Genomic DNA, 57,671 nt, shown 5'->3' on the forward strand with positions numbered 1-57,671 from the left:
AACCCACGAGCCCGTTACCAAGTCCGCAGTTTCGGATGGAGATAGACTTTGCATCTAATCTAGTAGCAGAAGCTACCCTGTGGGAATGCGACTTCTTGTCGCACCATAATTCTCGATATAGGAAGTTCTATTTTAGTAAACTCATAGCAACTACAATACATCCAACTATAAATAATTCTTTTTTAAATATGTATTTTTATCTTTACTTAGGATATGCTATAGTCTTTTCCTTAAAAATGTTTCCATAATATCTCTCTTAAATCTTTCATAATTGAACTGAAAAGCGATATTATGTGTTTTATAACCTGGATTTGTCACAAAACGAAAGTCTGCGATACTTTGACCAAATCCTTCTCCTTGATCGGGAATTACTTTGATGGGCACTTTTGACAGACGAACTGCATCTGGATTCAACAAATACCATATTGTTACAAAATCATGCATAGGGCTTCCTCCTATGCCAGGATTCGATTTAGAGTAGAAATTATAGTAGTAGTCTAACATAGGTTTGATGATGAGTCCTGCAAGGTCTTGTGTATTCCGGTGAAATGCATCAATTTGTTGAACCATTTCAGGTGTAACAATCGCGTGTTGGGTGACGTTTAATGGAATAATTGTCAAATTCTTCGCATGCTGCAGAATTAAGTTTGCTGCATAAGGGTCTGCGTAAAAGTTAGCTTCAGCCACAGCAGTCACGTTTCCGGGGTAAAAAAAGGCTCCACCCATGCAAATGTATTCTTTCACATTCCGCATTGCTTCTAAATTCAAAATAAATGACGTAGCCAATGATGAAAGTCTTCCCAAATTGATAATTGTAAGATCGTCTAAATTTGAGTTTATAATTTTGTAAATATCATTTATGGGATAAATTGGATAAGGGATTTCAGGTGGAATGATAGGTCCTAGTCCTACTTTTCCATGTACTTCAGGAAAATATTGAACCAATATACCTGTTAAAGGTACAGAAGCACCGAGAAATACGGGTATCTCTTTTCTTCCCGAAATATACTTCAAATAGTTAATATTTTTTATAGCATTCTCTCTCGATACATTTCCATAATCCGCTACAATCCCCACAAGTTGGATATCCTTACGAAAAAAGGTGTACAGAATAGCAAACACATCATCAATTCCCAAATCTGTAAACAAGAGAACTTTTTTGGGCATATGTTTTCCTCCAAAAGCCATAAAATTTTATTTTTACTAAGGATGTAATGAATAGGCTTGTACTATATTTGATATATATTTGATATATATTTTATATATTCTTCAATAGTACATTTTGTTCATCTATAACTTTAGATATCTTATATGTGTTTGCATCTAAAAAAGTATTTTTGTTTTGTATATTGTATACAAGTACAGTTAACATAACGCATCATTATTGGTAGAGAGGAAAAAAGCGGGCCCTTACTCTCACAGGGAGTCCGCTTTTTTTTGTTCTATGGATCTATTCAATTTTTTATACATTCCTATCTTGGTGCGGTTTTAGGGTTCTCGTTTGTTACTGAATTACTCGAAAAATTGTATAAAATTATGCATACTCTTAGCGTGTTTTTTCCGAAATACTAGCGGTCCCCCTAGTAAGGCTGCATTCTAGATTTTGATTTAACCTATAGCAAACTTATGATTTTAAAATTATTCTTGCATTTGAGTAGAAATACCATTATATTTGTATTAACAACTATATAAATAAACCATAATTTACGTGAAGGACACACCTTACGTACCATCCCAACGGTACAGGTGTGTCCTTTTTTACGTTCTAGGAGGAAAATATAATGGCAGAAGATAAGACAAACACTCAAACTGTAGAAGAACTTGGAATGGCTTTTGAAGCAGAGAACCTACAAGGTGACACAGTGCTAGAAACAAACTTTAATCAATTTGAGCGAGTACGTGATCATGAACTAGAGGAATTAGCCCGTATGAAACGTGAGCGTACTGTAGGAAAAGGCTTGATTACAGTCGTATCTGAAAAGCTATTCCCAACTAAAAACGGAAAGTCTGAGCGTATACAAGTACTTACAATGCAAATTGGTACTCATACAACAGCATATTGCCCCATTACAGAGGCAGGTATAAATGTTCCTAAAAATCCTCAATGGCTAGTTGGTAGAACCAAGCCTTTAATCATTGAACACTTCCAAAAAACGGAGGAAGGCAACTTTGCTGTTGTATCTATCACTGCAGGAGAATTGGCACTTCAAAAAAGATTATATGAAGAAGTGACAGCGCAAGAGGGCAACAAGGTATACACAGGAACCGTTTCAGGACATATCCCATCTGCACAAACAGTCTTAGTTGAAGTACACGGTGTAACAATAGGTGTACGGTACTCACACTGGTCCTATACATTCGTCCGTCCGGAGGATATTGTCATTGGTGATGTTGTAGAACTTATCATCGATAAAGTAGGGGAAAAGAATGGCCGTTATGAATTTAGAGGAAATAAAAAGAAACTAGAAACAGATCCAATTGAAAAATTGTTAGAACTAAAGAAACGCCGTGACCGATTTGTAGGTAAAATTGTAGGGGTAGACGCTATTGCGGGTATTTTCGTAGAGGTTGCACCAGGAATTCAGTTTAAAGGACTCAAGAGCCGTAATCTTGCCAATCCAACTGTAGAAGATGCGAAAAATCAAACGATTGTTACATGTGAGCTGCTTAATATCGACGCCAAAAATAGAAAAGGTACAGTGCGTATCCTAAATTATCCGCAGGGACAAAGTAAAAAAACTAATTCGTCAATTTTCCAATTTTAATGGATGACTATGCGTACAATAGAGAAACAATTGCCTACTTATGTCCCTTCTATTCCTCATTTATCAAGTGAGGATGTACAGGGACTTAAAATATATCGAATACATGAACTGGATAAAACCTATGTATTCCATTCTTTTGACGAATTGGTTAAGTTTAAGCAGCGTTTAACAGAAGAACAGTATACCGTACTTGCTTTCATTGGTGTTCATACATCTGTTCGATTTAATCATTTATTATATTTATTTAAGGATAAATATTCACGTAAGAAAATAAATGATGCACTTCAAGGATTACTTTACTACCGTCTAATTGAAAAATGGCAAGTGGAGAGTTTTGATATGGAGATCTTTGAAGAAACATATACGTTATCCGACAATGGTTACAAATTTTTAAAATACTGGCAGGGAAATATGTTCTTCTTTGCTCCAGAACGAATTGATAATCACGGTAAATATGTTCACCTACGTTATTGGCACGATATAGATTTAATCTGCCATCTACGTTATGCTCCATCGTTTTTAGGGCATATCATGCATCCATCTATTAGTAAAGGGGTTTTTACCCCTCCTTTAAGTTTTGCAGTGCAAGGCGGAGTAAATCATAAATTTAATTTCGTTGTATACTCCTCCCTATTAACAGATAAAAAGGATCGTTTAAAACGAATTATTGCTCGATGGAAAGATTTCGTAGAGTCAGGAAAAGATGTTATTATGCAAGATTTAGGAAACAATCCTACAGTCTTAGTTATATATGTTTCTACTGAAAACCAAGCAAAGAAAATTAATAATGAACTATTACTCGACCTGCTTCCTGGTAAAGTATTGTTATGTATAGGAGAAACCTTGCACATACAAGGATTGCAACATGCATTTTATGAGCCCCTTGCAGAAGGGGAGATTAAACAATTAAATACAAAGTTATTCATAACAAACTAAGCCACCCCTGCACTCTTAAGGGGTGGCTAGTTTTCTTATATAAGCTTTAGAATTTCGTAATGTAGGCTAAACCTTTTTAAGTAGTTTTTCCATAAATTCATTATGTAACTGTATACCCTCGTCATATAGACTATTAAACTTATCTAGTGTATCTTCTTCTTCCATAGTAGGATCAAAATAAAGTATATCTGTAGCTTCCCATAATTTTGCCCCAGCTTTTCTAAATATTTTTTCTTCTTCTTCTAATTCTTTAGGCGGAATTGCAGTTAACACTTTATCAAGATGCTCCTGGGCTTGTCTCATAAGAGCTTGTACAGATTTTTTATCTTTCGCAAATGGTTTATCATCTTTAAAGCAAGCAAGAAATGCTTTTAATTCCTTAGAGACAATCGATATATATTCTTCTTTAGTAATACGTCTATAATCTCTATTTTTTTCATGAAGTTGGTTTCGTGCATTTTCACCTAATTTTTCCTCGAAGGAATTTGAGTAGTTAGACATTTCATCTAAATCTTTTTCGCTAGTGTTATCAAACATATTGGTTGATTTACTAGTTAATTCTGGCATTTTATTAATTTCATTAATTAACATTTTAGAGTATTTTTTATAGTCTTCATGTGCTTCTTTAAATTCAGAAGGAGCATTTATTTTTTGAATTTTATTAATGAGGGAAATAGCTTTTTCAGCATGTTCTTTTCTCTCATTAAATGATAGAGATTTGTCACTCGCCTTCTCCATCTCTTCACCAGATTCATGTCCTACCTTTGCTATTGCTTCAATATATTCTTCTTTAGATACTGAACACGCTGCTAATACTACAAAACACATAATAGCAGTAATAATTTTGTATAATTTCATAAATCCTCCTATATTTACATAAAATATTATTTTAATTCATTATTTTAACATATACAAATATAAAAAAACAAACTTCATAATTACCATTTCAAATCGGTTGCAAACAATCTTCTCATTAAAAACAACTTAAGAAAATTAATTATCCTGTATCTGCCCCTATACAAATTACGGATTTTACGAAATAATATTCTTTGACACCTTTATGCAGAAAAACAATATATACAAATATAATCATTCGTGTAAAGGAATATATTTGAAAGGGGTAACACATTGCTACGTATACAACGAGGGTACATGTATGATCCAGATGATAATGAGGTCATTGTAAACGAAATTTTCTACAACGCTGCATCCGAACAAAAGTTAGGAAGCAAAATGGGTGTGTTTGCTGCAGAAAAACTCCCTACTTCCATTTTTAAAAAAGTTCAAGAAAACGAAAGTATGTCTTATATGGAAAGTATGGAAGTAGAAGAACAAACCATTCCAGAAATACTTTGTTATTTAGACCAAAATCAAAAACCAGAAAAACTCTATTTTGAAATGCAGTACATGAAGTAACAACAAGAACTGAAATAAGAGGGGATTTATAAACGTTGAAACAGGGGCATTATTATATAGTACATAAAACAACTATATATAAATTCCCTTCTTATTTTTGTTCCCTTAAAACAATTGAATATGATATAAAAATAGATTAATATATAACTATATTTATTGTTTAATTGATTCCGTTTATTCCCACACCTTTTTTGTGTTGTGGTTGAGTTGTAGAAGCAAGTTGCGTCTTGTTTCATTTGTGAAAGGGCTTCTTTGAGCCGATTAGTGTATATATAGCTTATTTTGCTATGCACATTTTTAATCGACTTAAAGAAGCCCTTTTTGTGTTGTCTTTAAGTTAGGAAATACTTGTATTAGACCATTTAGGCTAAACGAATAATAAGAGTGACTAAAGCACAATTTTAAGGTGCTTTTTTCTATTTGGGGAGGGGAACTATTAATGAAATTTTATAAGGTTAGTTACGGGGAAAATCAAGCTATAGCACTTATTGCAGCCAATAGTCCATATGAAGCAGTAGGATTTTATTTAATGGAAGCGCAAAGTGATTATGGTGAAGTAGAGTACGTTAATATAAAACGATTAGATTTGCATGAGCGAGTAAAGGTAGATTATGGACATATAGCAATCTATGACACCGTAGAAGAAATCTATCATCGTCAAAAGATTGTAAATTTCCCATGTGTTATAGCAAATTTACTACCATAAATTTAATAAAGTAGGTATATATTATGAATGTTGAAAAAGAATTAAGAGAGATTTTATATTGTAAACAACTTATGAGGGATATGTTCTCTTTGTCAATTGAGAGAATCGAATATTTAGGTAAAGGGACAGTCTATATGTATTTTGCAGTAGTTTCAGAGCATGAACCGAATGTTTTCTATCGTATAGATAAAGATCTTGATACATTCAGGTTTGAAAAAGGCTCCTGGGCCTATGCTATTACACTGTAAAAAAGCTAATTTAGAGAATGTCGAATAATAAAAGCGGTAAGAAATTTCAACCAAATCCAAGGGTTTATCATATCCTACTTTTGTTAAGAATTTCTGAACTCTCCGTTTTTAAGAACATTTCATAAAAGAGACATAGTACAGTAGATATAGAATGGAATGCAACTATAGAAAATATGGGATTTATATATAGGTAAGGAACTTGTTGCAATGCTAAAAGCACAAGGAATTAGAAAATGTAAACCTGAGAGGAGCACTACAATATGATTACAGTTAACCGAGGATATATGTATGATCCAGATGATAATAAGGTCCTAATTACCGAAATTTATTATGAAGCTGCTACAGATACTAAATTAGGAAGTAAAATGGATAGCTTATCTTACTCAGCCATTCCTAATGAGATTAAAGAAAAAATAGAAGCAGCCGCTTCATTATCCTATGTGGAAAGCATTGAGATGTCTCAGCAATTAGCTGTCGTATATCAAAATGAAATTAACATGTATGGAAAACCAGAAAAATTATACTTTGAGTTAACTAGTATATAAGAGGGAAAAAAGACATTGGACGTATTTGTTCAGTGTCTTTTTTATTAATTTATAGAGGAGAATATAAAATGAATAGTGTAACTGAAATAGAAACAAGTCTTTGGACAATTTGTGTAGGGGATATTTTTAGCAATGGTCGTATGCCATACCATCTAAAAGTTGTAAAAATTGAAGTAGAAGATATGATGAAACCAGACGATGCGAAGGTATATAGTATACCTGTTCACCCTAAAAATCATAGAAGACGTATGAAAATAATGGATGTTTCAGAACATGTTTCTTATCGAGCTTGGTATTATAATGAGTTTTGGAGCAAATAATATACTATGGATGAAAGAGTGATACGGTTGTTTCACTCTTTTTTACTTGCATTAAAAATAAAGATAGTTTAATATACAGATATATTTATTATTTAATTGATTCCGTTTATTCCCACACCTTTTTTGTGTTGTGGTTGAGTTGTAGAAGCAAGTTGCGTCTTGTTTCATTTATGAAAGGGCTTCTTTGAGCCGATTAGTGTATTTATAGCTTATTTTGCTATGCACATTTTTAATCGACTTGAAGAAGCCCTTTTTGTGTTGTCTTCAAGTTTGGAGTTATTGTATAGCCAGCACTTTAGGCAATTATTTTATTAATTAGGGGGAAACATCATGAATTTAGCCATGGAAAAATCACAAGGGAAATTACAAAATGATGCTCATTTACATGACATTATTAAAGAAATTAAAGAACTAGCTAATCCTTTATGGATCAGTTCTTTATCAATGTTGCAAGCGCACAATCAAAACTTCAATACGAAAGCTACGACATTTAAGGATATTACCATTTCTGATTTAAGAGATTTGAAAGTAAGTTTAAGTCTCATTTATGCAGCAAGGAATATCAGTTGTAAAAGTATAGAGGATTTGAATAAGCGTCTATCCATTCAGTCAGGAAAAGATATTACTTCCTATGAGGATTGGCTGCTTCATGAAAACAGAGGAATTATATGTGAAATGATTGATGAACTTCGAAAGAAAGAGTGGTAACACCCAGATTCGAAATAACAAGTAATACAGGAGGATTATTATGACGAATATAATGGAAAGTTTACAAGCTGAATTTCCGTTCGAACAATTAGGTTGGAAAATTACACATACATTTGAAAGCCAAGGTCGTTTTTTTGCGTATGTAGCTCCATTTGTTGACGCACGCGCCATTCAGGACCGATTTGATGAAGTCTTTGGTATTGATAAATGGCAAGTGTCTTATGAAAAATGGGGTGAGAAGGCAACGAAATGTACCATATCAGTGTTTTTGAATGAACGTTGGATATCAAAAGAGGATGGAAGTGAAGAATCTGACTACAGTTCTGTAAAAGGTGGCTTTTCGAATAGTTTAAAAAGAGCTGCTGTACTTTGGGGCGTGGGAAGATACCTTGTGTGAACTGTTCTCGCACAAAAAGTTGTGGAAACACACTATATAAAAGCGAGGGAACTATAAAATGTTCTAACTGCATGTTTGACTATCAAGACTCGGAAGTAAGTCTTGCAAGAACATCGTAAACTCTTGAAAAGGTCTAATACTACGGATAGCAATAATAGAGAACCCTATCATTGTTATGAGCCCGTTGAAGGCGGTGAAAATCGAACCTAAATTCCTCAGGGAACATGGTAAGAAAAGTAATCGGGACGCCATAAAATAGCTATGGATAGAATGAATCATAGATTCTGGCGAATCACTGAATGTACGTGTCGATACTATCCGTTCCTTAGAAATATGGAGGAGGTAAAACCATACCTTTTCAGTTGTGGAAATGATAATAAGGTATATCAAATCTGCGGATAGGGACTATACCCTATTCATCTAATGAATCAAATTACGATTAGTTCATTAGTAACTGACGGCATAAAGGTGAGTCCTAAGGCTATATGTAAGGCTAAAACATGTGGAACAGTTGAAGTTGGTGAGAACGTCATACGATGGTTAATTATCGGTTCGTGGATATAAGGTATTACACATACAATACTGAAGTTCCTTAACACCAATGGCAGTAGGGTCATAGTACCAAAGAAGGTTATGTAATATAACTAGAGGGAAGGGCCCAAGTCTAATAATCATGCAAAGGCAAAATTATTCTAGGAATGTGTAACAGTAACCGACTAAACCTTAGAGCAAAATCTCAGCAAAAGAGGTGATGCAATTTGGTGCGAAAACTAGAAAATACTCTTGAATCAGAAACAGAATTAAAGAGAACATTAGACAAGCTGTACTCAAAAACAAAAGAGCATATGGAAAAAAAGACGAGAATCAAACACACATCTCTCCTTGAAATTGCGATGTCAAAACCTAATATTGTCACTGCGATACACTCGCTAAAAAGCAATAAAGGCTCCATGACTCCAGGGGTAGACGGAAAAACAATCCAAGACTACCTCAGACTATCCGAAGAAAAACTTATCGAGTTAATTCGTGGTAGACTCACAAATTTCAAGGCGCACCTAATAAAACGTGTGTTTATTCCAAAGGCTAATGGCGGACAACGACCTCTCGGTATTCCAACCATAGAAGACCGGATAATTCAACAAATGATGAAGCAAGTCTTAGAGCCTGTACTCGAAGCACAATTCTTCAAATACAGCTTTGGGTTTCGACCAGAAAGAACTACCTATCATGCGTTGGAAAGAGTAAAAGTCCTTGTTCATAACACTGGGTATCACTGGATCGTAGAAGGTGATATTCGTCAATTCTTCGACAAAGTAAACCATAGGATTCTTATAAAAAAACTATGGAGCATGGGAATCAAAGATAGACGAATATTGTGCCTAATAACGGAATTCCTCAAAGCTGGAATCTTCAAAAATATCATTAGAAATGACAATGGTACACCCCAAGGTGGCATATTAAGCCCCCTCTTAGCAAATGTATACTTACATTCCTTCGACAAATGGGTTGCCAAGCAATTTGAAGAATTTACAACCAGACATGAGTATTCGAAACACGATCATAAATTACGAGGTTTAAAATCTTCTAACCTTAAGCCAGGCTATCTAATCAGATATGCTGATGACTGGGTTCTAGTCACTAATAACAAATCCCATGCTTATAGATGGAAGACTGTTATCAAGAATTTTCTTCAGAAAGAACTTAAACTTGAACTATCCGAAGAGAAAACAAGAATAACCAACATCAGGCATAAGCCAATAGAATTTCTTGGCTTCAAATACAAGGTAGTCTTAAAAGGTGTAAAAGGAAAAAAGAAGAAGGATAAAAAGACAAGATATATCAGCCAAATAACTCCTTCTGATAAGAAGATTAAAAGAAAAGTAAAAGAACTCAGAGCCACACTCACTTCTCTCGGCAAAAGATTAAGCCACGATAAACTGAGTAATGCACAGCTAATCTTAGCCTATAACTCAAAGGTTAGAGGATTAATAAATTATTATTCATATGCCACCGAATCTCCCATAATGGATAGAGAAGGTTATAAGTTAAGAAAAAAGACTTTTAATCTTCTATCTAGGCGTGGTGGGGTCTTACATCCTATCAACAAGTGTATTAACCTTGCGGACAAATACCCTAAACGGACACAAAAGACTTTAGCTATTAAAACCGAAGTTGGCTACATTGGCATTATGCATTTAAACCTAACCAAGATGAACGAAAACCTATATAAACAAAAGGTTCAAAATGAAACTCCATACTCTCCTTCGGGACGTAAATTAATCGAGCGAAGAAAGGGAACAAAGGAGTTCAGTGTCAGACTAGATGAAATTACAAGCCTCTCTCTCCTTGAGAAAGTCAGGAAAAAACTTGTGAATTCACCCCGATACAATTTTGAGTACTTTATGAATAGAGGATATGCGTTCAACAGAGATAGAGGAAAATGTAGAATTACAGGAGTCCCACTTGGGAAGCACAACCTGCATGTTCATCACATTAATCCTAATCTCCCGTTAGAAGAAGTCAATAAGCTGCCAAATCTAGCCTGTGTAGATAAGGAAATTCACAAGGCAATACACAATGAAGTTGATATGAGCAGCATCTTGAATAATAAGGAAATTAATAAACTGAAACGATTCAGGAACAAAATTCATGCTATTTGATTATTAGATGGAGCGCCGTATGAGGTGAAAGTCTCACGTACGGTGTGGACCGGGGGAAAAGCCACTCTTAACAGGTAATGCTGAAGAATTGGCTTACCTATCGGTATTATAATGTAAAACCTATAAAAGTAGAACTTTCTACACGTAGCAATGGTCCAAATAGTATCTATGTTTCTTATCAAAAGAAAGGGTACCATTTCACACCACCTACTATGTTACAACAAAAACATAAACAAGGAAGTTCAAAGAAGGAACCATCGAATGGCCAAGTAAGTCTAGGAGTATTAATTCAAAACATACAAGAGCTTGCAAAACCATTAAGTATTACATCCAAGGAGATTCTACTTGCCTATAATCACAATTATAACGCACAAGCAAGAACCTTTGAGGATACGACGATTGGTGGTTTAGAAGGAATGCTAACTAGTTTACAGTTGATTCACGAAGCGAAGAATATTCGTCCTGGAAATGAGAAACAGCTTAACCGGTGGTTATCAGCTCTTATTCCTGGTGATGTTACGTCCTTTAGAGAATGGTTACTTCATGATCATACAGAAGCCATTCATCAACTTATAGAACAGTTAAAAAAACAACAAAGCGCGTAAACCTTTGTTTTATAGCAGGAAAACGAATGAACAGGATATGAGGTCTGTTCTTTTTTTATTACTTTTTGGAGGGATTTATTATGCAATTTACTATTAACCGTACATTATTTATCGAAAAATTAGAGAAAGCTAGTGCTACTGTAGACGTTAAAAACCCAATGCCTGCATTACAAGGTGTTTTATTGGATTGTAATTCAAAGGGAATGATTCTAATGGGGTCAGACGGTACAGAAACAGTAACATTAGTAACTCGCTTTAACGTAAACAGTGGGGATTGTACTGAACCGGGGAAGGTGCTTTTTGCAGCTGCTCCGGTACTTAAAACAATTAAGAAATTCAAAAGTGAATTCATCGGTCTTGAACATAAAAACAATGAGCTAAAAATCGTAGAAAGTAAGAAGAAACAATTTAGCTTTTGTACCATGGATCACGAAGAATATCCTGAAATTAAAATTGAAGCAGGGGAAGACTGGATTTCACTTTCACAAGAACAATTTGTATCAATGGCCAACGGAACATTACATGCTATTCCTGCAATGGATACACGTAAAATCCTAACAGGTGTGAACTTAAAATCAGTTGATGATAAGTTCTTTAGTATAGCAACTGATGCTCACCGTTTAGCCCGTTTACATTTTGATTGTACAAAGATCACTATCGCAAAAGATGGTGGAGTCGTGTTACCGATTAAGTCTCTTAAAACAGCTCTTAAGCTCTTTAATCGTGAAACAAATTTACAATTAAAGCTAATTAGTGATACACAGCTGTTGATCCGTGGCGAAAGTATTATTTATCAGTCTAGATTATTAGCTGGTACATATCCTGATACGGCACGTATGGTACCCGGCGAATTTAAAAGTGAAATACAACTATCACGTGAAGAATTTAAAAACACGTTGGAGCAGCTTTCAGCATTTTCTTCCTTAATCGTACTTACGTCAGAAGGAAAAGAAAGCATCCATCTTAAACCACAAAATTCTCAAGTAGGTACTGCAAGTGTAGAAATTCCATGTAATCAAGTAGAAGCATTTACATTGGCTTGTAATGTGGAATATCTGCTGCAAGCACTACAAACGATAACTTCTGAAACAATCGCGATAAAAATGATTAGTAATCAGAGACCTATCGTTGTAGTGGGAGCAGAGGATACAACTCACTCTAATCTGCAGTTAATTCTACCGGTTCGCGTGTAAGGGGGCATCCAAATGAGTATGAATCACAGTGACTTCTTTGACTTTTTACAGTCAAAAGAAGTCCTTCCTAATAATCAAGAACTTCGTCAATCCTTTGAATCGATTATAAATGGATTTATTGCAAACGAAATGCCTGATTTAGAAAACATACCATTAGAACATATAGATGAATTTGAAAAGCAATTTGAACAGCTACGTCATTATGTCACGTTTTATAGTGGTAATTCATTTCGTATAAATGGTCCAGATTGTGAATTAAAAGAAATGCTACATTTACATCTTTTCACTGAACAACTAGAAGATGTAGAAAAGCAAGGGCTAGAAGATGAGATATTTATTTAATCAAGGAAATGAGATGAAAGTATACATTCGGATACTACGCATACAAAAATTAATTCGTAAATATAACATCCCATTCTTAATCAATATCAATGATTTTCACAGGGACAAGTTGCATATCACAAGTGAACTATTATTCGAGTCGCTTGCGCGTTTTAACGAGCAAACAAGTATATTTTGTCACTTTGCCTTTGGAACTGAAGAAGACCTGTTAGATGGGACGTTATTTAGCTCAGAAGACATGTATTCGAATTTCGCTTCGGATATTAGTTCTATGGCTGCGGAAGGATGTTACTTCGATACAGCTGGTTACTATTTATGTATAGGATCGGAACATATAACACAATCTGATTTTCAATTCGTGTTACATGAATTTTCGTTTAACACCTATCAAAGTGAAGCGTATCCCAGTCATATTTTGATTGAATTTCTAGAGGATGGTTATGAACAGTACTCATTTGATGAATGGGTACTTTCTTATTATGAAATTATAATCCGTCTTGCGGCAATGATTCGAGAAAAGACGAAGGGGAACCAGGTATGAAATTATTATTTACATACAATCAGCAGAAAGTAAGAAGGTATCTACTTTCGTTAAAAATACAAAAGAATGCTCACTTACTACATGAATTACTTGCAGATAAGAAACATGAAGAAGAAATCTACATATTAGATTGTTTAGAGCACTCAAGAGAAATAGACTTCAGCAAGATTTCGGAACGAGCCATTCAACAAGTAATGGCTGCCGTTTCTTATTTAGAAGAGGACTCCAATTTCCCTATTAATTTAGATTCGAAAACTTTACTTGAAATAATCATGATTGCGGAAAAATCTTTAGATACTGATCTTTCCTGCTTCTATACATCGCAATTGTATCTTATGGAGATATTTATGCGTATGTATAGATTAGGAATTCCCGTAAAAGATTATTACCCCAATTATTTAGAACAAGATAATTTCGAAGAATACGATTGTGAGGATTCATTTAAAAGCTGGGGGGATGACTTAATTCAAGATATGAAATTACATCATGAAGAGGTAGATAGCGACGATAAAGATACTCTAATCATATATTCGAATCTATTTCATATACCCATGGATGAATTAAACCGCATTATCGAGAATGCATGGAGTCCAATTGGTGAAATGTTCTCTAATATCAAGATAGAGGATCAAAGTTTCTTTCATTCAATCCAGAATCAGTTTGATATACGTATGCTTTACCAAGCTGAAGAGGAAAAACTTTACCTTTTCTATGATGATGATACATATTTTCCAGCAATTAAACGAATTGAGATGTTACTTCGTATCTTTGAAGAGATACAGTTAACAAAAAATATAGCAAGTTAGTACAGAGGGCCTAAAAATGAAGAAATTATTTAGCTATGCATCTAATGTAGCGATGTCAAACTACTTACTATCACTTAAGTTAAACAAAACTTATAGCATTGTATGTTGGGAACAAATTAAACAAAGATATCAAGAGGAAATATATATATTAGAAAGCCTTTCTAAAGATATAGAGATAGATTTCAACAAAATCTCTCATGGGGCAATTGGTAAAATCCTAACTTGTGTGGATTTTCTAGATGAAAACCAATCACTAAGGTGGGAGGACATAGAAACAACAGATACGATTGTAATCTTCTTACTTTCCATGAACCTATTAAACATAAATCTATCTAAATTTTATTCATGTCAATTTCATTTCTTACATTACTTTAAAAGGCTGCATGCGCTTTCGATTGATGTAACACAGTATTCTCCATCGTATTTAGAGCGAGAGAATATCTATGAATTAGACCATGAAGAAGGATTTAAAGAATTGGGTACGGACATGATCGAAGATATGGGCTTAGAAGCTTTTCCAATTGATGAAGAAGAGCATGAAAAGCTCTCCACATTATTCGACATACCATTAAAGGAAATACAGGAAGCTGCAGAGGACACATGGGGTGCTATAGCTGAAACGATAGATGGCATATCACCAAAGCATAAAGAAAAAATTTCAATATTACTAGATTGTTATCCAGTAAGGTATTCTTACCAAATTAATGAGGAATCTCTTTATCTCTATTATGGCGAGGAACCATTATACGGGCCATATAAATTTGAAATGTTACTAGATTTATTGGAAGCAATCTATACGCAGGGGGAAACAACAAATGAAGACAGTAGCAATATTTGATGCTTTAGAGCCAAAAGGAATTGTAACCATACAGCAATTTAACAACGAATTATCACGTGGAGAAACTGCCGTTACTTTTAAGGACTTTTATTTAGCTTTAAAAGAAGTTATGGAGCAGGGTACACAAGATAATACTCATTACTCTAGTGGCGTACTCCCAAAAGGTTGTATAAAACACGAGGTGTTATCTAAGAGTGGAGATAAACAAGCTGTTTGGATTGAAGTACCAAAGGCTCAGTGGGATATTCATTTTTTTGAACGACCGTTTCAACAAGTAGGCTTTCCACGTCTATTATTTCGTTATACGGTGTACCAAAAACGAGTTACGAATATCTCTGTCTTTGCTGTAAAAGAAGATATGGAGTTAGAAGAAGGAATGAAATTATATCAATTTCCATATTCTAATGTTCATCCTAGTGGATCTGTATGTACGGGTAGAGTTGTGATACCTGAATTCCGGACTTTAAAAGATTTAGAAACATTTCATGTTTTATTCTTTGCAAGTTCATTCAACCATGACCTTACACATACTCACACGGAACCAGTAGGAGAGTTATTTAAACGATTTGAAAACCAAAGTTTTGATGATTCTATTCTAATAGAATCAGAAATTACTTTTTAATAAATAGCGGGATTATATACAAGAAAACATACTAGGAGGATTTTTAATATGACTAACTTATTCGATTTTTTTGATATGGAAAAACAAGTAGAGGAAACAACAGTACCAGTGAAAAAAGCTGCTTCAGAGCAAGCCACTGCTAAAAAGGAAGAAAAAAAGGAAAAAACAAAAGATAAGACAAAGAGTAGTAAGAAAGTTAAGGCTACAAAATCTACAGATTGTCTAGATAAAATCAATACAACAACGGTTGTTCGTCACGTAGTATTTGGAGATATACCGTTAGTAGATTGGTTTACAGAAGAAGAAATTACACATGGAATCGCTGTTCAAAATGGAGATTCAACAGATGTAAGAAAAATAGAAGCAGAGGACATCCGCGTAAAATTAGAGCATCGTTATCCCTCATTTGTTAAAGGCTTAACTGTCATTAAATTTGATGAGGATACAAATGCACTACTTCCGATTTTAACTGTCGGCGCAAAAGGAGCAAGTACTGTAGAGGGACAATCTATTTCAGATTGTCCTTTTTCTTTTGGTGCTTGGCGTAAGCATTTTTTACCTGGGGATTTTATTCCGAGGATCTTATTAATGGACTTTATCATTATTGCACAGGCCATTTCTCGTAAACGTGATTGCGAATTACATGCTGATATCTATTTCAATACAGAGCGTGGTTATTTTATGGACTTTCCACGCCAGCAGGTAGCAACTGAAATTGTAATCCCTGAAACGAATATAGAGATGCAGTCTATCGCTATGAAAATTATGGAGATACATAGTCATCATCGTTTCTCTGCTGAACCAAGTGATTTAGATGATCAAAGTGAACGGGCTCCTATTCTTTATGCAATTGTTGGCAGAATAGAGGATGTTTTCCCTGAACTACTTGTACGCACTTGTGTAAATGGGGAATTTCATTCTATTAACCCTAACTTTATATTTGCAGGAGAATATGCAACGAAAGGGATAAGCCAAAATTACGATTTAAGTAGGATCACACTTTTAAAATAGATACACAAGGGGGCGTAAAAGAGACATATTTTATGTCTCTTTCTTTATTATGACAACATTAAAAACAATTCACGGCTCAATGTTTACAAAGATAAAGCACTACATGTTAGTTCTTACAAAGAATAAACATGCAATAGAGGAATCGCATGATGACTATAAGCTATTTCAATTTATGTGCAAGTTAGAGATGAATCACATATATAAAGCATTAGAAGGACAGAGGAAGGAGTCATTTATGCTGCACCGATACTATTGATGCATTCATTTGACTTGTATACCGTGCATAGGATTACAAATTTATCGATTCCATTTCTACGAAATTTAGAGAATACACAATCAAAAGAAAATAGGGGGCTATAAAAATGAGTATTGTTATTGATATTGCAGAAGGAAAGAAGATTGTACCACATATTGTATTAGTAGGTGCTGGAGGAAACGGAGGATTAATTTTACAACATATTGCTCAAATGATGAGTATTTTTCAATTGGATGGCGAAATTGTAGTTGCAGATCCAGACACGGTTGAAGAAAAAAACCTTGGAAATCAACTCTTTATTCGACCTGATGTTGGTAAATACAAAGCACAAGTACTGGCTCGTCGATATAAAGCTGGCTATAACGTTCCTATCTCTTCCTTTACGTCACAGTACATAGAAGACATAGAAACAATGCAGCAGTTGTTTGGTAATAAATATGATTTATTAAAAAAACAACATAAAGACGACTACTTGTATCTGCCAATTGTAATTGGGGCAGTAGATAATATGTTTTCTCGTGAGGTCTTTCATCAATTCTTCCATCAATCGGATAATCTTCTTTACATCGATGTAGGGAATACAGCTGTAACCGTTCCTGATAATTGGAGAGAAGTAAATAAAAGACATTGGACACCTCAACAAATAGCTGATTATAAAAACAGTGGTTATAACGGACAAGCAGTATGTGGAGTTAAATTGAATGGCGAGGTCATTCTTTCACCGCTTGGCGATTTATTTCCGGATGCTTTTACGAAAAAAGAAACGGCTCCAAGTCAATTAAGTTGTTCCGAATTAGCTGCTTCAGAACCACAGCGCGTTATTACCAATAAGTTCGCTGCCATGACTGTTGCCCAATTCGTTAACGAACTCTTTGATGAAGGTACCGTATCGAATCACTATATCATTTTCCAAGCTCAAAAGGCTTTTATGAAAGCTGCACCAATTGAGAAGTAATGATATAGGAGGGGACAAGATGAGAGTGTATCAATTAGATTCCACTCAATTACAACACAGTTTAACACCAACAAACATGTGTAATGGTGTTCTACAATACTACCAATATAAACAGTATACCGTTGTATCTGTACTTGATTTATCAAAGCAAGATTCCGAAATGATACCATTGCTTCTGGCTTGTTTAGCAGGGGCTTTGATTCATTTCAATCCGGATTCTTTTTTAGCGAAGGATGAATCTAGCATTTTATATTGGTGTAGAAAGAACTTTAAAGGATTTCATAGTATCTCTGACGATGGATTTTTACAAGATTTCAAGCAGATATACGAATGTTATCAAGCATTGCAGAACGTTGGGAAACAAGAGAAAAATATAAAAATAAATATGTAATAGCAAGGAGAAGAGGAACACATGTATAATATACTTAAACGTCAATATAATTACTTTATCCGAGGAGTGATTCGGATTAACGAAGAAGTACAAAGGGAATTGGACCTATTGGTGCAAAAGATTCGTGAAACTGTATCTTCTGTCCAAAAAATCATCCTTTTTGGCTCTCATGCATATGGCACACCAAATGAAGACAGTGATTTTGATCTCTGTATTGTTGTGGAAGGTGTCGGAGAAAGAAAAAGAGAAGTCATTAATCGTATCAATTGGGGTATTTATGATGTTATGGAAACACCAGTTGATATTTTAGTGTATGGGCCAGAAGAGTTTCAAGAACGTGCTAACCGTACCGTAACTATGGAACATAAGATTGCACTAGAAGGGAAGGTCCTATATGAGAAATACTGAGGATCTAAAAGAATGGGTATTCATTGCAAAATCTGATTTAGATTCTGCTGGTTACTTAACTCACATGAAACCTTTCCCTACTGCAATTATTTGTTATCATAGTCAACAATGTGTGGAAAAACTTCTAAAAGGATTTCTTGCACTAAATGGTAGAATAGTCCCAAAAACTCATAACCTTTTAATGCTGCACAAATCTTGTTGTAGATTAGATGAGGAGTTCTCATTGATTTTAGAACAATGTGTGCAGCTGAATGGTTATGCTACAGACATTCGTTATCCGTATTTTGAAGCACTTACTGTTCAAGATGGATTAATCGCTATACAACATGCTCAAAAAGTAATGAGTTTTTATATGGAAAAGTTAAACAAGTTGAATATACATGAAATCACAGTTGATTAAAAATAGAGGATATACATAAAAGAGAGTGCCTATTAGATAGGGACTCTCTTTTTCTATCTAATAAAAAAGGAGGAATGCTCCATGGCAGTATGAAATGATACTTTGCTATGGGGATAACAATATAACTCTGAATATTTATTAAGAAATTAAAGAGGAATCACCAAGTAATAAAGTGGCAATGCAATGTTTCAAACATGGAATATAAATTTAACTAGAATCAAAAACATGAGTTTAGTACTGTACTAAACCCATGTTCTAGAAGTTATTTACTTTTTATACTTATTCTATTTAATATTCTCGTAATCAGATACCCAAATGACACTGTCCTTAATTAAATATTCATTAGAAGTTTCATCTTCGTAGGAGGTAACCTTTCGGACCTCTAGTAAATTATTTAATAATAATTCTTTTTCTGTTGCAGATAGAGTATTTATTTCATCTTCTAGCCAAATAGAAACTAAATGATATGCCTGCCAGTTGAGAGCAATGTTATTTAAAAATAACGGCTTTTCCAATTGAGTTTGATATTCGACGAATTTATTTTTATACTCTACTATTTGTTCATCTAAAGCTATAATTAGCTGAGAATCTAATAAATCATTTCCATTTATCTGTAATCTTAAATAAAAGTGATCAAACTTAGATTCGGCGGTCGACTTCCAACTTTGAAAAACTTCAACTAATGCACAAATCACTTTCTTTTTATACCAAATTGGTAAATCCTGTGTATCTAGATAATTAAAAGTTTTTACATAATCAAAATGGTTAACCTCTAAAAATTTATTATCAAATTGACTATTCTCTACTTTCCATTCATTCAGCTTTCTTACTCTTCTTTTCCAACCTCTAATTTTTTTCAAGAAATAATACACCTCTGTTCAAACTATTATATTTTTATAGATCTACCTTTAACAGGACCTTTTATCATGTCACCAGTAAGTGGATCCATACTTCCTAGATGCTTACCTTTACTATCATAAACCTCAATGTCGTTATGAGTATGATCCCATTCATAGTATTTCTTTTTTGAACCTTTACCACTAGTTTTTGTTTTTCCTTTATGTGATGATAGACCTTTCCACACTGGACTATTTGATTTTGTTAGTTGCTTAGAAACTTGTCTTAAAGCAGTTTTTCCCCATTTTTTTATAGCAGCTTGGATACCTGCTCTGGCTACTAAAGCTAATACCACTGGAACGGCTGGTATTACAGAAGCTTGAAGTTTTGTTGTATCATACTCATATATTTTACCAGTTTTTTGATCTCTAAAGTTGGCGATGAATACTTCTTCATTTGATTCAATGACTTCAACATCAAAATTTACTTTTATTTCTTCTCCATTTTCATCAATAAAGTTTCCATTAACCTGAATATCACCTGTTTCTTTATCTAAAGAAACATCCGTTGATGCGGTAAAATCTTCAGCATTTACTGCACTTTCTACTATAATTTCTGCACTATTATCTGTAACAACCTCAACGTTCAACCCTTCTGAAACGCTACTATCAACTTGTTGTTCTACATTTTGATCAATTAGGTCTGTTTCTTGTGTTGCAGCATTAGCTTCATGAACAATAATCCCTAAATTAGGAATTAAAGTAATAAATAAAGTCAATATCATTATTTTTATTAATAATTTTTGCATCTTTAGTCACTCCTAGTCATTTTTGTATTAAACCATAGCCAAATTCATTATCATAACCCGTACTTCCTAGATCTATTGAACGCTCAATTAAAATTTTTTTAATTTGGTCCAAGTTAAGCGTATTATCGCCCTCAGCTAATAATGCAGCTATAACACCAGTTGCAAATGCAGTTGCAAACGATGTTCCACTATATGTGGAATACCCTCCATCTTGATTAGTTGACAATATATCAACTCCAGGAGCTGCAAAATCTATTTTTCCTTTGGCAGATGAGCTAGCACGTTTAAATTCTTTATTTACTGATGATATAGATATAACATTTTCATACTTAGCGGGATAGTCTACACCCAATCCATAAGTATTACCGGCAGCAGCTACTACAATAATTCCAGAATCTACTGCTTCATCTATTGCTTTTTTTAATTCAGGACTTTCAGATTGTAACCCAAAGCTAATGTTTAATATATTAACTCGTTGTTCTATACACCAACGTATACCTTTAATAAGATGGTCAACATCGCCTTTACCTTGCTTATCAAGGACTTTGACGTCATAGAGTTGAATGTTTGGCATTACACCTAAAATTCCCAAATTATTATTTTCAGCAGCTATGATTCCAGCAATAGCAGTTCCATGGCCAGTTTCATCAATAATAGGATTATTTAAATTAATAGTATTGAATTCTTTTACAACTTTACCTTTTAAATCTTCATGTTCTTTATATATACCATTATCCAAAATAGCAACCTTGATTTTATTTTGAATACCAGTAAATCTATCTTCTATTACAGCCTTTCTTCCCCAAGTTACAGATTGTTCTTCTTTTTTGTAGGGAATGTTAGATTTTGTTTTTGATAACGTAGACTCACTATAAAAAACAAAATAAAAAAGTGAACTACACAAAACTAGTACTGTTAGTATAATAATTAAAATCTTTTTAACCTTATTCACCTCTTTTCTACATGTTTTCAAGGTATGTATTGTAATTAATACTATTTAATCCAAATATAAAGATATCATTCGCGAAAACGCTTTATAAGTCTGCAAATTATTTCTTTTTTATGTTAATATTTACATATGGTAATTGCGATAATTAACGTGGTTTACTATACATGATATTAATGGTGAAGAAGATTTATTTGTCATAATGTCAATGAACGAAAAGCCCGAAATCTTTTTGTTATAAATAGATGTCACTGTAAAAAATGCATTAAAAAACATCTTGAACCAAATTAATTGAACTCGGCAGTTTTTTAGTACCAAGATATATTCATTTTTAACGAATTCCAACTAGAATTCTCCTTCCTCTAAGCGCAACGTAGGTGGGGATAAATTACAAAATCAGCAAAAACTTGATAAAAAGATATGACATTTCCTGAAGAGGTTCCTTCACTAAGGTAATTCTTAATATAATGAGGTTGGATTTAATACGTATGAAAATTTTCTTTAGGTACAACTACATGAATCCGAGGGAGTTTGGGGTGTTCTAAAATCATTTCTACAAATTGAGATGTTATCTGTCTTTGAATTAGAGTAATACTTAAAAGTAAAAGCGAAGAGGAGATTATAATGGAATTTAAGGAACTTATGAAGTACATAGAAGAAAATAAAGAAGAGTACTTCGAGGAATTAATGAAGACCAATGAAAATCTAATTAAAGAAATAGATCTAAAAATAGAGGAGGAAAAGTAAACTGACAAAAAAACAGCAAAGTAAATCAAATGAGTGATTTAGCAATACGGCTTAAAGACTTAGGAGTTAGCAGATGGAGAGTTCTAAAACTAAACTTTAAGTGCTCATTATTACGAAGGAATTGGTTATATAATACATAGTGATGAGAATCATAAATCTTTACTATTACGATTAATTGGTGCAAGATCTGTTACTGTATCTAAAGTTACAATTTACAAAATGCACAATTAATATACCTGTATACGAAATAATTAAACTCCCTCTATTATGATTTAAAGCAGAGGGAGTTTATTGTTTAATAATAAATTCAATTGAGCCAATTAAGATATGAATTAAGGTGAAATATCACCAATAAATCCCTCAGCACGATTAATTGATATAAATATTTTATATCAAATTTCCTTATATGACTTATAAATTCAAATATTGAAAATATCTTTTTAACGATATTTTAGTCTTAAAACCAATTCTAGCAATTAATTCACTTTCAGAAAGTCCTTGCTTAATAAGGCGAAGAATAAATGTGTTCCTCAGCTGCTGTGCAGAAATACGCCTATCTAATTCTGCTCGTTTCACTTCAAGTCGAATCATCTTTTGTATAGCAACCTCAGACAAAGCCTTTGGTGCATCATTTTCGTAAACCCATCGATAAGTACCTCGATTAAAATCAAATGCCACAAATAGGGGATTATCTGTGTGCTGTCGAGGTCTTACAGGTTCAGGGATAGTCGAATAATATTTGTAAAGCTGTTTTGTATCTTCGACTGTTAAGAAGATGGATCTAGTAACTCCGTTTTCTCCTGGAACAATTATAGTGTTCCTAGCAAACTGTATATGGCTCATATTAAGCGATACAAGCTCTTGCAAAGACAAACCATAGTTTATTATTAAATTAATTATACAAGCATTTCTATTCATGATTAGAGGGCGATATTTAGCTTGTCTCTCTGTTAATCCCTTAGTTGATAGAACAGTTTGTTTTAAAAGTGCTTCTTCCAATACAGTAATAAAATCATTGTCATTTAGTGATTGATCCGGAATTAAAGAGAGATGAATATAATCTAATGGACTAACTATACCTAAAAACATGTGTAACTTCTTTAAAACCACCCATATCCTGTGCCTTGTTTTAAGAGAATATTCTCGTTTGTTTTCTAACACGGAGAAATAAGCTTGATAATCATCTACGGATATTTCATTCCATGATTTGATATGTAAAAGCAACTCATTTTCATTCAACCATCTATAAAAATCTTTAATATCGTATGCATAGCGTTGGATTGTAGAATGTTTTCGGCCTTTTTCACTTAAATATGTAGAGAAAGCTTCTAAAGTTTTCTCTAAGTTAATTGTTTCATTCAATATAATCACCTAATTTCATTGGATATATTATAACAGAAAATAAGTGAAAGACCTGCTACCGCCCTTTGCTACGCACGGTTGCTGGCATATCCCAAAAGCAAACGGACAAACAACCCTTTGTTTTTGGGATATGTTGTTTATTAATTATAAATCCAAATAAATAGGGCTATCATAATACTCCAAAAGGGCACTACAAAAACTAATCCCCAAAGAATACCTTTAAAAAATCCAATCTCATTATAAGTATTCTTTTCTATGTAATTCATATCTTTTAGTACAGCCATGTTTAATCCTCCCAATATAAATTGTTTAGTAAAATGAAAAAAGGACAAACCTAGTCCTGGTAGGGATACGTAGGTTTGTCCTTTTGTATGAGGGTAATGATCTGTTTAATTACCATTATTATAACGTAATTTACAAATATTTTCAATTAAGTCGGACATCTTATTAACAAACATACTAGCTGTATTAAAAATCTATTATAAATATATATCTTATATATTAAAAAGAAATAAAGATAAAACTTTTATAGGTTATTTAAAATAGAGGTTAGACTTACTGCTGCAAGGGGAAAGTTGATATAAAAACATAAAAAATCATAAATTATAGAAAAAGTATCCGTAGATTCAAGGATTATTAGACTTTTAATTCTACAAAAAAGCAGAAAGAAAATACTATATTTCTACATGAAATCGGAAAGAATTTGATACCAATCGCATTATATATATTCAATCTTGTAAATAGAAGTTGTTTTACTTATTTTGGTAATCAAGTTGGTATTAATCTTCTAATTATCCACATTTCATTCAGGTTAGGCAGCTATTTGTTAACATTACTCAGTATTTACACATAACTCACATTATTATTGATGATTTTTATTAGATAAAATGAGCGACAGTAGTATTATCAGGGGTATTGAGGAAATATTATCCACATTGGATCATATTTATCCTCATATCCACTATTATTATTATTTTCCTTTTGATTTTTTGTAGGTATTATGAGATAGGTTTTAATACATTAGAAGAACACACTCTAGTATTATGTGGAGAGTTATGTATTGATAGAACCAAATTTGTATAGAAGTGCATAAAAAAAGACTCCATTTTACATGAAGTTCTTTCGATTTGGTATTTATAAATAGAGTAGTAGGAAGGTATTACTAATTAAAGAAACACGAATAGCCCTCCACTTTTGTTTTTTTCAAAAATAGAGAGCTAGTTGTTATTATTTTATTTCCATTGCAGTTAGTACCTGATCTGGAGCTGTTATTGTTACACCAGCACGTACTAAACGTTCGAAGGTACGCATAAACTCTAGTAAATTAAACTGCTTTGGTAGCTCAATCACACGAAGTTTTTCTTGTGGTAGCTTATCAATGGCTTCGATAAACCATTCACGTACATCACTTGGGATCGTGCGTTCTTTATGACCACGAACTTTTAATTTTTCTCGCATTTCAATTTCTAAAGCGATATATGCATGAAGATTCACACCTTGATCATATGCATATTTTCTAAATAACGTTTCTTCCGGGTATTTTAAATAATTACGGTGATAAGATTCTTCCGTCACAGGTACCGCAAACTTCTGCTTCAGTAGTGCATGCACATTCTTAAACATCTTCTTAATGTTGTGTAGAGAGTACATAGAATAATATAAACCGAAATTAAAGACAGCTTGCTCACGGTCACTATTTCTCTCTTTTGGTATATGTTGCGCAATAAGAGGGTAGATACCTTCTTTCGCTGCAGCATCAAGGATTTGATATTGAGATGTTTGATGTAATAGTTTTTTCAATGTATATACAATTTTCGTTGGATATCCTTCTTTTCGATCAATTATGTCACGAAGTCCGCGAATTACACTGCGGATTTGGCGATGACAAGTATGCTTTAATACATGAATGAATTTATTCATGTCTGCAGACAGTTCACCGATATTCATCTCTTGTAGAACTGCTTCTATAAATTTCGCTTTACGAGCATAGGTAGCTTTTGGTGTAAATGGATCCCTGTGTTGCTCTTCTCCAGATTCTTTTTTACATAAAAAATCCGAATGAATAGATAAATATAAGGTTGTATATCGTTTTGTATGCTTTACACCTTTTTGCATTTTGCAAATTTTGAATAGGGGATTCCCCGTACATGGTAATGCAGTTGTTAATTCTTCGATAACCGCACGGATCTGATGCGGATATTTTTTATGTAAGAAACGATACATCCCACCGAAGTGAGTTTTGTTGCCTCTTTCGTCCTGCTTGTCCAAAGAACGCTTTAATGTTGTTTCTGTATGTTGTTGCATGGCGATATCTAAGAATAGTTTCTTAGCCGCTACAGATAGCTTAAAGAAAGCCTTTGTAAATACAACAGGACTAATATATACGTATGGATTTGCTTTTCCTGTTTCCTCATTCATAAAATGAGTCAGCTTGATAGTATATCGGCCATCTACTCCGTTTTCAATGGAGATAATGTTATGTAAGTTTAATTTCTTTAATGCAATATAGAATTGAGAGTGTTGGATATAAGCAAATTCTTCTTTGTATTGCTTGTAATCTTCCCACATCATATGTATTGTTACATTTGGAATAACACCATTAGTAAAGCATTTCTTATGTAGATATAAGAAAACTTCGAGATCAGCATTCGTAATGCCGTATAATTTATGTTTTCTTCCTGTTTTTCCTGCAAGTGCAGACATTGCGCGACGTGAAAAAGATGGTTTGGCTTTTTCGACAAAGCCTTCTACGTCAGCAATACGTTCTTCGTATGTCATGTGCTGCAGAATATCTTCTAAATATGTATCTTTATAGCTGTAGTACTTCTCCTCAAATGTTTCCACAAATTTTTGCCAAGCTTTTAATGTTACTAACACAGCATTGGTTGTTTCCCCATTTAAGCTACGTTGATTACGTATCACAAATGATTTTCCCATCTTTTTCACCTCCGTTCTACAAATTCAGAAAGATATGCCAAATTACTATAAAATATTCCAATTTTGATTATAGCAAAACGAATTTTGTAAAAATGTGCTCCTTTAAGAAGAAAAATAGCAACTTGCAACAGCTTATGAAGCTAGTCGTATCAAGGGTTAAGAGAATTTCTTAATTTTTTTTTGTGTTAAGGATACCGCAAACGTGTTGCAAGTTGATTATATGTATATGAATAAGCAGAAAAAGTATCTAACCCCTTGATATATAAGGGATTAGAGTGAAAATGATAGGGGAGTTAGGGAAAGGATACCGCAAACGTGTTGCAAGTTGGTTAGCAGGATCATTAATAATGAATTGCAAGGATTACCCTTGATATAAAAGGGTTTTTTGGCACTTATAGATTGAAAATAGGGAAAGGATACCGCAAACAGTGTTGCATCTTGTGTAAAGAATAAGGGCATGAATACCGCAAACGTGTTGCAAGTTGGATGATATGTATATAAGTAAGTGGAAAAGTACCTAAACCCTTGGTATATAAGGGATTAGAGTGAAAATGGTAGGGAAGTTAGGGAAAGGATACCGCAAACATGTTGCATTTTATGTATGTAACTTACTCAAAATATAAGAAAAATAGCTTAAAAATTTTAAAATTACTAGGTTGAAAAATAAATTATACTGTTGCAAGTTGAGAGAAATAGGGAAAGGATACTGCAAACGTGTTGCAAGTTGATGAGTTAAGGAAAGCGAAGCGCAAAAGAAATGCAAGTAAAGAAGAAATAGGGAAGAGAAAAGGCAACCATGTTGCAAATTGAGGACTAAGGGAAAGCAAAGCGCAAAAAAATGTAAGTAAAGAAGAATAGGTAAAAGAAAGAGCAACCATGTTGCAAATTGAGGACTAAGGGAAAGCAAAGCGCAAAAGGAATGCAAGTAGAGAAGAAATAGGAAGAGAAAGAGCAACCATGTTGCAAGATGACGAGTTAGGGGAAGAAAGACGCAAAACCTTGTAAATATCTGTTACAATAAATTAAATATAATAGTAGTAAGGAATTTTATGATGAAAACTACTTTGTTATGATCCATGGTTTAGGGAGGGATATAAAGTGGATAATTTATTACAAATGTTTCGAGATGCATTGTTAATCTCTGAGCCAATTTATAAAACAAATGAGCTAGTATGGAATAAGTGGAATGCATACTTTAAAGATGTTGAAAACAATAATAATAAAGTATTAACCTCATCTCATGCATCTCCATCATTTACTGCATTAGTGTCTTGGCTAGAAAAAAAGCAAGAATCCGGTATTACATTAGTACAAATTTATGCGAAAATTGATTCCTATAAGGAAGAAATATATAAAGAAATCGAAGGATTTATAGAAAAAGAATTTCAAGATGTAGCACCTTCAAGTTCCATAGTAGTAGAAAATGATCAAAATATAGATAAGACAAGCATAGTAAACTATGAGGATTATTATGAGGTAAATAACTCTGCTGTTTATTATAAGCTAAGAGATGGGATTGCAAAAAATCAATTTGAAGAAGATGAGTTAAGTAAGGTTTTACAATATCCTATTGAAACTAAATCTTCTAATGGTGTAGCTCAGCTTTCTTCACACAAAGATGAAGATTTAAGACTTACAAATATAGAAGAAGCTGCTCGGTGGAATACCCTTGTCGATGATGTAATGAGTAATATGGATGATTTAACGGCAGATTGTTTAGATGCAATTACAATACAATGGATAAACGAAGCAAAATCTCCAGACGAATTCATTGATTTTTCTTATGAGCAAGTTTTAGAAATGTGTAACATTCCAAAAACAGTAGTCAAAAATAAAGAATACTATAGAGCGGAAGATAAAATTAAAATAGCAAAGAGAATTGCGGCTTTAGCAAGCATTTTTATCTATTTAAATGATGATAATGAGGTAGTAGTATTAAATGACCGTGATGATGATGGAGAACGTTTAGAATTAAAACGTGAAGTAATCAAAAGGTTATTTGTATTAGATTCAGTTGTATTGTGGAGACATAGTGTTACTAATGAATACATGGGCATTGAGTCTTGTCGTATTAAGCCAGGCAGCTTTTTAACCAATTACTTATACGGATCAAATAATACAACAGCGTTATTATCTAAAAAAGCACTTGAATACAATAGTTATAGACACAAATATCATAAAAGGTTAATTCGATACTTAACATGGCAATGGAGAATTAGACAAATGTATTCATCATTGAAAAAGCCATATTCTATAGGTGGGGACAAAGGGCTGCTAGCAGTAATGGATATCCCAAAAGATTGGAAGCCGAATCGCATTAGAGAACAGTTGGAAAATGTTCTAATGGATTTAGAAAATGAAAAAGTAATCTCTCATTGGGAGTATAGTGATCCACTTGATGAACAACAAATTGGGAAACGTAATTGGTTTAAAAACTATTACGCTAATTTAGGAATAACGATTTTACCGCCTGAGGAAATGCTGCAATCAATGGATAGGGTAATCGGAAAGAAATGTATAGAAGAACTTCAAGAACAATTACCTGAAGTAACAGTTGTTAAAGAAGTAAAGAAGACTGTAGAATCAGTCGAACAAATAGAGAAGAAGATCCGTGAACAAATACTGAAAGTACACAATGAAAAAAAAGTAAGTATTCGTGAAATAGCAGATGAAATTAGTATTTCTCCGTCTACATTATCTAGATTTTGCAATTATAAAACAAAACGTTTATCTAAAAAAGCATTAGAAAAGCTAACGAAATGGTGCGAAAGACAAGAAATATTAGAAAAGATGTAACATAGACTAAACATTTCTTTTAATAATAGTCCAATTAAAAATACACATACATTATGTATGTGTATTTTACTTATTATCAATTGCAAGAGGCCAAATTTCTTTTATTAAAAGTAATTTTGGAGGGCGAAGGTCCTACTGGAAAATCAAAATAGTTATGCGGTTTAATCCACTACAATTAAACTTCTTGTCTTATCGATATGGTTCAGTAACATATGATACTCTTCTTCATACATAGTTAAACGTTGTAGAAGGGATTGATTCTCAGCTTCTAAAGCTTCAATTTGATTTTGTAAAATTGTCAATTCATTTACATCTTTATAATTTTGTAGAAAGAGAATAATGTCATCTAATGTAATAGACAAAGAGTTTGTTTCTTTTTCTGATTGGGAGAGAGGAATGTTGTTTCCCGCTTTACGGTGTTGTTTGGCTTGTTGTATTTCGTCTTGGTATTGTTTTCTCACATATGAATTCCAACGAAATCCACAAGCTGCGGGTGTTCTAGCTAGTAGTTTTGCTACTTCTTTGAATGCAGCTAATTGTGTTCCACCGTTACGAATATACTGAAGTACTGTTGATGCGAGAAGTAAATCGTTATCATTAGTCCAAGAATCTTGTCTTGAAATTACCACGTTTTAACCCCCCATATATGTTTTATATTACATATATGCAGTTACTTAAAATGATAGAAGCTCAATCTCTCTTACAATAATTAAGGGTAAGTTTATAGAAGTATCTATGATTTTCAATGCAAAATTACATATAAGGTTGACTATTCACCAAACCTGTAACTATAATAGTTACAGGTTTGTAACTAAATTAATAGATTGGATTGACATGAGTTAGTTCTATGAATGATGTATAAACAAATATTTAAGAATGAATGGAGTTGAAAATATAGACCTACATATAAAATATATTTCTAGAAAGAAATTAGGTAATATACATTTTTTTATAATTATATATTAATAAAAAGAGGTGTGCGTTTTGAAAATTTTTAAGGGAATTCTAGTTTCTTCAATTGCATTAACAGCATTTAATGGAGTAGGTGGTATACTTCCAAGTGAAAAATCAGAAGTTGCCTACGCAGCTACTTACAATTATTCAAATAAGCAATTGAATTCTACTGTACATAAGCAAGCTACTAAACAATTAATTTTAAAATTTAAAAATGAAGCGAATTTACCATATCAGGATGGAATAGAAAAATTCATTAAAGAAGAAAAACAAGATCCTGAATTCATTGGAATTTTAGCTGAATATCCAAATGTAACTATAAATCGACTTTTTAATTCTTTAAATCCTAAAGAAATTAAAAATCTAGGTAAAGAAATAAAAGATTCTGATCATATTTCTTCTAATTTGCTAAACTACTATATTGTAGAAACTCAAGATGGTATTGATGTACAAGCGTTACTTACAAAAATTGAGAAATCATCTCTTGTTGAAACGGCGTATTTACAGGAAGAAGAGGCGTCACCAGAAGAGCGTTTACCAAATTTATCTGTTAACCCATATGATGAGCCTAGACTTACAAGACAAGGTTATCTTGAACCAGCACCATTAGGAATTAATGCACCTTATGCCTGGAGCATAAAAGGTGGGGATGGAAAAGGGACTACATTCGTAGATATGGAGTATGGGTGGTTATTTAGTCATGAGGATTTAGTGAATCAAAAGATTGAATTGATATCTGGACAAAATAAAAGCGAGCACCATGATCATGGTACTTCAGTCTTAGGAATTGTTTCGGCAGAGGATAATAACATAGGCGGAATTGGAATCGCACCCAAAGCTAAGGTAAAGGTTGTATCTCAAATTAGGGATAACGGAAATTATAATACAGCTGATGCTATTTTAAGTGCGGTTAACAATATGCAAGCTGGAGATATTCTTTTACTAGAGGCACAAGCAACTTACGATGGATATGGAGATAAGAACTATCTTCCTGTAGAAGTAAAACCGGATATATTTGATGCAATTCGTCTGGGAGCAAATAAAGGAATTATTATTATTGAAGCAGGTGCAAACGGCGGAAACGATTTAGATCAATTCAGAGACCGTAACGGTAAACAAGTTTTAAATCGTAATAGTCCTGATTTTAAAGATTCAGGGGCAATTATGGTTGGAGCAGCTTCTGCAAGAGTTCCTCATAAGCGTTCATATTTCTCTAATTATGGTAGTAGAGTGGATGTGTATGGATGGGGGAATGCAGTAGATACAACAGATGCTAAACCAAGTGAATTTACAACAAATCTATATACTTCTAGCTTTAGTGGAACATCTAGCGCATCACCTATTATTGCTGGTGCTGCTGCATCAATTCAAGGAATTGCAAAAAATAATCAGGGAAAAGTATATACACCAAGCCAGCTTAGGGATATTTTAAGTGACCCTAGTACTGGGACGAAATCTAACGATCCAATCTCTGATAAAATTGGTGTTTTACCTGACTTAAAAGCCATTTTATCTAAACTTGGTTTTTCACCAAACTTAGGTAATGATTCCTCCATTGTATTTCCTGATGAACCAGAGATAAATAAAGGGAATAAGGGAAATGAAGGATCTACTATTACATTCCCAAAAGAAGATTCCACTAATAGTGAAGGGGACTCTACCTTTATTTTCCCAGAATAATGGTAGAAAGAACTTCTTAGTATAAAGGATTCTTATATAACTAGTTATTTATAATAATAGTGAGAAAGGCTCTTATGCGTAGTAGCATAAGAGTCTTTTTGTTTTAAAATATACAAGTAGTTTAGGAAGAGTTAATTGGCATATGAATTAAGAAGATGTCTTACTTGTTCTATAAAATAATGGTGGTGTATATTATTTTTGTTACTTGACTAGCCATAATAGCCCCTTCTATGAAAGAAGCAAGTGACATAACATCTATATCATCTTTCATTTCTTATTTTTCGACTCCTTCTTTAATAAGAGATTCCATTAGTACTACTGTATTATCATATCCTTTTGCACCTGCAGCATGTAATTCAGGGAAAACATCTGTACTTTCAATTGCAACATTAAGTAAAGGATACCCACCAGCTATTAGCTATTGGGGGATTGTTGACCGTATCTTGGTATACAAGGAAGATAGCGATGATTTTATCTATAACATTTTCTTTATTTTCTATAGCCACATAAAAATGTTTCCATATGATTTCTCCACCTTTATCAAGTGCAGCCAATGCAATTTCTTCTTTGCTTTTAAATCGGCGATAAATAGCGCCTTTAGGCAGAGAAGCAGTGTCCATGATATCTTGAAGGGATGTGCGGAAAATTCCTTGCGTATTGAATAGATACAAAACTACAACATACCTACCCCTGAACTATAATAATTTAGGTCAGAAATAAACTTCTAATTTTGTGAGGAGTTAAGTACTAAAAAGGCTTAATTTTATTTAAGTATTTGTGGTAGTTTAAAGGACTTATCATTGGTTATGATATAATAAAATTCAAGTATACTAAGGGGGATTAATGAGATGATTTTTCAAAGTATGATAACAGCTATTATAGAAAAATTACAAGAGACGGTGAATCCCTATTGGATAATTGTGTTTGGATCAACGGCTGAGAACAGGGAACGAGAAGATAGTGATATTGATATAGCTTATTTAAGTGACACAACTTTAGGGAACTATGAACGTTTTTTATTAGCACAGGAGTTAGCTAACATTGTTCATAGAGATGTTGATTTAGTTGATTTATCCGAAGCTTCTACAGTTTTTCAAGCTCAGATTATACATACAGGAAAGACAATATTTTGTTCAGATGAAAAACGTAAGGTCATTTTTGAAATGAAAACCTTAAAAATGTATTCAAAATTGAACGAAGAAAGACAGATAGTATTTGATGATATAAAGAAAAGAGGTTCTATATATGAAGAATGAGGTTATTTTAAATAAAATTTCTACAATAGAGCGTTGTATAAAAAGAATCCAAGATGTATATGGAAATAACCCTGAAAATTTAGAGGACTTTACAAAACAAGATTCAATAATATTGAACATACAAAGAGCTTGTGAAGCGAGTATTGATTTAGCAATGCATATTGTTGCAGGGAAAAAATTAGGACTACCCCAATCTAGTCGAGAGGCTTTTGATTTATTGGTTACAGCAGGATTACTTAGCGTTGATCTAGCAAATAAGTTAAAAGCAATGGTTGGATTTCGTAATATTGCTGTTCATGATTATCAAAGTGTAAATTTAGATATTGTTCGTCAAATTATTGAAAAACATTTAACTGATTTTAAACTATTTACGAAAGAAGTAATGGGGATATTGGAATTTTAGGCAAAAGAACAGAATAATAGGACTGAGAAAGAAAGTAATTCTATGATTCCCGAACCAGCTATTGAAACAATTACTTAATTTCGTAAGAAGAAACTTTCGTAAGAAGAAACGCAGTCATAAGATGAATTTGTTTATGTTGTAGCGAGGCTTTGCATGAGATGTGTGTAGTTAATAGTAGGAACAATATCCACATACAATTTTATCAACAAATAAGTAAATATTTTTAAAACTAATTTTTATACATATAATGTATACCAAAAACAAAAAAGTTTCCTCACGGAAACTTTTTTGTTTTTGGTAAATTTATAGCGATTAATTAATATACAGTTTTTGAAAAAAATGATGAATCATGTCAAATCATCTTCATTTACACGAACATGAACGTAGTATAAAAATGAAGCATATCCAAAATAATTAAAGGGGCTGGAAAAATGATTAAAAAACTTATTATTGGTTCTATTGCTTTAGGCACAACAATAGGAGTGAGCAAACCTACATTTGCTGCTACAATACATTCTCCATCACAGTTTAAAGAAATTCAAAATGTTCATGTGCAATCCCTACACTCCCCACGGCAGTATTTAGGGCAAACTTCAAGGGAACTTCAAATTAAAAGTAAGGATCCAAAAGTACTAGCTTTTGAACTAGCAAAAGAAGCGCCATTTTATGAAGAAGAATTAGTAGACATATGTTCGGTAATTTTAGATGCAAATGTAGACGTTATATATTGGACAAGTAAGGAATGGGTTAGATTTGAAGAAGGAAATTATGAATTTAAACATGAAATTAAAATTTTTAGAGATAAAGAACGTCAGCAATTAATTACTGCACTAGAATCTTAGAACTTTTACAAAAAAGAAGCTATTTTTAGTATGCTATTCTACCCTCATAGTAGATAGGAAAAAGAAAACACATTAACCTATTTATTGTCGAAAATAAATTGCGATTATAATAGCAATTGTATTCCCAAAAGCAATGTGTCAAATGGATTTTAACATACCTGTAACGGTATTGTTATCAATAAAGTATGCACGGAATTACAAATGGTTGTTTAGAATATTAGAAAAAGTTTAACTGATAAAACCCATTGATCTCAGTATGTCTACATGAGATCAACGGGTTTTTATTATTATGTATTCGAAGATATGGAAAGTATTTTGTGTGTCTATAAAGTTTGGTTTTGAATTTTACGGATGTCTGTATATTACATAAACATTTACAGATGTTTTTGTTATAATTATTTATGAGGTGTATGAAATGAAACACAAAACATTTGGATATGTACGAGTTTCCAGTAAAGATCAAAATGAGGAACGACAAATTCGAAATATGAAAGATTTAGGAATAGAAGATCGAGATATTTTTATCGATAAACAATCTAGTAGAAATATGCAACGCGAAAATTATCAAATGTTAAAACGTCTTGCTCGTACAGGTGATACCATTGTATTTGATTCTTTAACTAGACTAGGAAGAAGCATGAATGATGTCCTCGAGGAATTCAGATACTATGAAAAGCATGAGATTAATTTACAATTTATAAAAGAACCATTCATTAATGTAAATTACACAGGTAAGAGTACAAATGATGTTATTCAAAGTGCTATTCAGAAAGCAACGCTTACCATTTTATCTGCTTTTGCAGAAAAAGAACGGCATGATATTAAACAGCGACAAGCGGAGGGTATTGCTCTAGCTAAAAGGCAAGGTAAACGGTTAGGACGTCCTCCAGTAGAAATTACAGCCGAATTTATTGAAGCCTATAAAGAATGGAAGTCTGGTGGTATTACAGCAGTAGGAGTCATGAAGAAATATGGTATCAAACGTTCTTCGTTTTACAAACTTGCTAAGCAGTATGAAGAAACAAAACATAAAAATCTACTGAATGATTAATGATAATTTAGGAGGTTATTATATGAAACATACAGCAAAAGTAAAAATTGGTGATTGCGTTCAATTTTCTTATCGTAAGAATCCTTCCTTGCAATTAACTGGATATGTGGTAAGAGTTTTAACGAATACCATTGTTGTAGAGGTTTCAGATATGATGGAAGAGGAGTTAATTGATGCTAGACAGGTAGTAAAGCATGGGCGTTATCATAAGATAGCCCGTAAACAAGTAAAAAGTAAAGTTTCATGAAAAACACTCTTAAAGAAATCTAGAAGCAACTTTTCAAATGTCATATACTGTCTTGAATACATTTATGTATTGGCATTTTTGTTCGTATTTTGTATACTAAACGTGAGTTTTCCTTACGTAGGCAATCTTTCAATTTCTATGAAAGCCAACTAATCTGTTAATTATGTATGGTAGCAAATAAGCTCTTATGTCCACAGATATAAGAGCTTATTTGCATATGTATCACTCTTTTATGTACAATGAAAGAAAAACATCATATGAGATGGGGAGAGGAAAACCCATGTCCAACAAACAATTAGTGAATTTACGCATTGATTTTGCTTTTAAACAATTATTTGGCACAAGTGGAAATGAAGATATTCTCATTGCTTTTTTAAATGCGATGTTACAAGAATCTTTAGAATCACCCATTGTTTCGTTACAACTAGAAGATCCACACTTGCACCGAGAACATGAAGAGGATAAATTATCGATTTTAGATATTTCCGCTACATTAGATACAGGAACAAAGGTAAATGTAGAAATACAGCTGAATAACAATCATGACATGATTAAGAGAAGTTTGTATTACTGGGGAAGGCTATATACATCCCAACTACAAAAGGGAATGCCATATAGTTCTCTTCACAAAACCATTACGATTAATTTATTAAACTTTGTAATGTTTCCAGAATATGAAGCATTTCATACAACAGGAATCTTATGGAATCGGCAACAACAAAAGAAGTTAAGTGATGATATTGAAGTTCATATTGTGGAGATTCCAAAACTCATGCAACAGTGGCGGAATGAACAAGTTAATCCCTGGGAAGATTCTTTTGTTCGTTGGTTGTTATTACTTCCAGCGAATGAGGATGAACAATTAACTCAAACATTGGAGGATATTGCGATGAACCAAGACCCTATTTTACAAAAAGCGATGAATAAATGGGAACGTATGAGTCAAGATTCTTCTTTCCGACAAGCGTATGAAGCAAGGGAGAAAGCGTTGATGGATGAAGCCGCAAAGTTTGCTTATGCAGAACAAAAAGGGATTGAAAAAGGGAAAATGCAACTTATTCGTGGTATGCATAAAAACGGAATGCCAATAGAAGATATTGCAAAGTTTACAAATTTACGTATAGAAGAAATACGAAATATTTTACAAGCCTAAATAATTAAAAGTAACAACTACAAATACTTGTAGGTATTATTTTTTAGTGACCGCCACCAGGAAGTATAGTTAATGTTTGAAAAGATTTGAACTACTCCTACTTTCACTTCGTTTTACAAAAAAGAAGGGCCAAGGTTGAAAATAGATAAATCATAATAAAAAACTACAGGTCTGTAATTGATTAAGAACCTGTAGTTTTTTTATGTTTATCCTATTTTATTTTCCATTTTTTTGCGTTTCAATAATAAATTTTGAAACTAATTCTGATAATGCTTCTACTTTTTCTTTTATGTTGTTAGATTGATTTGATACTTCCTCAATTGATGCCGCTTGTGATTGGATTGACTGTACAGTTTGAGTGGTTTCTTTAGCTATTTGTGTTGCAGTTTCAGAAACACTTGATATAGAAGCATTAACTTCTTCTGTACCAGCAGACATTTCTTCTGTTGCTGCAGATACCTCTTGAATTTGGCTAGTGATTTTATTAATAGCCACCATAATAGATGAGAATGCTTGATCTGCTTGATAAGCAGCTTCTTTTCCTTCTGTAGCCTTTTGTTGACCTTTTTGCATGACATTCACCGTATCTTTTGTATCTGTTTGAATCAATTGTATTAAATGATTAATTTCATTTGCGGATTCTTTCGACTTCTCTGCTAAATTCCTTACTTCGGCTGCAACTACTGCAAACCCTTTTCCATTTTCTCCAGCACGCGCAGCTTCAATAGCAGCGTTTAATGCGAGAAGATTGGTTTGTTTGGCAATGTTAGTGATAGGTTCTTCCAGTTAATTTTTCATTAGAGAAGATTTGAATAATTGTACCTACTTTTATTGTATTTCCCACAAATTTCTCCTCCGCACTTAAATATGATAATTACTATTTTGTTGATTATTATAATCATTTGATTTTTTGTCCTAATAGCACCTCTATAAGGGTATTTATTCTTTTATCTTGCACACTATAATAAGTTTCGTATCCCTTTCTATTGCTAGCTAGTATTTTTTGTGATTTCATTACGGCTAGATGTTGAGATGTGGTAGACTGTGGCCTTTCTAAAAAGTCTGCTATTTGATTTACATTGCATGGACCTCTTTTAGTAAGTTCTATTATTATTTTGATTCTTATTGAATGTGATATTGCCTTTAAAAGGGTAGCGTTTTCTTTGTAAATAGACATTTAAATTTTTCTCCCTAACGTGTATTTCTATTGCTGTTTAAATAAAAAATATAAAACTATATATAATGATTAATAACTTTATAAAAATATATTATAGAATGTTAACATTTTTATAAGTGAAATTGTGCTTGCCCTTTATCAAGTAGAGGATGAAAAAGCGTTGGTATTGTAAAGTAAGAGCGAATTTTAATAATTACTTCAAGGTATTTACTGATTCCTTTTCTATAAATAAAGAGAGGTCTTAAACCTTAAAGAACTTTTAATTTAACACCTATAAAATATGGTTATAAAACAAAATCCAACTATAAGGATAATGGATATTGTAATAAATTGATTGTAGTATCTTTGCAATTATTGTATTTATTTGAGGGGAATAGTCTTTTTTGTTTTCTTATGTAAATTACGTGAATCACCAACGGTTTATTTGGTAAACATGGGATGAAATATAGCTGTTTGATTGCAATTTCATCCTGGAATTGAAGTTTCTTAATGGATTAGACGATTGCTTTCAAAGATGAAAAGCCCATGTCAATGAAGGTATTGAAGAAATATATTTCTTATCATCTTGAGGAGAATGTTGCAGAAACATTTTATAAATTTGCTCTCATTGAATTTTAAACATACAGGTAGAAAAACAAATAAAAGGGTTACTTTATAAAGGTGCTCAACAAAAATAAACGTTTATAAAATTATTTATATCACCTTTATAAATTTGATATTTCAATGTTTCATGAATATGGACCCATCGTTTGTAAAGGTATACCTTTACAAACGTAGGGGTGTAATAAAATTTCGTGGGATTTAATTTATAATTTAATTAGAATGAAAGAACAAAAGTATCCTTTATAAAAGAGATGAGCAAATTGATCTATTATAAAAGTTCATTAGTTTTAGATAAATTAAGATTCAATTGTTTGAAAAAGGTTTTGTAAGTAGTTGGTTTATTTGGCAGGATTATTAGATATCAAATCAATTATATATTTTATGACTAAAAATAAATTTTTAACTAATTTTTCAAGTTAATATTTTAATAGGTTTCGTTTTGGAAATATTTCAATGGTATTTTCTTTATATAATGGAATAGGGGACGAGAGGAATACCAAAATAATTTTTACTACTACTGAAAAAGAACTTGTAGCAATTTATACAAGTTCTTTTTGGTGTTCAGATTTAGTATGAATAATCAGTTTACATAACTATATATCAGAAATTTATATAGTGATTGATATATAAAGAGTAAATTTAGGCAAATTGAATAATTTTTTTGGTTAGTTCTTTTAATTCATTCTTATCATCTCTAGATAGTAATTCTGCTGGGCTTTTTACGTAGTGAAAAGCTTTCCAAACCTGCTCGCCAAATCCATCTACAATACTACTTTTACCTGAAACGGTTGCTGCTACCTCTTCAGTTCCTTGTATATTGAGATCACACCAAATTGGTAATTTACAATTTCGAAGCGTTAACCCCTTTTTCATGTCAAAATAATCTTTACATTGATCAGGAAAGGAAAAATAAACATGTTCTAAAATACGATTTTCTTGCTCAAGATATTCCTCTAAAGCTTTATCAGGTAAGTAATTTTCCATTTCTCGCTTATTTAGGATATGTAATATATAACCATGACTTTCACAAATACGTTTAATTTTATTAATGTATCTTTCTTTTGATGGGGTGTTATATGTACTAGGAGGAGAAATAATATCACTATCTATTATACAAATGGTCCTATGTTTTCCATTTATACTTTGGGCAACTTTTGATAAATCACTTCCCCCACCATGTACAAACTCAATCCATAATTTATTCGATCTGCTTTCTCCTAAAAGTTCTAAACATTTCTCTATAAAAAGTCTATCGGATTCTACATTTTCTAAAACTATTTTTAATGGTTGTCCTAGAAAATCCCATACAGTATCTATAGTTATTAACTCATATCTAATCCCATTTAAAATAACAGTATACCTATGACCATTTAAATATTTAAACACTTGTACTCCTGAAATTGTACCAATTTGGCTTTCAATAAGAGTATTTAATTCTTCTACACTTGAATATACCTGAACTATTGTCTTATCTTCATGTTGTTTTGATTTATAAAGAGTATTTTGTACTACCTGTTTTGTTATATAGTCTCTATAGCTTTCTAAAGCAGTTGTTTCGAAAAGTGTTAAATCGTCTTTATCATCAATAAACCATTCATGCTTTCCTGATTCAAAGTAACAAAAAAGGAACTTTATAATTTGTTTTACTCTTTCATCACCTATTTTTGACATTAATTCATTTGGAAGGTTTATCACCATGGTATTTTGCTGCCTCCCTGTTTCTCATGTAAAGAACTCCTAAGTTTTAAGACTTCATTGTAATCTTCTTCAAAAAATCCCTCTGGCCAGTTAGATATATTTCCAAATTCATCGATTTTCAATTTTCTTATTATATTATGATTTTTGCTTTTTAATTTTTCTGTATAATAAATTGCAACTTCTTCAGGATTAATTTTTCCTTCTACTATATATCTTCTCAATCTTATAATCATATGTTCACTGTGTGTCTCAACTAAAAATTTGTTTTTAAAACCATAATTTTCCCTAGTTCCTTCAATAAATAGGTCAATTAGGCAAGCTTGAGCAGAGGGATGTAAATGTAATTCTGGTTGTTCTATTATATGTAATTTTGCTAAACTACGCTTGGCATCATAGGATGTTTTAGACTGGTGTAAAAAAGTTTGTACAACAATAGGAATTAATTGAGATAGGCCGTGTCCAACATCGATTAAATTGTTTTTTTGACCAGTTATTTCATCCGTTACCATCAGCCGAAATAAATCAGTTCTGCCGCCATATTCACTTCCTATTAAATCTTCGACATCTATTCTATGGTTTAAATTTTTACTCAGCCAATTTGATACCTGATTAATTAATTGCTTTCCTTTCCTTATATCCTGTCCAAGGATGGCAGGAGCAAACTCTCCGTCATGTCCAACATAGTTAACAGCATTTTCTCTATATCTATAAGAACGTTCAGGGGTTTTTCTAAATGGACCAATATAAAAAATATTACTTGCATAAAAGTTTAGATATCGTATTAATTCCATAAACAAATAGCGGAAAGCCATAACTTGTTCATCGTCATCATCTTTAACATCTAAAGGTAATATTTTGAAATCTGGAATGAATTTATCAAATACAAACTTTTCTGCTTTGATTTTAAAGCTAGTTTGAATTATTCCTTTCACTTCATAAGACTCTGAATCTCCTATTAAATTTAAAGAGAATACTTCACCATGGTTTATATCTATATCGGAAAGGATAAATTTTTTGATTTTTAATACTCCGTATTCGTCCTGTAAAATACAAACATTAAGTTTAAATTTTTCTAAACCAGAAAAAAACCTTAAAAACCTGTTGCGTACATATGGAGAAAAACGATTAAGTTCTTTACGATCAATAATTAATTCAAACTCTATGGATTCATTTCGGTCATGCTCAAATACCACATCTTCAAAGTTTCCATAATCTATTGTTTTTCCATATAATAACAAAGGTGCCATAGAGTCATCTAGAAATGTTTGTTTTAGTACTAATGGAAACCGCATAATACTACTTTTTCCAGAGCTATTTTGTCCTATTATAAATGTTAAAGGTTTTAGTTCTATTTCCTCACTATCAATAAAACCCTTTATACGTTTTAATCTGAAACGTTCCATTCAAAGTTCCCCCTTATACATTGATTAGAAAAAGACTAGTAGTAAATTCATTCCAATTATATCTTAAACAGACCTTAATTTTATACAATTTTTCAATATGTAATTTATAAAATTAATATATACGAGAATTTAATTCATTTTTGTTTTGAGGAGGAATCAATTTCTTGATTTGATGGTGGTGTAAATGCAACCCTTAATTGAATTTTTAAAATAGCCAAAGCCCCCATTACTCATATACGATAAAGTATCTATGAAAGTAGGTGCTTTTTTCTTTGTTATATAGAAATTATACATTAATTCATATTTGGAATACTTTAAAAAGAAAAGGTGATGACGGAAGTAGAGACGGTTTGATATCCTCATGATTAATAGTTACGTTTAACTATATGTACATTACAAATATAAATATTATTCTTAAATATAGATAAATATCTTTCTGCAAGACTGCAACATTCTTCTTTACTTACCCATGTATACATTTTTACGTATTTATTATGGTATCAAAGTTGATTTAAAACGGTTTATATAAAATCAATAAATGAGATTTTTAGAGGAAGGGCAGATCTTTATTTATTGATTCACATAATTTTCAAACATTAAAACTCTAGACGTTAATATTTGTTATATAATGGAATCAATATGGTTTCCCCGTTATGAATAATGAGATAATTTATGTGTTCCGTGTATTCGTTTTAAAGCAAAAAGAACTTGTAGTGATTTCTACAAGTTCTTTTTGTTTTTCTTATTGTATTAGAAAAAAGCCCTTTAAATATAGCAGAAACAATAATAAAGTATTTATTTCTTGTTTGCTATGTAAAATGATAATAAGTGGGTTTAATATTAAAGATGAAATATTTTATAGAAATGAGATGAAGTCGAATGAGTGAAACAAGTATACATATTGAACTTGAACAAAAACCTGAAACCAAGGAGGAGACTTCTTATATTAGGCCATTACAAAGTGCAAATGTTTTGTTTAAGTTTATGAATAGAATAGAATTTCTTAAAGATATTTTATTGAAAAAGGCTATTTTACCTCGATATTACGAAGAAAAAATAGGTTACTTGGAAATTGAAGAATTGGAAAAAATTGCATTTCCTATGAGCTGTTTTTGCGATATTCATTTAAACAAACTTGTACCACATATGGTGAATTACGGTTCGTATGGGATTGGTTTGAGTAAAGAGTGGGGTATAAGACAGGGAATTCAGCCAATCCATTATATTAATAAACACTCAAATTTACGTAAAGATTTTAGTATTATTCTTAGTAAAGCCATTAATGATTCACCAGAAAAAAGTGATGAAAACAATGATTATAATAATTATTTGTTACATGATTTATTGTATATGAAGCCTCTTGATGGAGAAATGCCAACAAATAATCACCGAGAAATAGCTATAAGGAATTTTCATGATGAAAAAGAATGGAGATATATACCTAATATTGAGCAGGTAGAAACAGAATTACCTTTAATTATTAGTCAAGAGCAGATGAACCCAAAAAGTTATTTTACTTATTCACAAGCTATTGCCCAATGTCCTGATTTATGGTTGAATTTTGAATTTGAGCACATTAAACATATTATTGTTAGCAAAGAGAGCGAGAGAAGTGAACTTATAGAGTTTGTCGTCCAAAACAATATTGGTGAAACTTACGAGCAATACATATTATTCTCTAAAATAATTGTTTTTGATGAATTAAGAGAGGACTGGTAAAAATGTTTGCTAATTTTAACAAAGCTTTATTAAACAATAATCAAAAGGATACAAAAATACCGAAAGAAGTATTGGGTTCATTAAACGAGAAACTTCCTAATGACTTAGTTTATGTTGAAATAGAAGATAGGAAAGGTGTAGTTGCACTAACATCAAATAGTTCATCTATGGAATTTGGTGGACTTAGTTTCGATTTAAACAATGATGTATTTGCAGAGTTCAAACCTTCAAATGTTAAAGAAGTTTTGGAGTTTCTATATAGAACTCAGCGTAAATATACAATTAGTAAAGACGCTAATGAGTATATAACTATAAATGGTAATAAGTTTAAAATAGATGAAGTAATTAAAGATCCTTTCAAAGAAAATGAAATAGGGAAATATGACATAACTATTTATCCGCAACCTTTTCCAGAGCCATTTAAGCTGTCTTTTGAAGGAAAAGGAGTAAAGAAAGATATTACTTTCAAAAGACAACCTTTTGCTGATATGCACAAAGTACTATTTAAAAATATTGATAATGAAACTTTCAGTATTTCTTATGTTTTAGATGAGAGAGAGAAACATCTAAAATTCAATTTTAGTCTAAATCTTGAAAATACAAAAACAGTTGAGGAAACAGTTGAAGCACTAAAATTATATTATGCATTCGTTTCAGGTGATATTAAACTTAATGGGTCTGAACTTAATGAATATGCGATTAAAGAAACAGAGAAAACCTCTGTTTTGGAGACGATAAAGTTTTGGGAAAAAGTTTTGGAGTTACAAAGGAGATTGAGGGTTACTTTTATCCCTAAGTCAAAACTTGAAATAGAAGATATAGTATTGATTGAAAAGTTGTACCGGACTTTAATTGAAGAAAAACCCTATAAAGAATATATAAATATCAGTGAATTAACTTTGACAGGTACTAATGATGTTGAGAAGTTATTAGGGCAGAGTGGTTTATCTATGTCATTTCATCAACATGATAATGTTAAAGTATTTGGGGTTAATTTAGACTTGTATAGCATTATCTGTTACTTTGATTTTAAAGTGACTGATATAAAATCTTCGGAAATAAATAAAGCTGATGTTAGTAAAAGTATTTTGGTGGTTGAACCAGTAGAAGGAAGAAAAACTTATCAATCATCTATTCATTTTTCTACTGAGCAAGAGCTTAAAGATTATGAATTGAATAATACCGAATTACAATATGCTGAAGAAATAATAATCAATTAAATTATAAAAAAATTTTATTAAAAAAAAGCATCATTGGGAGATAAACAATAGTAATTGTAACTTCTTTAACAACCAGGTACGATTATACAATAACACTACAGAAACGACTATATTGTTTTATATTTAAGTATAATGAAGAGTTCACATCAAAAATTAAATGAATTTAGTATAGCCCCGTTTTAAAAATCAGAACGGGGTTATACGTGCTTTAGATTTTTAAGATAATCGGATTCATTTTCCAAGTAACATTTCTGGTACGCTATTAAAAGGTACACCTTTTAGAACGTATTTAATATTTGTAAATTGAAAAATGAGTTTTACAAAACATACAAAATGTTAAACTCATAAGAACCAGCGATATCATATAATTTTCTTTGGTATTAATGGTTTTTTTCGCTATAAAATGAAAAGAATAAGATTATCAGCTTTACAAAATAAGTTTATAGTTAAGGTAAGTTTTATATAAAATAATTCTCTTTATTTCTCAATTGATATTAGAATATTCGCATTATGTATTTTTTGTACTTTTATTGCATAAATCATTAATCTAATCTCATAATGTATTGAAAAAACAAAGACATTAAAATTAAATATTAATAAAAATACAAAACGTAAAAAATATGTAGAATACTGTCTAATTTATTATATTTTCTCCTCTTTATATAACAATTAATCTATTAGGTGATAAGAATAAAATCTTACAATAGATTATAGGGGGAGAAATTTATGAAGAAAATTTTAGTTGGTGCAATAACAATAGGAGTTATACTAGGATCTGGTAGTAGTTTTGCTGCTGCAGATGAACTTGATAGCATTTCTAAAAATGAAAATACAATTCAATCAATATCTGCTTCAACCACAAAATCAATAACTACGAATCAATTTAATAAAATTTATGCAGCCATGAAAAAATATGAAGGCACACCATATAAATATGGTGGGAATAGTCCTAAAACTGGATTTGATTGTTCGGGGTTAATGCAATGGGGATATGGGACACAAGGGATTAAATTGCCACGTACAGCACAAGATCAATATAATAAAACTACACGTATCGCTAGAAGTGCTCTCCAACCAGGAGATTTAGTTTTCTTTAAAGGAACAGTTTCAGGCAAGTCAGGTATCACTCACGTTGGTATGTATATTGGCAACAACAAGTTTTATAATGCTAGTAATTCTGGAGTTGGTGAAGCTAGTTTAAATAGTTCTTATTGGAGTAAATATATTGCAGGATACGGTCGAGTTAAATAAAAATATAAGATTTAATAAAAAGAACTGAAGTTCATTTTGACTTCAGTTCTTTTTGATAATCATTTGCTTTAAACTATCAATCTTCAATAATTTATTAAATTTTTCATCTCAGAGTGGAGAAAAATTATAAGACAAGAGAAGCAATAAAATAAAATTGGTGTATCTGTATGAATAGTTCTTTACAAAGGAAAAAAGTTAAAATCGCTTCAATATGCCATATAAGAAAGTAAAAGCTGCTTCACAAAAAAAGCCCTTTCCATTGCTACAAAGCAATAGAAAGGGGGAAGTATGATGAGTGATCGTATTGGTGAAGGGTATAAATAATGATATGCTTTCAAAAATATTTTAGCATGTTCATAAAAGAAATGAAGGAGGAAATTTAACTTGATGAAAACCTATAGAATACTTTGTAAAATTAGTTTTTTGCAGTCTTCTTTAAGGGTTTCGTTTTTTTTATGTCAGCTACTGTTTTAACTACTTTACTAACAGTATTTTAATAAAGAAATTTCTTCCTAAATGAGACCCTGTTGTCCCTTCATCAATCTTATTGTTGAGATAAGAGAATTCTTTCCTTCATTTTTAAAATGATTTCATCAGAATTAATTTTTTTGGCTGATGGAACTCCTAAAATAGCAGAAGCCCCCTCACTGGCATATACTTCTTCTCCATTTTCGTGAGAAACAATAAATAACCCTTGTCCTTCAAATTCAATATATATAATTTTTTTAATTTGTTTTACATTTGTTTGTATAGACCTATAGATTTCATATAAATCTTTACTACGTTTTTCTCCCCCCATACGTATAGGCTCTTGTTCATTTGTAAAAATTAATCCCTCTGGATTGTTTCTATTTAAAATAAACCATAATTTTTCATCTGTGGGCAATAAATATTCAGATAGCTTTTTGGAGTCATTATTTATAATGTTTTGTTGTTGTATTTCATAAACATGGAAAAAAAATGTGGATATTTCTAAAGTTGAATTAGACGTAAAATTATGATTTTGATAAAGTTGCTTGCCGTCTTTTAATAGAGCACTTTTACTATTTTGATAATCTTTTAGTGCTATCTTTTCAGGTGACTCTTTAGAATTATCTGTTGCTTGAGCAATTTTATTCATACTTATTAATGCAATACTTAAAAATACGCCTAAAATTATAGTTCTCGTTATTTTTTTCATAAACTTATTTTCCTCCTTATTTTCATTTAATATCCTCTACTAATACCTTGAACTGTTTCATTCCACCAAAATCTATCGTTATTTTTAAATGATTCAAAGTTATGTTGATAATGATCTCCATACCAAGGATCCATATAGGTAATATAGTTCATATTATTCATACCTTTAAAATAACCATCTAACACAAGAAAATGACCAATATTCCCTCCGTTTTTCCAATTAATTAGTGTAATCATTGGTTTATTGCTATTAATTTGGCTTCTAAACTCATCATAAGAAAGAGTTCCTCTATTAATTGTTGAAGTTAAACCAAAATAAATAAGGCCATTTTGTATTTCTCTAGAAGTAGCTGGATAATTGTATAAGCCTCCCTTTACATATCCTACAAATTGCTGTTGTGTAGTTGGTTGCCCAAAATAGTTTAAAACAGATACTGAAGTACCTGCCCAACACCAATTAGACTGCTGTTGTTTAATGTTAGGAACATTTAGTTTAATAGTTGTTGTAGAATTAGGTGGATTTCCATTTATAAATGCCGAAGCAACATATGCTTTTTTCCCGTTTTTAAAAAAATAAAACCAGCGATTATCTATACTTCCAGTCCAATAATCTTTTAAACCCTCTCCATATTCCCAACCATTGAAGTAAACGGTTTGATTTCCTTGAAGAACATCTATTATATTTCCAGTCGAATCTTTATTATCGCGCACATTTACCCCGATAGGAGCAGTTACACCTGAAAATTCAACTTCTTCGGCAAACACATCATTGACATTAGTAAAATTCCACAGAGATAAAATAAATACAACTATAATTAAAATTCTTTGTGCAAGCTTCATCTTCTCACATCCTCATATGATATGTTGAAAAAACTATTAAAACGAAAAATTAAGTTACTTAACTTTTTAAAATTTCAAGTACACACTACTTTTTTATAACCCATGATGTAACGCCCCTTTCATTTTATTTCTATACTATTTTAATTTATTCTAATATCCACATAATTCCTCTTGAAATTCTAATATGTAAAAAATATGACACAATTAAAATTTGGTTCTCGAATGCTCCCTAGCTAGCAAATAGGAGCATAAAATGTGAGACAGGTAGTCAAATATGGCTGTTATAAGAAAATAGTAGATAGAAAAGGAATCAATCAATAATAAATCATAAAAATACCCCTAGAGAAATCGCAGGCGTTTTTTATAGATGAAGTCTTCAAAAACATACCTTTAACTCATTTTTTAGAAATCTACCTTCCGTTCATTAGTTCCAATATTCTGAGTTTGTTTTAGAAATAGACACCACTTTATTTATATAAATATGCAATTATTCATATTTATATAAATATTTTAAAAGTAATTGTATATTTAAGTTTGTAATTATACTTTTTATTTGACTTATATTGAAGGGGGAAGATGTATGAAAAAAACTGTTATTACATTACTTGCTGCAGGAACAATGTTAGGTGCGCCTTTTTCAACTGCATTTGCAGAAGAACAAGCATCCCAAAAAGAAGTAATGGATAAAATGGAAGTGCAACAAAAGAATTGGAATGAGGAACAAGGAAGTCCATCATTTCTTTCAGGTGAATTATCTGATAAAAAGGTAGAAACTCAAAAAGCAGTGAAAGAGTTTCTTGAAGAAAATAAAGAACTATTTAAGGTAAATCCACAAACGGATCTGACACTGAAAGAAGTGAAATCGGATGATTTAGGTATGAAACATTATGTTTATACAAGGTCTGTAAATAAGGTGCCTGTTGATGGTGCACAATTCATTGTTCATACAGATAAAGAGGGCAAGGTAAAAACAGTAAATGGAGATGTTCATCCGGCTGCTGCAGAAAGTTTAAAAGGTGATACAGAAGCAAAGATTACAAAAGAAACAGCGCTTTCAAATGCTTGGAAACATATTAAACTTACAAAAAATGATACATTAGTAAAAGTAGATGGAAACACATTAGACCAGGTAAAAGAAAACTTAGATTCTACAAATGAAAAAGCGGACTTAGTTGTATATGAAAAAGACGGAAAGTATTATCTAACGTTTAAAGTGCAACTGCAATTTATTAAACCTTATGGAGCTAACTGGCAAATTTATGTGAATGCAGAAGATGGATCAATCATAGATTCATATAATGCAGTTACAGACGCAGATAGCGCTCAAAAAGGATATGGATATGGAGTATTAGGGGATCGAAAAGAACTGAATACAACATTTGATAGTGTACAGAAAAAATACTATTTAAAAGACACAACAAAGCCTATGAATGGAGGCTATATTGAAACATTTACGGTAAATCATAGTGATGCAGATTATCCAGTTAACTATCGTCTACTGGATAATGATAATGCTTGGATAAATAAAGATCAAGGACCTGCGGTCGATGCTCATTATAATGCTGGAAAAGTCTATGACTACTATAAAAATATTCACAATCGTAACAGTTTTGATGGAAAAGGAAAAACAATTCGCTCTGGTGTAAATTATGGAGTAAATGTAAATAATGCATTTTGGAATGGGCAGCAAATGGTTTATGGAGATGGTGATGGGCGCATATTCTCTCCACTTTCAGGTTCCCTTGATGTTGTTGCGCATGAATTAACTCACGCTGTGACACAGTATTCAGCTGATCTTCGTTATGTAAATCAATCAGGTGCATTAAATGAATCTTTCTCTGATGTATTTGGATATTTTGTTGATCCAACAAATTGGGATTTAGGAGAAGCTGTATATACGCCTGGTATTTCTGGAGATGCACTTCGCAGTTTATCAAATCCTGAAAAATATGGCCAACCTTCTCATATGAGGGATTATCAATACCTTCCTGCAACTGAAGAAGGCGATAACGGTGGGGTACATATTAATAGTGGTATTCCGAATAAGGCTGCATATCTGACAATCAATGCTATTGGTAAAGAGAAAGCAGAAAAGATCTATTATCGCGCGTTAACAACATATTTAACACCAACAAGTGATTTTAAACAAGCTCGTACAGCTTTATTACAATCCGCAGCTGATTATGATGGCTATGGTAGTGCAACCTATAAAGCAGTAGAAAATGCTTGGAATCAAGTGGGCGTAAAGTAAATTAAAATTCGTTTATAATATTTTTATGTTTTTAACATTTAAATCATAAAAGGACCTATGTCTTGTTAATACAAGTAGGTCCTTTTATTGTATTAATTATATTTATTAAATGTTATAATATGTGTAAACGATAAATGGAGGTTATTATGAATCTTTCATCAAGTGTAAGCAATCAGGTACTAGATCAAACAATGATTTTGGTTGGACTGGAATCCAATTTAGCAATGATAGAATTTAATTTAGATACAGAGGTAATTTGGGTAAATGATCATTTTGCACAAGCTTTAGGTTATACAATCAGTGAAATGAAGAACATGGTACATAAACAATTTTGTCCCCATAGTTTTATAAATAGTAGAGAATATAATCAGTTATGGGAGAATTTAAAAAAGGGAATTAAGTTTCAAAAGAAAATTCAAAGAGTTGGTAAAAAAGGCGATTTAACTTGGTTTGAGGCTACCTATATTCCAATTAAAAATGAACAAGGGGTAGTAGATGCTGTACTAAAAATTGCAACGGATATTACAAATCGTGAAAATCAAACAAGAGAAGTTGTTTCACATTTAAAGAATTTATCTATAGATTTAGGAAGTAAAGTCGACATTAATTCTAAGGAAAATATGAAAGCTCTACAATCTTTAAAAGAACAGATTAACTTAGTAAGTGAAATTGCTCAAATGATTAAGGAAATTTCTTCCCAAACTAATATTTTATCTTTAAATGCAGCAATTGAAGCGGCAAGAGTAGGAGAACATGGACGTGGATTTGCAGTAGTAGCAGAAGAGGTAAGAAGATTGGCAAGTAATGTTGATGGTGCAATAAAAAAAATAAATTTAAATGTAGAGAGTATCACAAATGGTGTAACCATTGTTAGGAATGTGACTGAAAAATTACAAAGAGAAGTGATTAATAATCAAATTGAAATTAGTAATACTATGGAAAAGTTCGAAAATATTGTGGGGTGAATATAAGCATAAAGAACTATCTTTTGAAGTTAAGCTATAAATTATACATAAAAAAGAAAGGCATGTCTTACATGCCTTTCAAGTGATTACTATTTTCTAAAGAGGGATGAAAGCTTAGGTATATAATGGCTAAATAATTTTTTTGCATATTTTGTTGGTAATAGAGCATGATATTACCAAATTCAACGGAGGTGTTTAAAAAATGCAAATTCGCGAAAATAATAATTCAAACGAAATTTTAATAGCAGCTGCAGCAAGTGCAATTGAACAAATGAAATATGAAATTGCTCAGGAGTTTGGTGTTACACTTGGACCGGATTCAACAGCAAGAGCAAATGGTTCAGTAGGTGGAGAAATTACAAAACGTTTAGTTCGTATGGCGCAAGAGCAGTTATCTGGTCAATATAAAATTCACTAAAGTTAAAGGTATATCCCATTCAAGGGATATACCTTTTTAATTTGCTTTTAAAGAGGGCTGTTCAATTTTTTATTGTTGGTTTAGTTTAGATACTGCAAATTTAGCTGTGAAATTCATTTTCTTCATGTAAGAAGAATTTACTCCTGCTTGAAATTGAACGGAAATATTACCATCTTTTTGTGCTTTGAAGACGCGACCGTATGGTGAATTAGCATTGTATGTGCCAATTACTTGATTATCTGCATCAAAGACTGTATAAGAAATTGGGAACCCTGAATTTTGTACAAAGACTGTAAGCTCTTCCCCTTTATTAAGATTAAATGATTCTTTTTGAGAAACTTCATAGGAACTCATAGAGTAATATTTTGTAACTTCTTGAATATCTAAATTTGTAGTTGCCGCACTCGCTTTAGGTGCCTCTGCTCCTGGTAAGTTCATACCTGATAGTACTGCAATTCCTAATGCCCCTGCTAAAATAACTTTTTTCATAATGCTAGTTCCTCCTTTAATATACTGTGAGATTTGAAACCGGAGTGAAAATATCACTCCTTGAAACCATTATAGTTACAACGAGAATGATTTTCAATGAGATTTGATATGTAATTCTGCATACATAAGGTGTCGATATAGGGTAATCTATCCGAAGTTTAAAGTATTCTTAAAGAAGGAGAGGACAATTTTTCAAAACTATGAATGAGATGGTGGCTGGTTTTTATATACGTTGGTTCTATAAGTAAATATTTTGTTGTTTTCTATCGTGCATTGTATATAATGTAAATAAACACTCAAATGTTGATAAAGTTGTATAATATGGAATTATTAAACAAAATTAAATGATTATATGCTATAATAAAGCTGCAATAAGGTTCAACATCCTAATCTTATTGTGTATATTTAACCTATGTATGTCGTTTGTATAAAAAATAAGAAGTCTCTCAAAAAGAGGCTTCTTATTTTTTTGATAGAGGGGGAATACGGATGATGGATTATTATCAAATTTTTTTATTTACGATGGCATGTATTGCCTTGTTTTTTTATATACTACATGCTGGGAAACCAACAAAAAGAAATAAATGGAAATTTATTGGTGTAATATTTTTATTTTTCCTTTTAAATTATTTATTTCTTAAATTCCTATAGGTAAATGTAAGAGGAAATATGTTTGTTGCTCTAAAATTACAGTAAGAAGAACTTTTAAGACAAAAGAGAGCTACAGGAAAAAGTCCAATAACTGTCATAATTTTTGTGCGAGTTTAATAAATTGATATGCGATAATTTAACTATAGGGTTATTTGAATGTGATAAAGGTAAATGAATAATTGAGTATGAAATTATAAGGTTTTGTATTCAATTGTTAATTTTAGTTATACGTGTTTAGCCTTCACTTACATTCATGCTCTTAATATAGTAAGAAATTCAATAGGAGGGGACTAGTAGTATGAATAAAAAAATTTTAGGGCAGTTTAGAAAAATGGCTACAAATAAAAAAGGATTAAGTGCTGCTGCAGTAGCAGTGGGAATTATGAGTACAACTCTTATTCCTCAAAATGCCTATGCACATGGGTTTGTTGAAAAGCCAGGTAGCCGTGCAGCTTTATGCAGTCAAAATTATGGGGCGCTAAATTCAAATTGTGGAAATATAATGTATGAACCACAAAGTTTAGAAGCTCCTAAAGGATTCCCACAGGGTGGACCAGCAGACGGGAAAATTGCTTCAGCAGGAGGCCTGTTTGGTGGGATTCTTGATCAACAAACAGCTGATCGATGGTTTAAGAATACGATTAAAGGCGGAGAAAACACCTTTACTTGGAAATACACAGCTCCTCATTCAACAAGTCAATGGCACTATTACATCACGAAAAAGGGATGGAATCCAAATAAACCTTTAACAAGAGCAGATTTTGAGCCAATTGGTACTGTAAAACACGATGGTTCTAAAGCATCTAATAATTTATCACATAAAATCAATGTACCAACTGATCGCAGTGGGTACCATGTTATTTTAGCTGTTTGGGATGTAGCTGATACTGTAAACGCTTTCTATAATGTAATCGATGTGAATCTAATAAATGATGAAAAACCAGATACAGAAGCACCAGCTCAGCCATCTGGACTACAAGTAGTAAAAACTACCTCAAATAGTGTAGAACTTAATTGGAAACCCGCAACAGACAATGTAGGAGTGAAAGAATATCAAGTGCTACGTAATGGAGAACTAATTAATACTGTAGTCGGTACAAGTGTAATTGATAAAAAATTAAACCCAAACACAGAATATACGTATACAGTAAGAGCAGTAGATGCTGCAGGAAATATATCTGAGAAAAGTGAAGCATTAGTTATTAAAACAACAGAGGAAAAACCAGATACAGAAGCACCAACTCAACCTAAAGGATTACACAGTATGGGAACTACTACGAGTAGTATTGATTTAATGTGGAGTCCATCGGAGGATAATGTAGATGTGAGCCATTATATTGTATACAGAGAAGTTGGAGGGGCCATGAAAGAAATAGGTACTGCTAATACAACTTCATTTATGGACAAAGATTTGCAAGCGAATACAGTATATAAGTATGTAGTATCTGCTGTCGATACATCTGGTAATGAATCAATGAAAAGTGATGCCATCACAGTTACAACAAAAGGACAAGAAAACTCTTATGAACAATGGAATGCGCGTAAAGCGATAGGTGCGTGGATTGAAATGTGACGGATATAGAGACAGGTGAAAAAACAAAAAGTCGCACCTTATATAGGTGTGTGTGGATTGAAATCTTAAAGAATACTATGAAATTGAAAGAAGTACTGTCGCACCTTATATAGGTGCGTGAATTGAGATCGCTAGTGCTAAACGTCTAAAGGAATTGTATGGGAGTCACACCTTTAGTAGGTGTTTGGATTGAAATTGATAAGACACTTGATAGTATTTTATTAAGCCTTAACGCATTACCCATATACTATTTGACTAACGTCCTTCATAATCTTGAGGGAAAAGGATTCTTTTGGTAATGCGTTAACTTTAATTAAAACCTTCTTGAAATGTATAATAATATTATATAATATATAGGTATATTGTTAGTTTATTTGATTCCGTTTATTCCCACACCTTATGTGTTGTGGTTGAGTTGTAGAAGCAAGTTGCGTCTTGTTTCAATTGTGAAAGGGCTTCTTTGAGCCGATTAGTGTATATATAGCTTATTTTGCTATACACATTTTTAATCGACTTGAAGAAGCCCTTTTTGTGTTGTTTTCAGGTTTGCAGGCGGGGTTATTTTTGATTTATAAAATAACAAATTAAAAAGTAGAGGAGATAAAAAATGAAAAACGATTGTAGACACTTAAGACTAATACCAACAGTAGAGGAACATAAAAAACGAATGGAAAAAAACCGGAAGTCATATGCTGCATCAGCAATGTTAATCGAATCCAGATCGAGAATTAATCAATTGCGAGGTTGTTTAGAGGCAGAAATCATATTACCTGATGGTAAAATGCAATATTTTAAACCAAACGCCATTCATGAAAAGGAAGCCATTCAAGAAATTGCATTATTTATTGAAGGCGTACAGGAAGCAAAAGGAGGCTATGTTATCTTATGGCGCTTTGTCGGGCAACAAAGTTTTTTCCAGGGTACAAAGGTCGTAGCTGAACCGAAGTTTCGTAAAATTATGCGTAAGCTGAAAGATTATTTTTTTGACTACGAGGAAGTTGTTTATGAGACTGAAAAATAAGGAAGATAGAGGGATAGATATGAAAAAAGATAACATTTGGACAGTATTAGATGATCCAAAAGAGCAGGAAACAAGAGGGCCATCTCAAGAACCGGATGATATATTCGCTGGTGTGGATGAACTACCGGAGATTACAGATGAAGAACTACCATTCTAATTATGTCGAGGTAGTGTATAGAGGGTAAAAGGAAGAACTAAGTAATGTATATACTTGGATCTTCCTTTTTTTATTATAAAAAAAGAACTTGGAGGAAAATATAATGAGAATCGGAAATGATTTAGCGGCTGGATTTTATCCAACACCACTAACAGAAGGGAAACATTTAGTACAATTATTACAAATGGAATCACAGCGAGCTTATGCTTGCTTTGACCCGTGTTGTGGAGAAGGTACAATTTTACGAAGTTTTGCAGATGAGGTGAAACAAGTTGGTATACAACTTGATACATATGGTGTGGAATTAGATGCAACTCGATATTACAAAGCAAAAGAGCAATTAGATGTAGTGGTACGCTCGAGCTTTGAAAGCATGATGATTAGTCATGACTATTTTCCACTAATCTTTTTAAATCCACCTTATAATACGGAGCTTCGTATAGATAATGAAAAATCAGAGGAAATGGAGTTCAACTTCCTAAAACGTGCTCACCATTATTTAGCAGAAGGTGGGATTATGGTATATGTAATTCTATATGACAGATTTGCTAGAGACGATATCAGTTATTTCTTGGCTAAGAATTATGAGGAAATAGGCTTAATGCGTTTTGGTGATGAAAATAAGGAGTTCGATGCATTTAAACAGTGTGTCTTCATCGGTCGTAAGCGTGAAGCTATGAAAAATGATACATACTTTAACGATCGGTTCGCTAATTTTTGTGAAAATATGTCAGACCTTATTTTCGTCAAAAAAAATGTGAATACATTAGCAGAAATGGTGAATCGTAAAAGTTGGATTATACCTGAATTGCATCATCAGAAAAAAATCATTTTTACATCAAGAGTGGATTATAAAAGTGCTTATGAAGGAGTAGGGAAATCGGAAGGTATCTCGTCGCTCAAAAAGCGTTTAAATAGAGGGAATGGTTACTCACTACAAGGCGAGAAAACAGCTGCAGAGAGAGCAAAGATGCCAATTGCTTCTGGACAATTAGGACTATTGCTGATAACAGGTGTGGCAGATGGTTTGCTTGGTGAAGGTGATACACTCCATGCAGTTCGTGGATCTGAAAATGTGTATTATGAACATTCATTTGAGCAATTAGAAAAAACAACAAAAGAAGTTGTTTTACAAAAACGTCGCGCTAAATTTATCATTGCAACGCCAAAAGGTGAAGTCAAAGAACTTGTCTAGGAAAGGAAGAAGGCTATGTATGTACTATTAGGAATAGGAGCATTATTTATCGTATGGGAATTTAGTAATCGTATGTTTCGTATTGCTATTGTACTTACAGTCATTTGTTTATGTGCTTCTCAATTAGGTGCAGGTGATATGTTACATGCGGCTGAACAGTCATTACCAGAGTGGAAACAGTTTATAGATTTTCAGCCAATAAATTGAATGAGTAGGACATGAAACGTATCGAATAAGATGCGTTTTTTATTTTAGGAGGGAAACTTATGTTACAAGAAATGATTCAACAAGATACATTTGATCAGGGACAAACACCAGCGATGTTGCAATTGGAGACGGGAACTGCTTCCCATTCAGCCTTCTGCTTTGCTATGGCAATAAATCATCATCGTGAAATACAATTTGCAGTACTAGGGGCGAATGATAGTACATTAAAGTCATTTAGGGCTGCCATATCGATGGGAACTAGCCGTTTGTATTTTGGAGAAGGAAAAAGGGAAGAATCACATTACACATTAGATAAAAAAGTGAATGTGATCTCAAAAGGACAATTTGAATTTATTAATACGCAAACTATCAATAAAAAGAAAGCAATTATTGCGTTTTCTAAACAATTAGAGACGAAATACATTGTTGCAATTGACGAAGCACCAGAAATGCAAGTGAGAGACTTCTTAATGGCTCCTCCGTACGGCTTGCCAATTTTAGAAGAATGGGCGAAGCCAATTTATGAGGAGATGCTAACAAGAAATCTATTACAGCCATTAAAGGTA

The 57,671-nt window shown here is 32.3% G+C and carries 57 protein-coding genes and 5 pseudogenes (1 of these 62 running past the window's edge); 45 read left to right on the plus strand and 17 right to left on the minus strand.

The annotated features are described in order from the left end of the window. Window positions 1-216: 216 nt before the first annotated feature. Entirely contained in the window at window positions 217-1,167 is a 951-nt protein-coding gene (locus ACTFRN_RS20055) for a nucleoside hydrolase (RefSeq protein WP_001125083.1), read from the minus strand. 614 nt (window positions 1,168-1,781) lie between these two features. Between ACTFRN_RS20055 and ACTFRN_RS20060 the strand changes: the two genes are divergently transcribed. Together ACTFRN_RS20060 and ACTFRN_RS20065 are read left to right on the plus strand one after the other, a co-directional pair. Beyond that, window positions 1,782-2,765 carry a hypothetical protein gene (locus ACTFRN_RS20060; protein WP_000796697.1) on the plus strand — a complete coding sequence of 328 codons (984 nt, stop codon included), beginning with the start codon at window positions 1,782-1,784 and terminating at the stop codon, window positions 2,763-2,765. Between the two features lie 9 nt (window positions 2,766-2,774). Beyond that, entirely contained in the window at window positions 2,775-3,701 is a 927-nt protein-coding gene (locus ACTFRN_RS20065; protein ID WP_046647685.1) for a hypothetical protein, read from the plus strand. A 66-nt stretch (window positions 3,702-3,767) separates the two neighbouring features. Here ACTFRN_RS20065 and ACTFRN_RS20070 read toward each other — a convergent pair whose 3' ends face one another. Continuing rightward, window positions 3,768-4,559, minus strand: coding sequence for a hypothetical protein (locus ACTFRN_RS20070; RefSeq protein WP_046647683.1), 792 nt, complete (start codon window positions 4,557-4,559; stop codon window positions 3,768-3,770). Window positions 4,560-4,853: 294 nt separating this feature from the next. Between ACTFRN_RS20070 and ACTFRN_RS20075 the strand changes: the two genes are divergently transcribed. The 21 genes and pseudogenes from ACTFRN_RS20075 to ACTFRN_RS20175 all read left to right on the plus strand — a co-directional run bounded on the left by ACTFRN_RS20075 (window position 4,854) and on the right by ACTFRN_RS20175 (window position 19,069). Next, on the plus strand, window positions 4,854-5,117 hold the full coding sequence (locus tag ACTFRN_RS20075) for a hypothetical protein (RefSeq protein ID WP_001996246.1): 264 nt from the start codon (window positions 4,854-4,856) through the stop codon (window positions 5,115-5,117). A 439-nt stretch (window positions 5,118-5,556) separates the two neighbouring features. Then, window positions 5,557-5,823, plus strand: coding sequence for a hypothetical protein (locus tag ACTFRN_RS20080; RefSeq protein ID WP_001996153.1), 267 nt, complete (start codon window positions 5,557-5,559; stop codon window positions 5,821-5,823). A gap of 23 nt (window positions 5,824-5,846) precedes the next feature. Continuing rightward, the gene (locus tag ACTFRN_RS20085) at window positions 5,847-6,071 is read left to right on the plus strand and encodes a hypothetical protein (RefSeq protein ID WP_046647679.1); all 225 of its coding nucleotides are present in this window, start codon (window positions 5,847-5,849) and stop codon (window positions 6,069-6,071) included. 260 nt (window positions 6,072-6,331) lie between these two features. Then, the gene (locus ACTFRN_RS20090) at window positions 6,332-6,616 is read left to right on the plus strand and encodes a hypothetical protein (protein ID WP_046647677.1); all 285 of its coding nucleotides are present in this window, start codon (window positions 6,332-6,334) and stop codon (window positions 6,614-6,616) included. A gap of 68 nt (window positions 6,617-6,684) precedes the next feature. Continuing rightward, a complete protein-coding gene (locus ACTFRN_RS20095; protein WP_046647675.1) occupies window positions 6,685-6,936 on the plus strand; it encodes a hypothetical protein in 252 nt (83 codons plus the stop codon). A 330-nt stretch (window positions 6,937-7,266) separates the two neighbouring features. After that, on the plus strand, window positions 7,267-7,644 hold the full coding sequence (locus tag ACTFRN_RS20100; RefSeq protein ID WP_046647673.1) for a hypothetical protein: 378 nt from the start codon (window positions 7,267-7,269) through the stop codon (window positions 7,642-7,644). A 40-nt stretch (window positions 7,645-7,684) separates the two neighbouring features. After that, window positions 7,685-8,035, plus strand: a pseudogene (locus ACTFRN_RS20105) (Rad52/Rad22 family DNA repair protein); the annotation flags it as partial. A 767-nt stretch (window positions 8,036-8,802) separates the two neighbouring features. Continuing rightward, entirely contained in the window at window positions 8,803-10,701 is a 1,899-nt protein-coding gene (gene ltrA, locus ACTFRN_RS20110) for a group II intron reverse transcriptase/maturase (protein WP_002019929.1), read from the plus strand. A 77-nt stretch (window positions 10,702-10,778) separates the two neighbouring features. Continuing rightward, on the plus strand, window positions 10,779-11,306 hold the full coding sequence (locus tag ACTFRN_RS20115) for a hypothetical protein (RefSeq protein WP_046647670.1): 528 nt from the start codon (window positions 10,779-10,781) through the stop codon (window positions 11,304-11,306). An 80-nt stretch (window positions 11,307-11,386) separates the two neighbouring features. Further along, a complete protein-coding gene (gene dnaN / locus ACTFRN_RS20120; RefSeq protein WP_046647669.1) occupies window positions 11,387-12,499 on the plus strand; it encodes a DNA polymerase III subunit beta in 1,113 nt (370 codons plus the stop codon). A 12-nt stretch (window positions 12,500-12,511) separates the two neighbouring features. Next, the gene (locus ACTFRN_RS20125; RefSeq protein WP_000062338.1) at window positions 12,512-12,841 is read left to right on the plus strand and encodes a hypothetical protein; all 330 of its coding nucleotides are present in this window, start codon (window positions 12,512-12,514) and stop codon (window positions 12,839-12,841) included. Then, window positions 12,825-13,382, plus strand: coding sequence for a hypothetical protein (locus ACTFRN_RS20130; protein WP_001269724.1), 558 nt, complete (start codon window positions 12,825-12,827; stop codon window positions 13,380-13,382). The genes ACTFRN_RS20125 and ACTFRN_RS20130 overlap by 17 nt, the downstream gene beginning before the upstream one ends. Next, window positions 13,379-14,188 carry a hypothetical protein gene (locus tag ACTFRN_RS20135; protein WP_046647668.1) on the plus strand — a complete coding sequence of 270 codons (810 nt, stop codon included), beginning with the start codon at window positions 13,379-13,381 and terminating at the stop codon, window positions 14,186-14,188. The genes ACTFRN_RS20130 and ACTFRN_RS20135 overlap by 4 nt, the downstream gene beginning before the upstream one ends. A gap of 16 nt (window positions 14,189-14,204) precedes the next feature. Then, window positions 14,205-15,026, plus strand: coding sequence for a hypothetical protein (locus tag ACTFRN_RS20140; RefSeq protein WP_046647667.1), 822 nt, complete (start codon window positions 14,205-14,207; stop codon window positions 15,024-15,026). After that, window positions 15,004-15,648: a hypothetical protein gene (locus ACTFRN_RS20145; RefSeq protein WP_046647665.1), complete on the plus strand. Its 645-nt coding sequence runs from the start codon at window positions 15,004-15,006 to the stop codon at window positions 15,646-15,648. The genes ACTFRN_RS20140 and ACTFRN_RS20145 overlap by 23 nt, the downstream gene beginning before the upstream one ends. A 48-nt stretch (window positions 15,649-15,696) precedes the next feature. After that, a complete protein-coding gene (locus tag ACTFRN_RS20150; protein ID WP_046647663.1) occupies window positions 15,697-16,659 on the plus strand; it encodes a hypothetical protein in 963 nt (320 codons plus the stop codon). 49 nt (window positions 16,660-16,708) lie between these two features. Then, window positions 16,709-17,019: pseudogene (locus tag ACTFRN_RS20155) on the plus strand (hypothetical protein). 2 nt (window positions 17,020-17,021) lie between these two features. Further along, complete coding sequence (locus tag ACTFRN_RS20160) at window positions 17,022-17,870, plus strand: ThiF family adenylyltransferase (protein ID WP_046647661.1); 849 nt, start codon at window positions 17,022-17,024, stop codon at window positions 17,868-17,870. A gap of 19 nt (window positions 17,871-17,889) precedes the next feature. After that, window positions 17,890-18,261: a hypothetical protein gene (locus ACTFRN_RS20165; protein WP_046647660.1), complete on the plus strand. Its 372-nt coding sequence runs from the start codon at window positions 17,890-17,892 to the stop codon at window positions 18,259-18,261. 21 nt (window positions 18,262-18,282) lie between these two features. Next, window positions 18,283-18,669 (plus strand): nucleotidyltransferase domain-containing protein, encoded by a 387-nt coding sequence (locus tag ACTFRN_RS20170; RefSeq protein WP_046647657.1) that lies wholly within the window; start codon window positions 18,283-18,285, stop codon window positions 18,667-18,669. Next, window positions 18,656-19,069 (plus strand): HEPN domain-containing protein, encoded by a 414-nt coding sequence (locus ACTFRN_RS20175; RefSeq protein ID WP_046647655.1) that lies wholly within the window; start codon window positions 18,656-18,658, stop codon window positions 19,067-19,069. Before ACTFRN_RS20170 ends, ACTFRN_RS20175 begins: the two co-directional genes overlap by 14 nt. A 284-nt stretch (window positions 19,070-19,353) precedes the next feature. On the opposite strand, the gene ACTFRN_RS20180 is transcribed toward ACTFRN_RS20175, so the two are convergent. Genes ACTFRN_RS20180 through ACTFRN_RS20190 form a run of 3 tightly spaced genes read right to left on the minus strand, consistent with a single transcriptional unit; the run spans window position 19,354 to window position 21,666 of the window. Continuing rightward, window positions 19,354-19,929 carry a hypothetical protein gene (locus ACTFRN_RS20180; RefSeq protein WP_046647653.1) on the minus strand — a complete coding sequence of 192 codons (576 nt, stop codon included), beginning with the start codon at window positions 19,927-19,929 and terminating at the stop codon, window positions 19,354-19,356. A gap of 26 nt (window positions 19,930-19,955) precedes the next feature. Then, on the minus strand, window positions 19,956-20,714 hold the full coding sequence (locus ACTFRN_RS20185; RefSeq protein ID WP_046647651.1) for an SAR2788 family putative toxin: 759 nt from the start codon (window positions 20,712-20,714) through the stop codon (window positions 19,956-19,958). Window positions 20,715-20,730: 16 nt separating this feature from the next. Continuing rightward, the gene (locus ACTFRN_RS20190; RefSeq protein WP_046647649.1) at window positions 20,731-21,666 is read right to left on the minus strand and encodes a S8 family peptidase; all 936 of its coding nucleotides are present in this window, start codon (window positions 21,664-21,666) and stop codon (window positions 20,731-20,733) included. Window positions 21,667-22,284: 618 nt separating this feature from the next. Here ACTFRN_RS20190 and ACTFRN_RS20195 point away from each other — a divergent pair. Beyond that, complete coding sequence (locus ACTFRN_RS20195) at window positions 22,285-22,407, plus strand: hypothetical protein (RefSeq protein WP_256490000.1); 123 nt, start codon at window positions 22,285-22,287, stop codon at window positions 22,405-22,407. A gap of 411 nt (window positions 22,408-22,818) precedes the next feature. On the opposite strand, the gene ACTFRN_RS20200 is transcribed toward ACTFRN_RS20195, so the two are convergent. The 3 genes from ACTFRN_RS20200 to ACTFRN_RS20210 all read right to left on the minus strand — a co-directional run bounded on the left by ACTFRN_RS20200 (window position 22,819) and on the right by ACTFRN_RS20210 (window position 26,706). Beyond that, the gene (locus tag ACTFRN_RS20200; RefSeq protein WP_046647647.1) at window positions 22,819-23,778 is read right to left on the minus strand and encodes a tyrosine-type recombinase/integrase; all 960 of its coding nucleotides are present in this window, start codon (window positions 23,776-23,778) and stop codon (window positions 22,819-22,821) included. A 131-nt stretch (window positions 23,779-23,909) separates the two neighbouring features. Continuing rightward, entirely contained in the window at window positions 23,910-24,053 is a 144-nt protein-coding gene (locus ACTFRN_RS20205) for a hypothetical protein (protein ID WP_162837644.1), read from the minus strand. 943 nt (window positions 24,054-24,996) lie between these two features. Continuing rightward, window positions 24,997-26,706 (minus strand): hypothetical protein, encoded by a 1,710-nt coding sequence (locus ACTFRN_RS20210; protein WP_046647645.1) that lies wholly within the window; start codon window positions 26,704-26,706, stop codon window positions 24,997-24,999. 1,098 nt (window positions 26,707-27,804) lie between these two features. On the opposite strand from ACTFRN_RS20210, the gene ACTFRN_RS20215 reads away from it, so the two are divergent. Then, window positions 27,805-29,502 carry a helix-turn-helix domain-containing protein gene (locus ACTFRN_RS20215; RefSeq protein ID WP_046647643.1) on the plus strand — a complete coding sequence of 566 codons (1,698 nt, stop codon included), beginning with the start codon at window positions 27,805-27,807 and terminating at the stop codon, window positions 29,500-29,502. Between the two features lie 161 nt (window positions 29,503-29,663). Here the strand turns inward: ACTFRN_RS20215 and ACTFRN_RS20220 are convergent, their stop codons facing one another. Beyond that, window positions 29,664-30,131 (minus strand): RsfA family transcriptional regulator, encoded by a 468-nt coding sequence (locus ACTFRN_RS20220; protein ID WP_046647641.1) that lies wholly within the window; start codon window positions 30,129-30,131, stop codon window positions 29,664-29,666. Window positions 30,132-30,486: 355 nt separating this feature from the next. On the opposite strand from ACTFRN_RS20220, the gene ACTFRN_RS20225 reads away from it, so the two are divergent. Then, window positions 30,487-32,136: a S8 family peptidase gene (locus tag ACTFRN_RS20225; RefSeq protein WP_046647639.1), complete on the plus strand. Its 1,650-nt coding sequence runs from the start codon at window positions 30,487-30,489 to the stop codon at window positions 32,134-32,136. A 131-nt stretch (window positions 32,137-32,267) separates the two neighbouring features. On the opposite strand, the pseudogene ACTFRN_RS20230 reads toward ACTFRN_RS20225, so the two are convergent. Next, window positions 32,268-32,807: pseudogene (locus tag ACTFRN_RS20230) on the minus strand (TetR/AcrR family transcriptional regulator). Window positions 32,808-32,984: 177 nt separating this feature from the next. On the opposite strand from ACTFRN_RS20230, the gene mntA reads away from it, so the two are divergent. From mntA to ACTFRN_RS20260, 6 genes are all read left to right on the plus strand, one after another. Next, the gene (mntA, locus tag ACTFRN_RS20235; protein WP_000577223.1) at window positions 32,985-33,392 is read left to right on the plus strand and encodes a type VII toxin-antitoxin system MntA family adenylyltransferase antitoxin; all 408 of its coding nucleotides are present in this window, start codon (window positions 32,985-32,987) and stop codon (window positions 33,390-33,392) included. After that, a complete protein-coding gene (hepT, locus tag ACTFRN_RS20240; protein ID WP_046647635.1) occupies window positions 33,382-33,795 on the plus strand; it encodes a type VII toxin-antitoxin system HepT family RNase toxin in 414 nt (137 codons plus the stop codon). Before mntA ends, hepT begins: the two co-directional genes overlap by 11 nt. Window positions 33,796-34,226: 431 nt before the next feature. Next, window positions 34,227-34,637: a hypothetical protein gene (locus ACTFRN_RS20245; RefSeq protein WP_046648596.1), complete on the plus strand. Its 411-nt coding sequence runs from the start codon at window positions 34,227-34,229 to the stop codon at window positions 34,635-34,637. Between the two features lie 415 nt (window positions 34,638-35,052). Further along, window positions 35,053-35,688: a recombinase family protein gene (locus tag ACTFRN_RS20250; RefSeq protein WP_000681164.1), complete on the plus strand. Its 636-nt coding sequence runs from the start codon at window positions 35,053-35,055 to the stop codon at window positions 35,686-35,688. Between the two features lie 22 nt (window positions 35,689-35,710). Further along, window positions 35,711-35,935 (plus strand): DUF2187 family protein, encoded by a 225-nt coding sequence (locus ACTFRN_RS20255; protein ID WP_000683046.1) that lies wholly within the window; start codon window positions 35,711-35,713, stop codon window positions 35,933-35,935. Between the two features lie 280 nt (window positions 35,936-36,215). Then, complete coding sequence (locus ACTFRN_RS20260) at window positions 36,216-37,088, plus strand: Rpn family recombination-promoting nuclease/putative transposase (protein WP_046648599.1); 873 nt, start codon at window positions 36,216-36,218, stop codon at window positions 37,086-37,088. A 216-nt stretch (window positions 37,089-37,304) separates the two neighbouring features. On the opposite strand, the pseudogene ACTFRN_RS20265 reads toward ACTFRN_RS20260, so the two are convergent. The 4 genes and pseudogenes from ACTFRN_RS20265 to ACTFRN_RS20280 all read right to left on the minus strand — a co-directional run. Next, a pseudogene (locus tag ACTFRN_RS20265) lies at window positions 37,305-37,862 on the minus strand (methyl-accepting chemotaxis protein); the annotation flags it as partial. Window positions 37,863-37,986: 124 nt separating this feature from the next. Then, window positions 37,987-38,265, minus strand: a complete 279-nt coding sequence (locus tag ACTFRN_RS20270) for an ArsR/SmtB family transcription factor (protein WP_046648601.1) — start codon at window positions 38,263-38,265, stop codon at window positions 37,987-37,989. A gap of 1,242 nt (window positions 38,266-39,507) precedes the next feature. Then, window positions 39,508-40,566 (minus strand): hypothetical protein, encoded by a 1,059-nt coding sequence (locus ACTFRN_RS20275; RefSeq protein ID WP_046648603.1) that lies wholly within the window; start codon window positions 40,564-40,566, stop codon window positions 39,508-39,510. Further along, window positions 40,560-41,969, minus strand: a complete 1,410-nt coding sequence (locus ACTFRN_RS20280; RefSeq protein WP_046648605.1) for a DUF3696 domain-containing protein — start codon at window positions 41,967-41,969, stop codon at window positions 40,560-40,562. Before ACTFRN_RS20280 ends, ACTFRN_RS20275 begins: the two co-directional genes overlap by 7 nt. An 879-nt stretch (window positions 41,970-42,848) precedes the next feature. Here ACTFRN_RS20280 and ACTFRN_RS20285 point away from each other — a divergent pair. The 3 genes from ACTFRN_RS20285 to ACTFRN_RS20295 all read left to right on the plus strand — a co-directional run bounded on the left by ACTFRN_RS20285 (window position 42,849) and on the right by ACTFRN_RS20295 (window position 46,159). Next, entirely contained in the window at window positions 42,849-43,688 is an 840-nt protein-coding gene (locus ACTFRN_RS20285) for an abortive infection system antitoxin AbiGi family protein (protein ID WP_046648607.1), read from the plus strand. 2 nt (window positions 43,689-43,690) lie between these two features. Next, entirely contained in the window at window positions 43,691-44,908 is a 1,218-nt protein-coding gene (locus ACTFRN_RS20290; protein ID WP_046648609.1) for an abortive infection system toxin AbiGii family protein, read from the plus strand. A 726-nt stretch (window positions 44,909-45,634) separates the two neighbouring features. Beyond that, a complete protein-coding gene (locus ACTFRN_RS20295) occupies window positions 45,635-46,159 on the plus strand; it encodes a C40 family peptidase (protein ID WP_046648611.1) in 525 nt (174 codons plus the stop codon). A gap of 544 nt (window positions 46,160-46,703) precedes the next feature. Here ACTFRN_RS20295 and ACTFRN_RS20300 read toward each other — a convergent pair. Both ACTFRN_RS20300 and ACTFRN_RS20305 read right to left on the minus strand, forming a co-directional pair. Beyond that, entirely contained in the window at window positions 46,704-47,339 is a 636-nt protein-coding gene (locus tag ACTFRN_RS20300) for a hypothetical protein (protein WP_000724525.1), read from the minus strand. A gap of 26 nt (window positions 47,340-47,365) precedes the next feature. After that, the gene (locus ACTFRN_RS20305) at window positions 47,366-48,178 is read right to left on the minus strand and encodes a papain-like cysteine protease family protein (RefSeq protein ID WP_046648613.1); all 813 of its coding nucleotides are present in this window, start codon (window positions 48,176-48,178) and stop codon (window positions 47,366-47,368) included. A gap of 580 nt (window positions 48,179-48,758) precedes the next feature. Between ACTFRN_RS20305 and ACTFRN_RS20310 the strand changes: the two genes are divergently transcribed. The 4 genes and pseudogenes from ACTFRN_RS20310 (at window position 48,759) to ACTFRN_RS20325 (ending at window position 51,812) form a co-directional block, all read left to right on the plus strand. Then, the gene (locus tag ACTFRN_RS20310) at window positions 48,759-50,429 is read left to right on the plus strand and encodes a M4 family metallopeptidase (protein WP_000754399.1); all 1,671 of its coding nucleotides are present in this window, start codon (window positions 48,759-48,761) and stop codon (window positions 50,427-50,429) included. 224 nt (window positions 50,430-50,653) lie between these two features. Continuing rightward, window positions 50,654-50,968: pseudogene (locus tag ACTFRN_RS20315) on the plus strand (PAS domain-containing protein); the annotation flags it as partial. A gap of 129 nt (window positions 50,969-51,097) precedes the next feature. Next, entirely contained in the window at window positions 51,098-51,394 is a 297-nt protein-coding gene (locus tag ACTFRN_RS20320) for a methyl-accepting chemotaxis protein (RefSeq protein ID WP_372684182.1), read from the plus strand. A gap of 202 nt (window positions 51,395-51,596) precedes the next feature. Beyond that, window positions 51,597-51,812 (plus strand): alpha/beta-type small acid-soluble spore protein, encoded by a 216-nt coding sequence (locus ACTFRN_RS20325; protein WP_001167047.1) that lies wholly within the window; start codon window positions 51,597-51,599, stop codon window positions 51,810-51,812. Between the two features lie 69 nt (window positions 51,813-51,881). Here the strand turns inward: ACTFRN_RS20325 and ACTFRN_RS20330 are convergent, their stop codons facing one another. Then, window positions 51,882-52,301, minus strand: coding sequence for a hypothetical protein (locus ACTFRN_RS20330; protein WP_000755782.1), 420 nt, complete (start codon window positions 52,299-52,301; stop codon window positions 51,882-51,884). Between the two features lie 949 nt (window positions 52,302-53,250). Here ACTFRN_RS20330 and ACTFRN_RS20335 point away from each other — a divergent pair. From ACTFRN_RS20335 to ACTFRN_RS20360, 6 genes are all read left to right on the plus strand, one after another. Beyond that, window positions 53,251-54,525 (plus strand): lytic polysaccharide monooxygenase, encoded by a 1,275-nt coding sequence (locus tag ACTFRN_RS20335; RefSeq protein ID WP_046648619.1) that lies wholly within the window; start codon window positions 53,251-53,253, stop codon window positions 54,523-54,525. 607 nt (window positions 54,526-55,132) lie between these two features. Then, the gene (locus tag ACTFRN_RS20340) at window positions 55,133-55,546 is read left to right on the plus strand and encodes a DUF6018 family natural product bioysynthesis protein (RefSeq protein ID WP_046648621.1); all 414 of its coding nucleotides are present in this window, start codon (window positions 55,133-55,135) and stop codon (window positions 55,544-55,546) included. After that, window positions 55,530-55,703 carry a hypothetical protein gene (locus tag ACTFRN_RS20345; protein WP_154304934.1) on the plus strand — a complete coding sequence of 58 codons (174 nt, stop codon included), beginning with the start codon at window positions 55,530-55,532 and terminating at the stop codon, window positions 55,701-55,703. The genes ACTFRN_RS20340 and ACTFRN_RS20345 overlap by 17 nt, the downstream gene beginning before the upstream one ends. Window positions 55,704-55,806: 103 nt before the next feature. Next, entirely contained in the window at window positions 55,807-56,898 is a 1,092-nt protein-coding gene (locus ACTFRN_RS20350) for a DUF6094 domain-containing protein (RefSeq protein WP_046648623.1), read from the plus strand. A gap of 15 nt (window positions 56,899-56,913) precedes the next feature. Next, window positions 56,914-57,105, plus strand: a complete 192-nt coding sequence (locus tag ACTFRN_RS20355) for a hypothetical protein (RefSeq protein WP_046648625.1) — start codon at window positions 56,914-56,916, stop codon at window positions 57,103-57,105. 59 nt (window positions 57,106-57,164) lie between these two features. Beyond that, window positions 57,165-57,671, plus strand: partial view of a DEAD/DEAH box helicase family protein gene (locus ACTFRN_RS20360; protein WP_046648627.1) — the start only. 2,079 nt of this gene lie beyond the right edge of the window; only the first 507 of its 2,586 coding nucleotides appear in the window; it begins with the start codon at window positions 57,165-57,167; the stop codon falls past the right edge of the window.

The organism is Bacillus cereus group sp. MYBK245-2 (assembly GCF_051916145.1).
GTDB lineage: Bacteria > Bacillota > Bacilli > Bacillales > Bacillaceae_G > Bacillus_A > Bacillus_A pacificus.

Coding starts and splice junctions, on each gene's coding strand:
- ACTFRN_RS20055 (WP_001125083.1), bottom strand. CDS start 1,167: ATGCCCAAAAAAGTTCTCTTGTTTACAGATTTGGGAATTGATGATGTG.
- ACTFRN_RS20060 (WP_000796697.1), top strand. CDS start 1,782: ATGGCAGAAGATAAGACAAACACTCAAACTGTAGAAGAACTTGGAATG.
- ACTFRN_RS20065 (WP_046647685.1), top strand. CDS start 2,775: ATGCGTACAATAGAGAAACAATTGCCTACTTATGTCCCTTCTATTCCT.
- ACTFRN_RS20070 (WP_046647683.1), bottom strand. CDS start 4,559: ATGAAATTATACAAAATTATTACTGCTATTATGTGTTTTGTAGTATTA.
- ACTFRN_RS20075 (WP_001996246.1), top strand. CDS start 4,854: ATGTATGATCCAGATGATAATGAGGTCATTGTAAACGAAATTTTCTAC.
- ACTFRN_RS20080 (WP_001996153.1), top strand. CDS start 5,557: ATGAAATTTTATAAGGTTAGTTACGGGGAAAATCAAGCTATAGCACTT.
- ACTFRN_RS20085 (WP_046647679.1), top strand. CDS start 5,847: ATGAATGTTGAAAAAGAATTAAGAGAGATTTTATATTGTAAACAACTT.
- ACTFRN_RS20090 (WP_046647677.1), top strand. CDS start 6,332: ATGATTACAGTTAACCGAGGATATATGTATGATCCAGATGATAATAAG.
- ACTFRN_RS20095 (WP_046647675.1), top strand. CDS start 6,685: ATGAATAGTGTAACTGAAATAGAAACAAGTCTTTGGACAATTTGTGTA.
- ACTFRN_RS20100 (WP_046647673.1), top strand. CDS start 7,267: ATGAATTTAGCCATGGAAAAATCACAAGGGAAATTACAAAATGATGCT.
- ACTFRN_RS20115 (WP_046647670.1), top strand. CDS start 10,779: ATGCTGAAGAATTGGCTTACCTATCGGTATTATAATGTAAAACCTATA.
- dnaN (WP_046647669.1), top strand. CDS start 11,387: ATGCAATTTACTATTAACCGTACATTATTTATCGAAAAATTAGAGAAA.
- ACTFRN_RS20125 (WP_000062338.1), top strand. CDS start 12,512: ATGAGTATGAATCACAGTGACTTCTTTGACTTTTTACAGTCAAAAGAA.
- ACTFRN_RS20130 (WP_001269724.1), top strand. CDS start 12,825: ATGAGATATTTATTTAATCAAGGAAATGAGATGAAAGTATACATTCGG.
- ACTFRN_RS20135 (WP_046647668.1), top strand. CDS start 13,379: ATGAAATTATTATTTACATACAATCAGCAGAAAGTAAGAAGGTATCTA.
- ACTFRN_RS20140 (WP_046647667.1), top strand. CDS start 14,205: ATGAAGAAATTATTTAGCTATGCATCTAATGTAGCGATGTCAAACTAC.
- ACTFRN_RS20145 (WP_046647665.1), top strand. CDS start 15,004: ATGAAGACAGTAGCAATATTTGATGCTTTAGAGCCAAAAGGAATTGTA.
- ACTFRN_RS20150 (WP_046647663.1), top strand. CDS start 15,697: ATGACTAACTTATTCGATTTTTTTGATATGGAAAAACAAGTAGAGGAA.
- ACTFRN_RS20160 (WP_046647661.1), top strand. CDS start 17,022: ATGAGTATTGTTATTGATATTGCAGAAGGAAAGAAGATTGTACCACAT.
- ACTFRN_RS20165 (WP_046647660.1), top strand. CDS start 17,890: ATGAGAGTGTATCAATTAGATTCCACTCAATTACAACACAGTTTAACA.
- ACTFRN_RS20170 (WP_046647657.1), top strand. CDS start 18,283: ATGTATAATATACTTAAACGTCAATATAATTACTTTATCCGAGGAGTG.
- ACTFRN_RS20175 (WP_046647655.1), top strand. CDS start 18,656: ATGAGAAATACTGAGGATCTAAAAGAATGGGTATTCATTGCAAAATCT.
- ACTFRN_RS20185 (WP_046647651.1), bottom strand. CDS start 20,714: ATGCAAAAATTATTAATAAAAATAATGATATTGACTTTATTTATTACT.
- ACTFRN_RS20195 (WP_256490000.1), top strand. CDS start 22,285: ATGGAATTTAAGGAACTTATGAAGTACATAGAAGAAAATAAAGAAGAG.
- ACTFRN_RS20205 (WP_162837644.1), bottom strand. CDS start 24,053: ATGGCTGTACTAAAAGATATGAATTACATAGAAAAGAATACTTATAAT.
- ACTFRN_RS20210 (WP_046647645.1), bottom strand. CDS start 26,706: ATGGGAAAATCATTTGTGATACGTAATCAACGTAGCTTAAATGGGGAA.
- mntA (WP_000577223.1), top strand. CDS start 32,985: ATGATTTTTCAAAGTATGATAACAGCTATTATAGAAAAATTACAAGAG.
- hepT (WP_046647635.1), top strand. CDS start 33,382: ATGAAGAATGAGGTTATTTTAAATAAAATTTCTACAATAGAGCGTTGT.
- ACTFRN_RS20245 (WP_046648596.1), top strand. CDS start 34,227: ATGATTAAAAAACTTATTATTGGTTCTATTGCTTTAGGCACAACAATA.
- ACTFRN_RS20250 (WP_000681164.1), top strand. CDS start 35,053: ATGAAACACAAAACATTTGGATATGTACGAGTTTCCAGTAAAGATCAA.
- ACTFRN_RS20255 (WP_000683046.1), top strand. CDS start 35,711: ATGAAACATACAGCAAAAGTAAAAATTGGTGATTGCGTTCAATTTTCT.
- ACTFRN_RS20260 (WP_046648599.1), top strand. CDS start 36,216: ATGTCCAACAAACAATTAGTGAATTTACGCATTGATTTTGCTTTTAAA.
- ACTFRN_RS20270 (WP_046648601.1), bottom strand. CDS start 38,265: ATGTCTATTTACAAAGAAAACGCTACCCTTTTAAAGGCAATATCACAT.
- ACTFRN_RS20275 (WP_046648603.1), bottom strand. CDS start 40,566: ATGGTGATAAACCTTCCAAATGAATTAATGTCAAAAATAGGTGATGAA.
- ACTFRN_RS20280 (WP_046648605.1), bottom strand. CDS start 41,969: ATGGAACGTTTCAGATTAAAACGTATAAAGGGTTTTATTGATAGTGAG.
- ACTFRN_RS20285 (WP_046648607.1), top strand. CDS start 42,849: ATGAGTGAAACAAGTATACATATTGAACTTGAACAAAAACCTGAAACC.
- ACTFRN_RS20290 (WP_046648609.1), top strand. CDS start 43,691: ATGTTTGCTAATTTTAACAAAGCTTTATTAAACAATAATCAAAAGGAT.
- ACTFRN_RS20295 (WP_046648611.1), top strand. CDS start 45,635: ATGAAGAAAATTTTAGTTGGTGCAATAACAATAGGAGTTATACTAGGA.
- ACTFRN_RS20300 (WP_000724525.1), bottom strand. CDS start 47,339: ATGAAAAAAATAACGAGAACTATAATTTTAGGCGTATTTTTAAGTATT.
- ACTFRN_RS20305 (WP_046648613.1), bottom strand. CDS start 48,178: ATGAAGCTTGCACAAAGAATTTTAATTATAGTTGTATTTATTTTATCT.
- ACTFRN_RS20310 (WP_000754399.1), top strand. CDS start 48,759: ATGAAAAAAACTGTTATTACATTACTTGCTGCAGGAACAATGTTAGGT.
- ACTFRN_RS20325 (WP_001167047.1), top strand. CDS start 51,597: ATGCAAATTCGCGAAAATAATAATTCAAACGAAATTTTAATAGCAGCT.
- ACTFRN_RS20330 (WP_000755782.1), bottom strand. CDS start 52,301: ATGAAAAAAGTTATTTTAGCAGGGGCATTAGGAATTGCAGTACTATCA.
- ACTFRN_RS20335 (WP_046648619.1), top strand. CDS start 53,251: ATGAATAAAAAAATTTTAGGGCAGTTTAGAAAAATGGCTACAAATAAA.
- ACTFRN_RS20340 (WP_046648621.1), top strand. CDS start 55,133: ATGAAAAACGATTGTAGACACTTAAGACTAATACCAACAGTAGAGGAA.
- ACTFRN_RS20345 (WP_154304934.1), top strand. CDS start 55,530: ATGAGACTGAAAAATAAGGAAGATAGAGGGATAGATATGAAAAAAGAT.
- ACTFRN_RS20350 (WP_046648623.1), top strand. CDS start 55,807: ATGAGAATCGGAAATGATTTAGCGGCTGGATTTTATCCAACACCACTA.
- ACTFRN_RS20355 (WP_046648625.1), top strand. CDS start 56,914: ATGTATGTACTATTAGGAATAGGAGCATTATTTATCGTATGGGAATTT.